At 72.2% G+C, this 42,093-nt stretch carries 29 protein-coding genes, 1 tRNA gene and 2 riboswitches; of the genes, 15 read left to right on the top strand and 15 right to left on the bottom strand.

Translation table 11 applies throughout. The features are described from left to right. Nucleotides 1–352: 352 nt before the first annotated feature. Nucleotides 353–910, bottom strand: coding sequence for a MarR family transcriptional regulator (locus ACFU6I_RS31570; protein WP_345512466.1), 558 nt, complete (start codon nt 908–910; stop codon nt 353–355). 133 nt (nt 911–1,043) lie between these two features. Between ACFU6I_RS31570 and ACFU6I_RS31565 the strand changes: the two genes are divergently transcribed. After that, on the top strand, nt 1,044–2,399 hold the full coding sequence (locus tag ACFU6I_RS31565; protein WP_384372815.1) for an MFS transporter: 1,356 nt from the start codon (nt 1,044–1,046) through the stop codon (nt 2,397–2,399). Here ACFU6I_RS31565 and ACFU6I_RS31560 read toward each other — a convergent pair. Further along, nucleotides 2,393–4,108 (bottom strand): SpoIIE family protein phosphatase, encoded by a 1,716-nt coding sequence (locus ACFU6I_RS31560; RefSeq protein WP_384372812.1) that lies wholly within the window; start codon nt 4,106–4,108, stop codon nt 2,393–2,395. The genes ACFU6I_RS31565 and ACFU6I_RS31560 overlap by 7 nt on opposite strands. A gap of 241 nt (nt 4,109–4,349) precedes the next feature. Beyond that, nucleotides 4,350–5,756 carry an NAD(P)/FAD-dependent oxidoreductase gene (locus ACFU6I_RS31555; RefSeq protein ID WP_384372810.1) on the bottom strand — a complete coding sequence of 469 codons (1,407 nt, stop codon included), beginning with the start codon at nt 5,754–5,756 and terminating at the stop codon, nt 4,350–4,352. Nucleotides 5,757–6,096: 340 nt separating this feature from the next. On the opposite strand from ACFU6I_RS31555, the gene ACFU6I_RS31550 reads away from it, so the two are divergent. Together ACFU6I_RS31550 and ACFU6I_RS31545 are read left to right on the top strand one after the other, a co-directional pair. Then, nucleotides 6,097–6,963 (top strand): TetR/AcrR family transcriptional regulator, encoded by an 867-nt coding sequence (locus ACFU6I_RS31550; protein ID WP_384372808.1) that lies wholly within the window; start codon nt 6,097–6,099, stop codon nt 6,961–6,963. 602 nt (nt 6,964–7,565) lie between these two features. Next, nucleotides 7,566–9,551, top strand: coding sequence for a sigma-70 family RNA polymerase sigma factor (locus tag ACFU6I_RS31545; protein ID WP_384372806.1), 1,986 nt, complete (start codon nt 7,566–7,568; stop codon nt 9,549–9,551). Nucleotides 9,552–9,769: 218 nt separating this feature from the next. Here ACFU6I_RS31545 and ACFU6I_RS31540 read toward each other — a convergent pair whose 3' ends face one another. Continuing rightward, nucleotides 9,770–11,881 (bottom strand): asparagine synthase-related protein, encoded by a 2,112-nt coding sequence (locus ACFU6I_RS31540; protein ID WP_384372804.1) that lies wholly within the window; start codon nt 11,879–11,881, stop codon nt 9,770–9,772. A 1,065-nt stretch (nt 11,882–12,946) separates the two neighbouring features. Here ACFU6I_RS31540 and ACFU6I_RS31535 point away from each other — a divergent pair. From ACFU6I_RS31535 to ACFU6I_RS31520, 4 genes are all read left to right on the top strand, one after another. Then, nucleotides 12,947–14,473, top strand: coding sequence for a sporulation protein (locus ACFU6I_RS31535; protein WP_384372802.1), 1,527 nt, complete (start codon nt 12,947–12,949; stop codon nt 14,471–14,473). A gap of 161 nt (nt 14,474–14,634) precedes the next feature. Further along, nucleotides 14,635–15,891, top strand: coding sequence for an L-2-hydroxyglutarate oxidase (gene lhgO, locus ACFU6I_RS31530; protein WP_384032941.1), 1,257 nt, complete (start codon nt 14,635–14,637; stop codon nt 15,889–15,891). Continuing rightward, nucleotides 15,884–16,693: a tRNA (guanosine(46)-N7)-methyltransferase TrmB gene (gene trmB, locus ACFU6I_RS31525; protein WP_384372800.1), complete on the top strand. Its 810-nt coding sequence runs from the start codon at nt 15,884–15,886 to the stop codon at nt 16,691–16,693. The genes lhgO and trmB overlap by 8 nt, the downstream gene beginning before the upstream one ends. Before the next feature lie 117 nt (nt 16,694–16,810). Then, nucleotides 16,811–18,343: a PrsW family intramembrane metalloprotease gene (locus ACFU6I_RS31520; RefSeq protein WP_384372798.1), complete on the top strand. Its 1,533-nt coding sequence runs from the start codon at nt 16,811–16,813 to the stop codon at nt 18,341–18,343. A gap of 427 nt (nt 18,344–18,770) precedes the next feature. On the opposite strand, the gene ACFU6I_RS31515 is transcribed toward ACFU6I_RS31520, so the two are convergent. The 6 genes from ACFU6I_RS31515 to ACFU6I_RS31490 all read right to left on the bottom strand — a co-directional run bounded on the left by ACFU6I_RS31515 (nt 18,771) and on the right by ACFU6I_RS31490 (nt 24,743). Then, nucleotides 18,771–19,715: an aldo/keto reductase gene (locus tag ACFU6I_RS31515; RefSeq protein WP_384372796.1), complete on the bottom strand. Its 945-nt coding sequence runs from the start codon at nt 19,713–19,715 to the stop codon at nt 18,771–18,773. 154 nt (nt 19,716–19,869) lie between these two features. After that, on the bottom strand, nt 19,870–20,964 hold the full coding sequence (locus ACFU6I_RS31510) for a M23 family metallopeptidase (RefSeq protein WP_384372794.1): 1,095 nt from the start codon (nt 20,962–20,964) through the stop codon (nt 19,870–19,872). Between the two features lie 11 nt (nt 20,965–20,975). Next, nucleotides 20,976–21,128: riboswitch (cyclic di-AMP (ydaO/yuaA leader) on the bottom strand. A gap of 261 nt (nt 21,129–21,389) precedes the next feature. Then, entirely contained in the window at nt 21,390–22,544 is a 1,155-nt protein-coding gene (locus ACFU6I_RS31505; RefSeq protein WP_384372792.1) for a PP2C family protein-serine/threonine phosphatase, read from the bottom strand. Nucleotides 22,545–22,773: 229 nt separating this feature from the next. Next, nucleotides 22,774–22,847 (bottom strand) — tRNA-Met (locus tag ACFU6I_RS31500). Nucleotides 22,848–23,226: 379 nt separating this feature from the next. Further along, on the bottom strand, nt 23,227–24,423 hold the full coding sequence (locus ACFU6I_RS31495; RefSeq protein ID WP_384372790.1) for an SPFH domain-containing protein: 1,197 nt from the start codon (nt 24,421–24,423) through the stop codon (nt 23,227–23,229). A gap of 98 nt (nt 24,424–24,521) precedes the next feature. After that, nucleotides 24,522–24,743: a hypothetical protein gene (locus ACFU6I_RS31490; protein WP_358858281.1), complete on the bottom strand. Its 222-nt coding sequence runs from the start codon at nt 24,741–24,743 to the stop codon at nt 24,522–24,524. Between the two features lie 194 nt (nt 24,744–24,937). Here ACFU6I_RS31490 and ACFU6I_RS31485 point away from each other — a divergent pair, with 194 nt between their 5' ends. Further along, nucleotides 24,938–25,351 (top strand): SHOCT domain-containing protein, encoded by a 414-nt coding sequence (locus ACFU6I_RS31485; protein WP_384372788.1) that lies wholly within the window; start codon nt 24,938–24,940, stop codon nt 25,349–25,351. On the opposite strand, the gene ACFU6I_RS31480 is transcribed toward ACFU6I_RS31485, so the two are convergent. Next, nucleotides 25,305–26,498 carry a sulfite oxidase gene (locus ACFU6I_RS31480; RefSeq protein ID WP_384372786.1) on the bottom strand — a complete coding sequence of 398 codons (1,194 nt, stop codon included), beginning with the start codon at nt 26,496–26,498 and terminating at the stop codon, nt 25,305–25,307. The two genes, ACFU6I_RS31485 and ACFU6I_RS31480, sit on opposite strands and share 47 nt — an antisense overlap. A 157-nt stretch (nt 26,499–26,655) precedes the next feature. Here ACFU6I_RS31480 and ACFU6I_RS31475 point away from each other — a divergent pair, with 157 nt between their 5' ends. The 4 genes from ACFU6I_RS31475 to cobM all read left to right on the top strand — a co-directional run bounded on the left by ACFU6I_RS31475 (nt 26,656) and on the right by cobM (nt 30,744). Further along, the gene (locus tag ACFU6I_RS31475) at nt 26,656–28,041 is read left to right on the top strand and encodes an FAD-binding oxidoreductase (protein WP_384372784.1); all 1,386 of its coding nucleotides are present in this window, start codon (nt 26,656–26,658) and stop codon (nt 28,039–28,041) included. An 80-nt stretch (nt 28,042–28,121) separates the two neighbouring features. Continuing rightward, nucleotides 28,122–28,529 carry an SSI family serine proteinase inhibitor gene (locus ACFU6I_RS31470; RefSeq protein WP_384372782.1) on the top strand — a complete coding sequence of 136 codons (408 nt, stop codon included), beginning with the start codon at nt 28,122–28,124 and terminating at the stop codon, nt 28,527–28,529. Nucleotides 28,530–28,711: 182 nt separating this feature from the next. Continuing rightward, complete coding sequence (gene cbiE / locus ACFU6I_RS31465) at nt 28,712–29,998, top strand: precorrin-6y C5,15-methyltransferase (decarboxylating) subunit CbiE (RefSeq protein ID WP_384372780.1); 1,287 nt, start codon at nt 28,712–28,714, stop codon at nt 29,996–29,998. Beyond that, entirely contained in the window at nt 29,995–30,744 is a 750-nt protein-coding gene (cobM, locus tag ACFU6I_RS31460; RefSeq protein ID WP_345512488.1) for a precorrin-4 C(11)-methyltransferase, read from the top strand. Before cbiE ends, cobM begins: the two co-directional genes overlap by 4 nt. A gap of 18 nt (nt 30,745–30,762) precedes the next feature. Here the strand turns inward: cobM and ACFU6I_RS31455 are convergent, their stop codons facing one another. Continuing rightward, nucleotides 30,763–31,878, bottom strand: coding sequence for a cobalt-precorrin-5B (C(1))-methyltransferase (locus tag ACFU6I_RS31455; protein WP_384372778.1), 1,116 nt, complete (start codon nt 31,876–31,878; stop codon nt 30,763–30,765). Between the two features lie 15 nt (nt 31,879–31,893). Between ACFU6I_RS31455 and ACFU6I_RS31450 the strand changes: the two genes are divergently transcribed. Further along, entirely contained in the window at nt 31,894–32,640 is a 747-nt protein-coding gene (locus tag ACFU6I_RS31450) for a cobalt-precorrin-6A reductase (protein WP_345512491.1), read from the top strand. 11 nt (nt 32,641–32,651) lie between these two features. On the opposite strand, the gene ACFU6I_RS31445 is transcribed toward ACFU6I_RS31450, so the two are convergent. From ACFU6I_RS31445 to cobG, 3 genes are read right to left on the bottom strand one after another with little or no spacing between them, the layout of a single operon-like run. Beyond that, entirely contained in the window at nt 32,652–34,166 is a 1,515-nt protein-coding gene (locus ACFU6I_RS31445) for a precorrin-2 C(20)-methyltransferase (RefSeq protein ID WP_384372776.1), read from the bottom strand. A gap of 2 nt (nt 34,167–34,168) precedes the next feature. Further along, nucleotides 34,169–34,795, bottom strand: a complete 627-nt coding sequence (locus ACFU6I_RS31440; RefSeq protein ID WP_266983401.1) for a precorrin-8X methylmutase — start codon at nt 34,793–34,795, stop codon at nt 34,169–34,171. Nucleotides 34,796–34,851: 56 nt separating this feature from the next. Then, nucleotides 34,852–36,144, bottom strand: a complete 1,293-nt coding sequence (gene cobG / locus ACFU6I_RS31435) for a precorrin-3B synthase (protein WP_384372774.1) — start codon at nt 36,142–36,144, stop codon at nt 34,852–34,854. A 102-nt stretch (nt 36,145–36,246) separates the two neighbouring features. Further along, nucleotides 36,247–36,322, top strand: a riboswitch (cobalamin riboswitch). Nucleotides 36,323–36,414: 92 nt separating this feature from the next. Between cobG and cobN the strand changes: the two genes are divergently transcribed. Both cobN and ACFU6I_RS31425 read left to right on the top strand, forming a co-directional pair. After that, on the top strand, nt 36,415–40,014 hold the full coding sequence (gene cobN / locus ACFU6I_RS31430; protein ID WP_384372772.1) for a cobaltochelatase subunit CobN: 3,600 nt from the start codon (nt 36,415–36,417) through the stop codon (nt 40,012–40,014). Between the two features lie 366 nt (nt 40,015–40,380). Beyond that, nucleotides 40,381–42,012, top strand: a complete 1,632-nt coding sequence (locus tag ACFU6I_RS31425) for an adenosine deaminase (protein ID WP_384372770.1) — start codon at nt 40,381–40,383, stop codon at nt 42,010–42,012. Nucleotides 42,013–42,093: the final 81 nt, after the last annotated feature.

Below are 42,093 nucleotides of genomic sequence, written 5' to 3'. Positions count from 1 at the left end.
TTTCCCTTTCCGGCGAGTCCGACTCTATCAGATCCTTTCGGGCCTGATTCCCAGTCAGCGGGGTTTGTCTTCCCGGCTGTTGGGCCGTTCCGACGTCCAAACTCTAGCGGATTTTCCCGGCGGTTCATAATCGAGCCTTCGAAATGAATTCCGGCATGCCGAAATCGTCCCGAGCGGGAGATCGTGCTGAGTTTGGGTTGCCGCATTCGCGGCGGGATCAGCTGTCGCAGAACCGTTCCGGCTCCGTGACAACTCGAAGTACCTTACGGATCGGGCAGGGGCGTGTCAACTCCGCCAGGTCAAGCCGTTTTCCGGCGTGTCCCCGGCCCCGCGTGTCCCGGTCCGGGGCGGGTCAGTCCAGGTCCGTGAGGCGGCCGCCGGCGTCCGGCTGGGTGTGCTCGACCCTGCGCAGGAGGCGGATCAGCATCTCGCCGAGGGCTCCGCGCTCCTCGCCCGAGAGGTCCTGCAGCAGGTCCCCCTCGAAGGCTGATGCCATGCGCATCGCCTCCAGCCACTTCGTACGTCCCTCATCGGTCAGTTCGACGATGACGCGTACGCGGTTGTTCTCGTCCCGGTCCCGCGTGACCAGACCCTCGTTCGCCATGCGGTCGATGCGGTGGGTCATCGCCGCCGGGGTGAGTCCGAGGCGCTTGGCCAGCTCCCCCGGGCCCAGCCGGTAGGGGGAGCCCGCCACGACGAGGGTCTTGAGGACCTCCCACTCGGCGTTGCTGATGCCGAGGTCGGCCAGCTGGCGTCCGTACCCGACGTTCATCCGGCGGTTCAGCCGGCCGAGGGCCGAGACGACCTGCTCGACCTGGGGATCCAGGTCGCGGAACTCGCGCTGATAAGCGGCGATCTGCTCGTCGAGGCTCGGCTCCTGGAGGCCGGAGGGCTCGGTGGTGTCAGACATGGCGGGCAGTATGGCACGCCTTTCATTGGCGTCGAAGTCCTTCGGTCTGTATTGTTGAGGTTCGAACTTTACTGTTGAAGTCTTTGGACGTGAGTCCTTCGCGAGCTTGAGGTAGGTGAGTGTGACCAGGGAAATGGGCGCAGCGCTGCGGCGGATCCAGCTGGGGAGCGCGCTGAGCGCGTTCGGTGTGGGGTTCACCGTTCCGTATCTGTACGTCTATGTGGCACAGGTGCGGGATCTGGGCGCCGGTACGGCGGGAGTCGTGCTGGCTGTCTTCGCCATGGCAGCGCTGGCAGTCCTGCCGTTCACCGGGCGGGCCATCGACCGGCGCGGTCCGATGCCGGTACTGATCGTCGCCGCCGTGGTGGCGTCCGTGGGCGCGGCGGCCCTCGGGCTTTCGTCGAACGTGACGACCGCCGTGCTGTCGGCCGCCGTCCTCGGTGCGGGCACGGCCGTCATGTCGCCGGCGCTCGCCACGATGCTCGTCCAGTGCTCCGGCGCCGCCACCCGCACGCGCGCCTTCGCGATGCAGTTCTTCCTGCAGAACCTGGGGCTCGGCATCGGTGGTCTGGTCGGCGGGCAGATCGTCGACACGAGCCGGCCGGAGACCTTCACGCTGCTGTTCCTGATCGAGGCGGCGATGTTCATCGTGCTCGGCGTCGTCGCGGTGACGGTACGGATGCCTCGTTCCCCCGCGTTCGCGGACGCCAGGCCCACCGACGGGTCCGCCGCGAAGGGCGGGTTGCGGATGCTGCTCTCGCACCGGGCGATGGTGCAGCTGTGTGTGCTGGGCTTCGTGCTGTTCTTCGCCTGCTACGGGCAGTTCGAGTCCGGGCTTGCGGCGTACGGCACCGAGGCTGCCGGGATCGAGCCCTCGACGCTGGGCATCGCGCTGGCCGCCAACACCGCGGTCATCGTCGTGGCGCAGTTCGTCGTGCTGCGACTGGTGGAGCGCCGCAAGCGCAGCCGGGTCATTGCCGCGGTCGGGCTGATCTGGGCGTTCGCCTGGATCGTGGCGGGGTACGCCGGGCTCGGGCACGGCAGCCAGACCATGGCGACGGCCGCGATGATCTCCACGTACGCCCTGTTCGGACTCGGTGAGTCGATGCTCTCGCCGACGGTCGCGCCGCTGGTCGCCGATCTGGCGCCGGAGTCGATGGTCGGTCAGTACAACTCGGCCTTCGCCCTGGTCAAGCAGCTCGCGCTGGCGGTCGGTCCCGCCGTGGGCGGGCCGATGGGGGCCTCGCTGCACGGGCCGTACATCGTGACGTTCGTACTGTTCTCGCTGGGCATCACGGTGCTCGCACTGCGGCTGGGGCGCCGCCTCACCCCGGTACAGGATCAGCCTTCGCTCGCGGTGGTGCCGTCGCGGGTGGTGGCCCTGTCGGTACCGGACGCCGAGGCGGCCGCCACAGCGACGGCCGAGCCGGCGACCGCCCCCGTTGCGGCTCCTGCGGTTTCGGCCGCGGCTCCTGCTGCCGCTCACTGAGGCAGCGCGAACTCACACCAGACCGCTTTGCCGCCGCCAGGTGTGCGGCGGCTGCCCCAGGACGAGGCGATCGTCGCGACGATGGAGATGCCGCGGCCCGCTTCGTCCACCGGCTCGGCTCGGCGCCGGCGCGGCAGGTGGTCGTCGCCGTCGGTCACCTCGATGATCAGGCGGCGGTCGGTGCGGCGCAGCCCCAGGCGCATCGGCGGGGTGCCGTGCTGAAGGGAGTTCGCCACCAGTTCGCTGGCGGCGAGGACGCCCAGATCGCACAGTTCCACCGGGAACCGCCACGACGTCAGGACGCCGGTGGCGAAGGCACGGGCCCGCGGGGCCGCTTCGATGCCGCCGAGGAGATCGAGCGAGGCGTTGTGGAACAGCTCCGCGTTCGCCCCTGTGCGGGCCGGGTGCTGGACCACCAGCACCGCCACGTCGTCGTCGTGTTCGGCGGTGACCCCGAGGGAGCGGATGAGACGGTCGCAGACCACCTGCGGTGATCCCTTGGCGCCGGAGAGGGCGCGCTCCAGGGCCGCGACCCCCTCGTCGATGTCCTCGCTGCGGCGTTCCACGAGACCGTCCGTGTAGAGGACGGCGGTGGAGCCGGGCGGCAGTGCGATCGTGCCCGACGTGTGGATCCAGCCTCCGGTGCCGAGCGGCGGTCCGGTCGGGTCCTCGGCGCGGCGCACCGAACCGTCCTCGTCGCGGACGAGGATCGGGAGGTGGCCGGCGGAGGCGTAGACGAGCCGGCCCTCGTTCGGATCATGGACCGCGTACGCGCAGGTGGCGATCTGGCTGGCGTCGATCTCGGCGGCGAGACCGTCGAGCAGCTGCAGCACCTCGTGCGGTGGGAGGTCGAGGCGCGCGTAGGCGCGGACGGCGGTGCGGAGCTGGCCCATCACCGCGGCGGCGCGCACCCCGCGGCCCATCACGTCCCCGATGACGAGCGCGGTGCGGCCCGCGCCGAGAGTGATGACGTCGTACCAGTCGCCGCCGACCGCCGCGTCCGTGCCGCCCGGCTGGTATGTGGCGGCGATCCGCAGGTCGTCGGGCTGCTCCAGCTCCTGCGGGAGCAGCGAGCGCTGGAGGGTGACGGCCGTCTCGCGGTGGCGGCGCTCGCTGGTGCGCAGGCGCTCGGCCGCTTCGGCGTGGTCGGTGACGTCGGCCGCGTAGACGAGAACACCGCTCTCGCTCCCCTCGCCGCTGCCGTCCTCCTCGGTGTGGGCGGCGGGCGTGGCGACCGGGGTGCAGGTCACGGTGTACGAGCTGCCGTTGCGGACCTTGCGGGACTTGACCGTACGGGGCGTGCCGCTGCGCAGGACCTGATCCATGAGGGGCAGCAGGCTGAGCTCGTCGAGCTCCGGCATCGCATCGGCCGCCGTGGCGCCGGTGGGGCGGGGACCGAAGGCTGCCGCGTAGGCGTCGTTGACGTAGGCGATGCGGTGGTCGGGGCCGTACACCAGGGCGACCGGGGCGGGCAGGCGGCCGAGGAGCTCGCGGGCGGAGAGATCCTCCAGCGCGGGTCCGGGGGCCGGTTCGGAGGCCGGCCCGGAGACCTCTCCGAAGGCCTTGGGGGTGTTTCCCTCCGGTGCGGCGGACCCTGGCCCGGCCCCGGCGTACTCGCCGCGGGCCGCGGGCACCGAACTGCGGTTGTCCCGGGCGGCGGCGCGACGCTGCGTTCCTGGTAGGCGGGCGCTCCAACGCGTGAAGTTCACGGAAATTCTGGCCTCGTGTGTCGGTCTGGTCCGCTCGGGCGGGCTGCTTCCTCTGCCGGTTCTGCTTCCGGTTCTGCTACCGGCTCTCTTCCGCCGGGGTCGGGGCACCGGGAGCCGGACCCCCGGTGAGGCGCAGCCGGGCCTCGTACTGGTCACTGTTGGTCACGGTCGGCCGGGTCACTCTGTGCAGGTGTGGACCCACCTATGGTCACACGTCCAGTGTGACGGACCGTACTGACAGTCAGCCATCCTGCTTGGGCGGACCGTCGTCCCCGGTGCGTCTGCCCCCGGCGGCGAGTTCGAATTCGGCGCGCGGGTGTTCCAGCGAGCCGAGGGAGACGATCTCGCGTTTGAAGAGTCCGGCGAGGGTCCATTCAGCAAGGACGCGGGCCTTCCGGTTGAAGGTCGGAACCCTGCTCAGGTGGTACGTACGGTGCATCAGCCAGGCCGGATAGCCCTTGAGCTTGCGCCCGTAGACATGGGCGACGCCCTTGTGGAGGCCGAGCGAGGCGACGGAGCCCGCATAGCTGTGCCGGTACTCCTCGAGCGGTTCGCCGCTGATCATCGCGAGGATGTTCTCGGCGAGGACTTTGGCCTGGCGCACCGCGTGTTGGGCGTTGGGCGCGGTCTCCTTGCCCGGTTCACCGGCCGTCAGATCGGGAACGGCCGCGGCGTCCCCGGCGGCCCAGGCGTGTTCGGCGCCTTCGACGGCCAGCTGCGCGGTGCAGCGGAGCCTGCCGCGCTCGGTGAGGGGCAGATCGGTGGCGGCGAGGATCGGGGCGGGCTTGACGCCTGCGGTCCACACCAGCGTGCGGGTCGGGAAGCGGGAGCCGTCGCTGAGGACGGCGACCCGGTCCTCGCAGGAGTCCAGCCGGGTGCCGAGGCGTACGTCGATATTGCGGCCGCGCAGCTCCCGTATGGCGTACATGCCCATCGCGTCACCGACCTCCGGCAGGATCCGGTCGGACGCCTCGACGAGGATCCACTTCAGGTCCTCTGCCTTGATGTTGTGGTAGTAGCGCGAGGTGTAGCGGGCCATGTCCTCGAGTTCGGCGAGCGCCTCCACTCCTGCGTAGCCGCCGCCGACGAAGACGAAGGTGAGGGCGGCGTCGCGGATGGCCGGGTCGCGGGTGGCGGAGGCGATGTCCATCTGCTCGATGACGTGGTTGCGCAGGCCGATGGCCTCCTCGATGGTCTTGAAGCCGATGCCGTGGTCGGCGAGGCCGGGGATCGGGAGGGTGCGCGAGACCGAGCCGGGTGCGATGACGATCTCGTCGTACGGGATCTCCAGGGCGCCGGTGCCGTCCTCGCCGGTGGCGAGCGTGGTGACGGTCGCGGTGCGCTTGGCGTGGTCGATGCGCTGCGCCTCGCCGATGACGATCGTGCACTGCGCCAGCACGCGACGGAGCGGTACGACGACGTGGCGCGGCGAGATCGAACCTGCGGCCGCCTCGGGCAGGAACGGCTGATACGTCATGTAGGGCTCGGGCGTGACGACGACGATCTCGGCCTCGCCGGACTTGAGTCTCTGCTTCAGCTTCCGCTGGAGACGCAGCGCTGTGTACATCCCGACGTAGCCACCGCCGATGACGAGGATGCGCACACCCGGCGGCGGGCCGGGGGGTGTCCCCCGGGAATCTGAAGCCATCACCTCCCCATGACGCAACGTGCTCAGGTATTTGTCCACAGCCCCGGCAAATTGTGTGACCGGAGGTTCCGGATGGGCCCCCGGGGTCGGCCACCGGGGCAATACGGAAGCTGCGCAGGTCAGACCTTGCAGTGGGGGTGATGGCGAGGGGTGGAATCAGGAATCAACCGGTCCTTGCTCCGATCGGGGGGCGCACCGTGCGGAACTGCCCTCTTCTGAATTGACCCGGGCTCAACTATGTTCGTATGTCGTCGGGGTGTCGGGCAGGGACGATGATCCACTCCCCGACTGACACGGCGGGAAGTCTCCGGGGGGAGACGTCATAACCGGGGGAAGAGTTATGCATATTCAGGATTCGCATTGGCAGACTGCTGCTGTCTCGTCCGAAGGAAACGGACGAATCGGTACAGTCGGTACGGTGAGCGCGGCAGGAACGACTGTCGGCTCCAGCTCCACCGCCGGCCGCTCGGCGCCGCTGCGCGTGGACGCACAGCGAAATCTGGAGCATGTACTGCGGGCCGCACGCGAGGTGTTCGGCGAGCTGGGGTACGGGGCTCCGATGGAGGACGTGGCACGCCGCGCCCGGGTCGGGGTCGGCACGGTGTACCGGCGTTTCCCGAGCAAGGACGTCCTGGTGCGCCGGATAGCCGAGGAGGAGACCTCCCGGCTGACCGACCAGGCGCGGACCGCGCTGGGGCAGGAGAACGAGCCGTGGTCGGCGCTCTCGCGCTTCCTGCGGACCTCCGTGGCCTCGGGCGCGGGGCGGCTGCTGCCGCCGCAGGTGCTGCGGGTCGGGGTCGATGTCGACGACTCGACGGTGGTCGGGGACACGGGAGTTGCGCAGGATGCCGGCGTGACCTCGACCGCGGGCTCCGGGGATGTCCGGGATGCCCGGAATGAGGCGCGGGTCCCTCATCAGCGGCAGGGGGCGGGGCAGGCCGACCCCCGGGTCGCCGGCCGGCACCCGGCCGACGACGACGGGCTCTCGGGCGAGGGCGCGGGCACGGCCGAACTGCTGGAGGTCGTGGGTCGCCTGGTCGACCGTGCGCGGGCGGCGGGTGAGCTGCGGCGCGATGTGACGGTGGCGGACGTGCTGCTGGTCATCGCGACGGCGGCGCCCGCCCTGCCGGATGCGGCTCAGCAGGCTGCCGCTTCGGCCCGACTGCTGGACATCCTGCTGGAGGGGCTGCGTTCGCGCCCTGCGTGACCGGGACGACACGAGCGGGACCGCACGACGGGTGAGTTCGGTTGTGCGTGAGCCGGGGCTCGCGGTGGGCTCGGACCGGCGCCTGGGCTCGGGCGTGCGGGCGGCTCGGCGGGCCTTTCGGTCGGCCCGACGGTCGGGCGCCGTCGGGCCCCCGCGCGGGGCGTCGGGTCCGTGACGGGTGGCATGAGGGGTCGGTGTGGTCCTGGTGCGGGGCGCCGCGTTCGGCAACTCGGCTGCGCCGGAAGCTCGTTGGTCCTTCCCCGTTCGAGTGTCCGCCAAGGGCTGTCCTGTCATCCCTGACGGAACGGCACGCGGCGTCGGTCGCGGTGCACCGCAAAGCGGAGGAGCGCCCCCATACGGGGCGTATTCGGGCGTTCCGGCAACGCGGCGAGGTGCCGTAGCTGTCCTCGTACGCCCGCCGGGGACCACGGGACTGCCCTTACGGCCTGGTGCACGATAGAGAGTGGATCAGGCCGTTGGTGCTCACATTCGGGAAAACGCCCCGGACGAGTGGTTGCCGGGATGGAACGTTCGCCGTGATTGCGCCGTGTGGCACGCTGGCCCGGTGTTCGGGTCCGAAAGCGCATACGGGGGCTTCCGCAATGAGCGGTGACGGGCAGCAGGAAGAACCGCTCGACGGCGTCTCGGTCGTGGGTGAGGGCGCTGCAGCCGGTGAGCCGACGTTCCGGGCGGTCCCGAGCCAGGCCGGCCCCGGGCGGTCGGGCGGTGACGCCGAGGGCGGAACCGTGCTGCCCGGACCCTGGCCGTCCGCGGCGGCGGGCGGCAATGCCGACGCCGGTGCCGGTGCCACCGCCGGGGCCGAGACCACCGTGCCGATGCAGCGGGAGGGCGGGAGCAATGCCGGGTCGGCCGGACTCGCGCTCTCCGACGCCCAGTTGATCCAGCGCATGCGGTCCGGGGACGACCTCGCGTACGAGGAGTTGTTCCGACGGCACTCGGGCAGTGTGCGGCGCTACGCCCGGAGCTGCTGCCGGGACGCCCACACGGCCGACGACCTGACCGCCGAGGTCTTCGCCCGCACTCTGCAGGCGGTGCGGGGTGGCAAAGGCCCCGAGGAGGCCGTGCGGGCGTACCTCATGACGGCGGTACGACATGTCGCCGCTGCCTGGACGAGAACGGCGAGGCGGGAGCAGCTGGTCGATGACTTCGCGGTGTTCGCCGTGCAGGCGTCCCGCTCCTCCGGAGTGCCGGACGCGGACACGCTGGATCAGGGCGCGGACGTCGTGGCGATGCACGAGGCCGAGCAGTCGATGGCCATGCAGGCGTTCCGAAGTCTGCCGGAGCGCTGGCAGGCGGTGCTGTGGCACACCACCGTCGAGGAGGAGTCGCCGAGCGAGATCGCGCCGCTGTTCGGCCTGACCGCCAATGCCACGGCGGTGCTGGCCGGCCGGGCGCGCGAGGGGCTCAAGCAGGCGTATCTGCAGGCGCATGTGAACCAGTCGCTCACCTCGGGCGGCGGCTGTGCGCGCTATGCCGACCGGCTCGGTGCCTACGCCCGGGGCGGCCTGCGGATGCGGGCCGAGCGCGGGCTGCGCAAGCATCTGGACGAGTGCGCGAAGTGCCGGGTCGCCGCGGGCGAGCTGGCGCATGTCAACGCCGGGATTCCGGCGCTGCTCCCGGTCGCGGTCGTCGGCTGGTTCGCCGCCGGGTACACACTCAAGGCCGCCGGGATCGTGGCGGGCGGCGCGGCGGGTGCGGGTGCCGCCGCGGCGGCGACGGGCGGAAGTTCGTCCGGCGGTACGGCCGGTGGCGCCGTGGCCTCGGAGGGGCTCGGCGCCCCGGTCAAGGCCGGTATCGCGGCGGCGGTGGCTGTCGCGGCCGCGGCCGGTCTGGTCTGGGCACTGGTCGGTGACGAGCAGCAGAAGCCGGAGGCCGAGCCCGTGGCCAGACCGCCCGTGGTGGCGCCCGCGGTGCCGTCGCCACCGCCCCCGAAGCCGACGCCGGAGCCCGAACCTCCGAGCGCGCCCGTCCCGCCCGCACCGCCCGCGCCCACACCGACTCCGCCGCCGAGGGCGAAGCCGACGCCCACCCCGACACCTACGCCTACGCCCACGCCGACGCCGACGCCGACGCCGCCGGTCCCCACGCCGCCGAAACCCACGCCCACGCCTCCGCCACCAGCACCGCCGGCCGTCGTCTACCGGGTCAGCGAGTTGCGCTACTCCTTCCTCGGCGACCACACGGAGCCGGAGGTGTCGATGGGGGAGAGCAGCTTGGTCTGGCGGCGCTCAGGCCTGTCGATCGGCGGCACGCGGTATGCGCACGGGGTGACCGTGCACGGCCGTTCGTCGGTCACCATCCAGCTGAACCGGGCATGCACCCGTTACGAGGCGATGGTCGGGGTCGACGATCTGTCGGCGGGGCTCGGCTCGGTGCGCTTCTCCGTGTTCAACGGTGCCGGGGTGCAGCTGTGGCAATCCCCGTTGATGAACGGCACCGATCCGGCCGTACCCATGGGGGTCGGTATCGCGGGGCAGCAGCGGATCCGGCTCGTCGTGGAACCGGCGGCCCCGTTCGGCGGGGTGGCGCTGGCCGACTGGGCGGAGTCGAGGATCAGCTGCCGCTGATCCGGGGGCCAGGGCCGTCGGAACCGATGCGGGGATCCGAGCCGCTCCCTTCGGCGTCGGGGAGCTCCGCGGCGCCCGGGGTCAGAAGTTCGAGGACGTCGTCGACGGTCAGCCGGGTGCCCGCGGCGTACTCGGACTCGTACGCCTGCCGGCCCCGTTCCTCGCACGCCTGCTGTTCGTGCTCATGGGCCCCGAGCGGTGTCGGGTATCGGGGACGGTCAGCGTTGCAGGGTGCGGCGGGCCGGGACCACTCCGCCGGCCACCGCGCGCTGACGCGGCGCCGCCGTGCCCGTCCAGCAGGTGCCGCGGCGGGAGACGAGGCGGCGGAGCCAGAGCTCCGTGGCGGCCAGGTCGGCGAGGCCGTCCAGGGGCAGCGGTTCGCCCTCGGAAGCCGCGCGCAGGGCCTTTCGTACGACCCGGGCCTCGATCAGACCCGCGTCGGCGAGCAGGGGGGCGTCGAAGAGGGCGATCAGGTCGGGGAGCGCGGCGCGCAGACCGGTACGGCTGACCGCGGTCGAGGTCGCCTGGGAGGGGGTGCCCCAGCCCGGCGGCAGTTCGTGGATGCCCGCGCCCGCGAGAACGCGACGCAGGACGGCGGCGCGGGCGCCCGGCTGGACGCGGAGCGATTCGGGCAGGGCGCGGGCGGCCCGTACCACCTGATTGTCGAGGAAAGGGGCGTGCAGCCGCTGGCTGCGGATCTCGGCGGCCTGCTCCAGGATCCGGTGGTCGGCGGCGTGCCGGGCGAGCGCGGCACGGGCACGGGCCTCGCCGGGACGCTGGACCGAAGCGGGGCGGATCGCCGCCTCCTGGAGGCGCACCGACACTTCCGCGAGCGCCTCCCCGGTCAGCCAGCGGGCGGCGGGCCCCGGCCGTGACCAGGTGAGCGCGGCGAGCGAGGCGTCGGCGGGGGTGCCGAGATCGGGCGTGCGGCGGTTGGCGTCCGGGAGCCGGTCGGCAGCCGTTTCGAGACCCGTGCGGTACGACGTACGGGCCAGGCGGCGGGCCGCGCGGTAGACGGTCAGCGGTACGAACAGCGAGTGTGCGGACGGTCCTTCCGCTCTGGCGAGGGCGGCGACCGGGCGCAGCAGGTGGCGTCGGCGGCGGTCCATCAGGAGGTCGGCGAGGCGGGCCGGGTGGGCGTCGAGGACCTGCCGGGCGCCGTCGCCGACGAAGTGGTCGGCGCTGCCGGCGGCGAGGCGCCTGCGGTGGCGTTCGGCGACGACGAGGGAGGGGGCCGGTTCGTCGGTGAGCGGGCCACTGCCCAGGTCGGCGTAGGGCAGTGCCTCCTCGCCCGCGGCGACGACGACGTGGTGCAGCCGCGGGTTGGCGGCGATGACCGCGGCACGTTCGAGTTCGTCCTCGTGGTCGCGGGTGGTGAGGTCGTTGAAGGTGACGGCGAGCAGCCGCTCGCCCGCGCCCGTTCCGTGGCCGAGGAGGGTGCCGGGGAGTCCGGGCAGGCCTGCGGCGAGCAGGGCGAGGGTGGCGGAGGCGCTGCCGCCGGAGAGGTCGGCGCCGATGCCGGGGACGGGCGCGCCGCGGGCGGCGCGGCGTTCGGCGGGCCCCATGCCGGGGACCGGTCCCGGGTCGGGTGGCAGCGTCTCGGGCGCGTGGCGGGGGGCCAGGAGCCTGGCGCGCACCGCTTCGAGCAATGCGTCGCGCACCCCGTCCACGGCGCTCACCGGGTCGAGCTGGGGGGCGGCGACGGCGAGGGAGGCGACCGGCTCGTACCCCGTGATCTCGCGGGAGCCCTCGCGGAGGATGAGCGCGTGCCCCGGCGGGATGCGCTTCACACCCACGTACGGAGTGCCGTCGCGCAGTGCCTCCGGCGTCTCGGGGCAGGCGAGGAGCGCGGCCAGGTGGCCGATGTCCAGCTGCGCCTCGATGAGGTCGGCGAGCGGGAGTGCGGCGGTCGCGTACGCCGTACCGCTCGCCCAGGGTGTGTAGAAGACCGGGCGGGCTCCGGCGAGGTCCCCGACGACGGTGATCCTCCGGCCGATCTGGACGACGGCGGTGTAGCTGCCCGGCCAGGCGGTGAGGTGGCGCAGGGCGCCGCCGCGGGCGGCGAGCAGGCCGAGCCGGAGCTGCTCATCGGTGGCGCTGCAGCAGCCGAGGACGGCGAGGCGGGCGGTGGGCGCGCCTTCGGCGGTCTCGACGGAGGCGATCCGGATCTCGTCGGGGCGCCAGTCGCCGACAGCCCAGAGCGGATCCGGATCGCCCCACAGGAGTTGGGAGCCCACGGGGTGCACGGTGCGCCCCTCGTCGGCTGCGCCGACCGCGCCGACCGTGCCGAAGCTCGCGGCGATACTGCTCCACCCCACCAACCAACGCATCGCCGCCTCCACAGGCTGTGGACAAAAACGGCGCACCTGGTTCATACCGGGAGAACTGCGAGAAGATGCAGCGCCGTTGCGGAACATGCTGCCACGACAACGGCGCGCAGGAGTGGCTACGGAGGGCGCACGTCGCAAGCGCATGCGCCCCTGGCAAAAGCCGGAGGGCGACCGGGGCCGACCGATCCCCGCGCACTGGGGGCGCCACAACGGACCTACAGGTTCCGTTTGTTGCCTTCCCCGTTGCCCGGGGTTCGTACCGGCCGAAATCCGGCCACCTCCGGAACTGCCCGTCGACCGTGGGCCGGCAGCCCGCCGGGTGTCCACGGATCGCCCGGCCCAACCCGCGACGCACCGACGCCATTCGGCCATTCTCGGAGAGCACGGCAAGCCCCGGAACCGATTCCCGGCGCGCACGATGTTCCGTTCCATCCCGCTTTGATGCGAGGTCGCCCGGCCTGTTCCGCGACGCCCCTCGGCCGCTCCCGCACCGGCTGCCCGCCCGCCCTCACGCCGGCCCCGGTCCGCTCCGGCGACCCGCCGAACGCACAGTCCGGGAGACGTGGTTCGCCTCCCGGACCGGTCCGCCGCCTGCGGGGAATGAGGCGGCAGTGTCCCCCAGCCCACTGAGTCCAGTGCAGTGGGCCGACCCACGCAGCACCCATGGAAGCGCTCCCCCGTCGGCCGGGCCAGAGCGCACGGCCGGGCGCACGGCCACACGCCAGGAGCACGTGGGGGGCTCGCCCGGCGGGGCCCCCAGCGGCGTCCGGCGGGTCCGACAGGGCGGCCGGAGCGTCGCGGTGGGACCGTCCCCGGTACGCCGATCGTCCGCCCATCGCACGTACGGACAACAATCCCGCCATACGGACGTCTGCCCCTTAACGGTAGGGATGCGGCGAACTACGCTGGGTTTACTGAGGTTCTCGGCAGGAGGCATATTCCTCGGGGCTCGGCCACATGCGTGTGCGGTCGGAGTGCCGGGGCCCGTCCCTGGGGAGAACACAGTACGAATGCCGCGCGCCTCCTCGGTGACGCGGCTGCCGTCTGTGTGTCGAGGGGTGGCGCATGTCCAGGGAGCAACGCGGGCCGAACGAGAAGCTCGGAACCGTTCTCGCCCTCGCGGGAATCAGCAACGCCGGGCTCGCCCGGCGGGTCAACGACCTCGGGGCGCAGCGCGGGCTGACACTTCGCTACGACAAGACCTCGGTGGCGAGATGGGTCTCGAAGGGCATGGTGCCGCAGGGCGCCGCACCCCATCTCATCGCCGCGGCGATCGGCGCCAAGCTCGGCCGGCCGGTCCCGCTGCACGAGATCGGGCTCGCGGACGCCGATCCGGCGCCGGAGGTCGGTCTGGCCTTCCCGCGCGACGTGGGCGAGGCGGTGCGTTCGGCGACCGAGCTGTACCGGCTGGATCTGGCCGGGCGCCGGGCGGGCAGCGGCGGGATCTGGCAGTCGTTGGCGGGCTCGTTCTCGGTGAGCGCGTACGCGACGCCCGCGTCCCGCTGGCTGATAACCCCCGCCGACCCGTCGGTGGCACGCGACTCGTCGGCGGCCGAGGCGGCGATCCTCGGCACGCAGGGCGCGCACGGTGCACCGCCACCGCCGGGTGCTCCGGGCGGTGCGCCCGGCATTCCCGTACAGCCGGGACCGGACTCCATGAACGACATCTCGCCGCTGCGCGTCGGCCACAGCGATGTGACCAAACTCCGCGAGGCGGCCCAGGACGCGCGCCGCTGGGACTCCAAGTACGGCGGCGGCGACTGGCGCTCCTCCATGGTCCCGGAGTGTTTACGGGTGGACGCGGCGCCACTGCTCCTCGGCTCGTACAGCGACGAGGTGGGCCGGGCGCTCTTCGGCGCCGCCGCCGAGCTGACCAGACTCGCCGGGTGGATGGCGTTCGACACCGGGCAGCAGGAGGCCGCCCAGCGGTACTACATCCAGGCGCTGCGGCTCGCGCGGGCCGCGGCCGACGTGCCGCTCGGCGGATATGTCCTCGTGTCGATGTCGCTGCAGGCGACCTACCGCGGCTTCGCCGACGAGGGAGTCGACCTCGCGCAGGCGGCCGTCGAACGCAACCGCGGACTCGCCACCGCCCGCACCATGAGTTTCTTCCGGCTGGTGGAGGCGCGGGCCCATGCGAAGGCGGGCGACGCCCCGGCCGCGGGGGCCGCGCTGAAGGCCGCCGAGAGCTGGCTGGAGCGTTCCCGGGACGGCGACGCGGACCCGTCGTGGCTGGGCTTCTACTCGTACGACAGGTTCGCCGCCGACGCCGCGGAGTGCTACCGCGATCTGAAGGCCCCGCGGCAGGTGCGGCGCTTCACCGAACAGGCGCTGTCCCGGCCGACCGAGGAGTTCGTGCGCTCGCACGGGCTGCGGCTGGTGGTCTCGGCCGTCGCCGAGCTGGAGTCCGGCAACCTGGACGCGGCCTGCGCGGCGGGCACCCGCGCGGTCGAGGTGGCCGGCCGCATCTCGTCGGCGCGGACCACGGAGTACGTACGGGACCTGCTGCACCGCCTCGAACCGTACGGGGACGAGCCACGCGTCGCCGAGCTGCGCGAGCGGGCACGGCCGCTGCTGGTGGCGCCGGCGTAGCGGCCTCCCCCGGGGCGCCCGCAGCCTCTCGGATGCCCGCGCGGAGTCCTTCCGGTGACGCGCAGGCGACCGGGGGCGGAATTCCGGGCGCCACGCTGACCTCCGCTGGTTTGAGTGCGATGTCAGTGGGTCAGTGCACTATCGGGGTGGGAGGTGGCGTGATGATGACTCACGCGGCGTACGACTGCGATGTGCTGGTGATCGGCGGCGGGATCGTCGGCCTGTCGACGGCGTATGCCCTCACGCGGACCGCTCCGGGCACGCGGGTGACGGTATTGGAGAAGGAGTGGGGCCCGGCGCGCCACCAGACGGGGCGCAACAGCGGGGTCATCCACAGTGGCATCTACTACCGCCCCGGTTCGCTGAAGGCCCGCTATGCGGTGCGCGGCGCCGCCGAGATGGTCGACTTCTGCGCGGAGTACGGCATTCCGCACGCGGTGACCGGCAAGCTGATCGTCGCGACCGAGCGGTCCGAGCTGCCCCGGCTGCACGCCCTGGTGCAGCGCGGGCGGGAGCACGGGCTGCCGGTGCGGGAGCTGGGGCCCTCGGGGATCGCGGAGTACGAGCCGCAGGTCCGCGGGCTCGCGGCGATCCGGGTCGGGACGACCGGTGTGTGCGACTTCAAGGCGGTTGCCGAGCGGCTCGCGGCCGAGGTGCGCGGCGCGGGCGGGCTGATCAGGTTCGGGGCCGAGGTCACGGCGATCGACCGCCGCCCGTGGGGTGTGGCGGTGCGGACGGCGGACGGCCGCGTCGTGCGGGCCCGGGTCCTGGTCAACTGCGCGGGGCTGCACTGCGACCGGGTGGCGCGGCTCGCGGGCGACGAGCCGGGCATGCGGATCGTGCCCTTCCGCGGGGAGTACTACGAGCTGACCAGGCCGGAGCTGGTGCGCGGGCTGGTCTACCCGGTGCCGGATCCGGCGTTCCCGTTCCTCGGGGTGCACCTGACCCGGGGCCATGACGGCGGTGTCCACGTCGGGCCGAATGCGGTGCCCGCGCTGGCCCGCGAGGGGTACAGCTGGCCGGTCGTACGCCCGCGTGAGCTCGCGGACACGCTGACCTGGCCTGGCTCCTGGCAGATCGCACGCAGACACTGGCGGTACGGGGCGGGCGAGGTGCACCGTTCGCTGTCGAGGAGCGCATTCACCGCGGCCGTCCGGCGGCTGCTGCCCGAGGTCACGGAGGACGACCTGCGCCCCGCCCCGTCCGGTGTCAGGGCCCAGGCGGTGCTGCGCGACGGCACGCTGGTGGACGACTTCCTCATCCGCGAGGCCCCGCACACCGTGCACGTGCTGAACGCCCCGTCGCCCGCCGCGACGGCCTCTCTGCCCATCGGGCGGGAGGTGGCACGCAGGGCGCTGCTCCGGGCACAGGGAACGGGATGGAAGCCGCCCGCCGTAGAATCGGGGCATTGTGTCTGAGTCCTTGAACCCCGCCCCCGAGACCGACGAGGCCCACGATCTGCGTGCCGCCGCCTTCGAGCGGCAGCGCAGGCTGCGCCAGGAGCCGCGCTTCCCCGGCGGGCCCGCCGCCGATCCGGCCGGTTCGCACCACGAGCGCCGGATCCGCAGCTTCCAGCCGCGCCGCAGCCGTGTCACACCCGGCCAGGAGGACGCGCTGCAGCGGCTCTGGCCGAAGTGGGGCCTGGACATCGACGGGCAGTCGGTCCTCGACCTGCCCGAGCTGTTCGGCGGGCTCCCGATCGTGCTGGAGATCGGCTTCGGGATGGGTGAGGCGACCGCGCAGATGGCGGCCGACGACCCGGGCACCGGCATACTCGCCGTCGACGTGCACACCCCGGGCCAGGGCAATCTGCTCGGGCTCGCGGACCGGAACGGACTGTCCAACATCCGGGTGGCCAACGGTGACGCGATCATCCTGCTGCGCGAGATGCTGCCGCCGGACTCGCTCGACGGGCTCCGGGTGTACTTCCCCGACCCGTGGCCCAAGAAGCGCCACCACAAGCGGCGCCTGATCCAGCCGGAGTTCCTCGATCTGGTGGCGCAGCGGCTGAAGCCGGGAGCCGTGCTGCACTGTGCGACCGACTGGGAGCCGTACGCCGAGCAGATGCTCGAGGTGCTGACCGCGCACCCCCTGTTCGAGAACACGGTGGCGGACGGCGGCTACGCACCGCGGCCCGCGTTCCGTCCGCTGACCCGGTTCGAGGGGCAGGGCCTGGACAAGGGCCACGTCGTGCACGACCTGCTCTTCGCCCGTAGCTGACCTTTCCGGCGCGGCCGGGTCCTCACCCGTGGCTGAGCTGCGGATTTCCTGACGGGGCGGCACGCGCACCTCGTCGCCCCATGGTCAGCTGTCAGTCCCCCTCGTTAGGGTCATGGGGTGTCCGACGGCTCTGTCCAGCAGCAACAGTCGCAGCCGGCCGTCCCGCTCCTCGAGGAGCAGCGGGTCGGCGAGATCCTGGCGGCCGTGCCGGAGCGGGGTCAGTGGCGCTACCGCCCACGCCGCGTCGGCATGGTCTGGCGGAGCAAGACGTTCCGTATCGCTGCGGTCTTCACGGTGCTCGCGCTGTGCGGGCTGGTGATCCTGGCCCTGGTCCGCGCCCAGACCGGCACCGAAGGATTCCTGGTCGGGCTCGGTCTGGCCGTGCTGCCCGTCCCGCTCCTGATGACGGCGTTCCGCTGGCTGGACCGGGTCGAACCCGAACCCTGGCGGAATCTGCTGTTCGCCTTCGCCTGGGGTGCGTGCGCCGCCGCCCTGGTCGCGATCATCGCCAATTCCTTCGCGACCCGCTGGATCGCGACGGCCACCGCGGACCCGGCGAACGCGGACACCCTCGGGGCCACGGTCATAGCGCCGGTCGTCGAGGAGAGCGCGAAGGCGGCGGCCGTCCTGCTGATCTTCCTGTTCCGGCGAAGGGACTTCGGCGGTGTCGTCGCCGGGGTCGTCATCGCCGGCTTCACGGCGACGGGCTTCGCCTTCACCGAGAACATCCTCTATCTGGGCAACGCGTTCGGCGAGGACCAGCAGATCGGCAACTCGGGCCTGGCGTCGGTGACGGCCGCGACCTTCTTCGTACGAGGGGTGATGACGCCGTTCGCACATCCGCTCTTCACCGTGCTGACCGGCCTGGGCTTCGGCTTCGCGGCGCTCAGCGCACGCCGCCACCGCATCCGCCGCATCGCGCTGCCGCTGCTCGGACTGGTCCTCGCCATGGGCATGCACGCCCTGTGGAACGGCTCGGGGACGTTCGGCCCGTACGGCTTCTATGTCGTGTACGGGGTGTTCATGGTCCCGGTCTTCGGACTGGTCACCTGGCTGGCGATCTGGTCGCGCCAGCGGGAGCTGCGCACCCTGGCGACCGAGCTGCCCGCGTACGCGGCCGCCGGCTGGCTGACCCCGGCCGAGCCGCTCGCGCTCTCCTCGATGCGGGCCCGCGGCCTGGCCCGGGACCTGGCGCGCCGGCAGCACGCGCAAGCGGGGTACGGAGCCCCGGGGTATGGGTACGCCGCCGCCTACGGCCCCGCCCACGGCGCTCACAGCCGGATCGCGGCGCAGGTACGCAGTCACGCCAAGGCGCAGGCCGCGGCGCGCGGCAAGGCGGCGGCGCGGACGGTCGCCGAGTACGAGTCGTTCGCCACGTCCCTGGCGTTCCTGCGCCGCCGGGCAGGCCGCGGGGCGGCGGAACCGGACTTCAGCGCACGTGAACTGGAACTGCTGCACCATCTCTGGCAGCGCCGGGAGGTGGCCGCCCCCGCCCTGGCGTACGCGGCACAGGCGACGGGCCGCCTGCGCCCGCGGTACGTGGCCCCGGCGCCGGTTCCGCAGCAGTACCAGCCGTACGGCGGCCACAACCCGTACCTGTCACCCCCTGGGCAGCCGTATCACCGGCCGCCCCACGGACGGCACCGCTAGTGCCTTGACCGGCAATGTTTGCCCCATGAGGAGCGCCGTCCGGTGCGTGTGATCGCAAGGCGGCCGGAAGTCCTTGGATGGGGTCTCCCCTGCTCGAACGGAGTTGAGAGCTTGGGGAAGGAGCTACCAGGGCTTTTGGCCAACGCGGAAGGGGGTCCCCCCTGGCCCTTGAGGCCTTGGGGGAGCGCGTGCCGGGCGGTGCGACGGGGCAAAGCTTGCCGGGAGGGGCACTAGTGCTGCGACCGGAAAGGTCTGCCGGGAAGCCCGCGGCGTCCGGTGCGGTGCATCGCAAGGCGGAGGATCGCCCTCGTACCGGACGTACTCGGGTGATGCGACAACGCAGCGAGGTTCCGGGCGTCGCGAGCCGGTGAACCTTTCCGGTCGCAGCACCGGGGGAGCCGGCCGCCCCGGCATCCCCGGTGACGGGTCAGGCGGACGCTTCGGTGAGTTCCGCCAGCTCCTGCTCGGTCAGCCGCAGGTCGGCGACGGCCACCAGTGCCGGCAGCTGATCGACCGTGCGGGCCGAGGCGATCGGGGCGGCTACGGTCGGACGGGCGGCGAGCCAGGCCAGGGCGACGGTCGCGATCTCGGCGCCGCGCTCCTGGGCCACCCTGTCGAGTGCGGCCAGGACCTTCCGGCCCCGCTCCGACTCCAGGTGCCGGCCGGCATTCTCGGCCCGGGCGCTCTCCACCGACGTGCCCGGACGGTACTTGCCGGTGAGGAAACCGGAGGCCAGGGCGAAGTACGGGACGGCGGCGAGCCCGGCGCGGGCGGCGGTGTCCTGGAGCTCGCCCTCGTAGGTGTCACGGGAGACGAGGTTGTAGTGCGGCTGCAGGGCGACGTAACGGGCCAGCCCCTCGCGCTCGGAGAAGTCCAGGGACGCCTGGAGCCGCTCCGGGCTGATGTTGGAGGCGGCGATGGCGCGCACCTTGCCGTCCTTCACCAACTGGTCGAAAGCGGTGATGATCTCCTCGACCGGGACGGTCTCGTCGTCGAAGTGCGTGTAGTAGAGATCGATGTGGTCGGTGCCGAGACGGCGCAGCGACTGCTCGGCCGCGGCCTTGATGGTGGTCGCGGAGAGGCCCTTGTACTCGGGATGGGCGCCGACCTTCGTCGCGACGACGATGTCGGAGCGGTCGGAGCGTGCGGCGAGCCATTTGCCGATGACGATCTCCGACTCGCCGCCCTCGTTGCCGGGGACCCAGGCGGAGTACGAGTCGGCGGTGTCGATGAAATTGCCGCCCGCCGCGGCATACGCGTCGAGGACGGCGAACGACTGCGCCTCGTCGGCGGTCCAGCCGAAGACGTTGCCGCCGAGGGCGAGCGGGAAGACCTGAAGGTCGGAAGAGCCGAGCCTGCGGAGAGAAGTCATAAGTGGATCAACAAAATCCACCGGTGCCGCTATTCCATGCATGATGCACGGGAAAGCCGTGGAGAAACGGACCGGCAGCCCTGACGTCGGGGGGTGAGCGTCAGGGCTGCCGGGGATCGATGGCGGGCCGGTGGGACGGCTCGCGTTCCTCGGGTCAGGGCGTGAGGCCCTTGTCGCGCAGCCAGGTCATCGGGTCGATGCCCGTGCCGCTCGAGGTGTGGACCTCCAGGTGGAGGTGAGGGCCCGTCACATTTCCGGTGGCACCGACGCGGCCGATGGTCTCACCGGTGGTGACCTTCTGGCCGACGCTGACGTTGATCGACGACTGGTGACAGAACCACAGCTCCGTACCGTCCTCGAGCTCCAGGACCGTGCGGTAGCCGTAGGAGCCGGACCAACCGGCCGACTTGATGGTGCCGGTGTGGATGGCCTTGATCGGGGTGCCGGTCGGAGCCGCGAAGTCGAGACCGGTGTGGTAGCCGGAGGACCACATCGAACCGGCCTGGCCGAAGGTCGAGGTGATCGTGTACGAGGAGGTGGGGATGGCGTAGCTGGCGGCCAGTTTGGCGAGCCGCTCGGCCTCGGCCTTCGCCTTCGCCTCCGCCTCCGCCTTCTTCTTCGCGGCCTCGGCCTTGGCCGCCGCGACGTCCTGCTTCTGCTTCGCCTCGGCTGCCGCCTTCTCCGCGGCGGCCTTCTCCTCGGCCGCCCTGGCCTCCTCGTCGGCGGCGTTCTGCTGCTGCTCGGCCTGCTGGAGGATGCGGGCGCGGAGCGCCTCGCCGGCGTCGGTGGCGCCCTGCTCGGCCTCGGCGGTGGTGATGCCCGCGCTGGTCAGCGGTGCGGCGGCGGTCTCGGCCTGGGCCTGGTCGATGGCGGACCCGTCGGAGAACAGCGCGCCCACCCCGGGGAGGGAGCCGGCGTCGGGGAGATTGTCCGCGATGGAATCGGGAAGGGAGATGGAGACCGGCGGCTTGCTCTGCGCGGTGGCCATGCCGCCCGCGCCGACGGCCGCGATGACACCGACACCGAGAACCGTGGAGCTACGGGCGAGCCCGTTGCGCTGCTTGGCGACGCGGTGCCTGCCACGTACGGGGCGGACGGACTCCTCGGTGGGGTTCCATTCCTCCCAGGCCCGGTCGGTCTCTCCGAAGCCTTCGGTGCCGAACTCGGTGTCCGTCCCGGATCCGTACTCGGTGGTGAAGTCGGGGCCGAACCGGGAAGGGGCTTCGGGGGCAGGCTTGTTGGACGCCACGGGGGCGCACTCCTTTCCTTCCTTCTCGCCTACCGGGTTAGCTGACGGGTTCGGAGCAGGAAGGTCTCCTACGGATTCCTCTGCCTCTCACGAGACACAGGTGTCCGATTCACCCCATGTAGGTGGTTCCCCGGTTCCCTTGCGGAATTCGGCGCTCGCGCACGGGTGCCGCCACTGACGACGGCTGGGACGACCGCGCTGCGTTATCGAACGTTAATAGACACACGGGTCCGATTCCAAGCCGTTCCCACTGATCGTTGACGACCTTGGCCTGGACTTTACGGGACACAACCGGGTGGAATCGGACGAGTTGACCCCGACTCAGCCGCTACCGTCTTTCTGACGTTGCGTCAAACGTTATGCGGAGCGGAACTCTTCGATTACGCACGGTGGCATCGTCCTCGTGTGCTCACCGCAGTCGCGACTCATTCCTGACCGCGCCCCACGATCTTCACCTTCGTGCGCCGTTCCAGCTGCCCCTCCGCGGGCCGCGCGACCGCCACCAGTGCCAGGTCGTCGGTGGACTTGCCACCCGTGTGCACCCGTACGTCATCGGTCAGTGCGGACAGCAGTTCCTCGGGCCCGGGGAAGAGCCGTCCGCGCAGTCGGGCCGCCGGATCGTAGAAGATCCCCTGTTTGTCCCGAGCCTCGGAGAGGCCGTCGGTGTAGACGAGCAGCGTCGTCCCGGCGGCCAGACCCCAGACGTCGGCCAGGTCCGGCCACACCCCCAGCCCCATACCGAGCGGCAGCGCGGGCACGCTCGGCACCAGCACCTCCACCTCGCCGTCGGCATGGAGCAGCAGCGGCTCGGGATGGCCGCGGTTGACGATCCGTACCTCGGCACCGCCATGCGGGATCTCGGCGAGTGCGGCGGTGACGAACCCCTCGACCGGATCGATCCCGCCGCGCCGCTCCCCCTCCCGCGCCAGCGCCCGCTCCAGCCGCTGCGCCACGTCCTCCAGCGAAGCCTCCTGCTCGGCGGCCTCCCGGAACGCGCCGATGATCACCGCCACCGCCTCGACCGCGTCGAGCCCCTTGCCCCGCACGTCCCCGACCACCAGCCGCACGCCGTGCGGGCTGTCCACCACGGCGAACAGGTCGCCGCCGACGAACTCGTCCGCCTGCGCCGCCTCGTACCGCGCGGCGACCTGCAGCCCGCCGATCCAGTCGTTCGGCTTCGGCAGCACGGCCCGCATGGCGGTCTCCGCGATGACCCGCGCCGAAGCCAGCTGCTGAGTGCTTCGCCGTACGACTCCGTTGATGAAGAGGGCGAGGAGCGAGACGGTGAGCACGGTGAGGATCTCGAGGGACGGCACGACCTGCAGCACCGTGCCGCTCTCACTCCGCAGGACGAGGATCGAGAGCAGCGAGGCGGCGCCGATACGGACGGTGCCCGCCCGGGTGAAGAACGGCGCGGCGACCAGCGGGGCAGCCACGAAGAGCGGCACGGCGGTGAACGGCGGCGGGGTGAGGATGTCGAACACGAGCCCGACGATGATCATCAGTGCAGGCAGCACGCCGACGAACCGCCGGGAACGGCTGCCGCCCCCGGCCCGCACCCCCCGCAGCTTCTCCGCCATCCCCACCAGTGGTCTCCTGCCCGGTACGCGCAGCGGCTCCTGTGGTCTCCTGCCCGATGCGCCCCCGCGGCCTCCTGCCCGGTACGCGCCTGACTGCGGACGGTGCCGCACCCCACTCCCCCAGGCTGGCCGGAGCGGCGTCGCGCGGCGACTCCGCGTCGGCCGAAGGGGGGACGGAAACGCGAATCAGGCCCGGCATGCTTCATGCATGCCGGGCCTGATTCTTCAGTAGCGGGGACAGGATTTGAACCTGCGACCTCTGGGTTATGAGCCCAGCGAGCTACCGAGCTGCTCCACCCCGCGTCGGTGAACACAACTCTACGCCATCCGGGACGGACGGTTGACCATTTACTGGTCCGCCTGCGCCCATCCATGCCCACCGCTGCACCAAGGTGCCGGATTCGAGAAGCAGTTGCCGGCTCGCAGCCTGCCCGGATGGCCTCCGACGACCGCACCGCTCACCCCTGCCCGTACCGACCACACCCCGCAGTCGCCCGTGCACGGCGCGCTCATCGGCGGCCTCGGGTTCATCGCGGGGTTCATGGGGCTTCTGCTGTATCAGCGAAAGGTTTCCGCAGCCGCGCGGACGGCGACGGACGAGGGTGCCGCGCCCCCCACAGCGGAAGCCCCCGCAACGAAATCCCTCGTACCGGAGGCCTCCGGAGCGGAGAAGCAGCCCGGCTCAGCTCGAGTCGGTGATGCGCGGCGCCCGCTTCGCGTCGACCGCCGGCTTCGCCGCCTTCGCGCCGCGCTGGAGCGCATGGAGGATCGCCAGCCCCTGGCTGACCACGCCCGCCGCCATCTCGTTGACACCGTTGGTGCCGTTGAGAACGGTGAGGTCGGCCCCCGACATCCCGCGGGCGGCCGCGTCGGCCAGGGCCGGCAGGTTCTCCACGATGCGGTTGGCCGCGATCAGCTCCTGATTGCCGTCCCGGAGCGAGGTGGCCCGCGCGGTGTTGGCGTCGGCCTGCGCCTGGGCAAGGGTCCGTTCGGCGTACGCACTGCCGTCGGCCTGGAACTTCGTCTGGTCGCGGGCGGCCTCGGCGAGCGTGCGCTGCCGATACGCCTCGGCGTCGGCCGGACGCCTGACCTCCGCCTCCAGCCGTTGCGCGGCCAGCGACGCCTGCCGCTCGGCCAGTGCGGTCTGCTCCTCGACGACCTCGTGCGAGGCCCTGGCCTGGGCCAGCGGTCCGGCCTGGGCGGCGCGGGCGTTGCACTGCTCGGTCTCGGCGAGGAAGCCGGCCCGCTTGATCGCGGTGTCCCGCTCGTACTCGGCCTTGAGCGCCGCGGCCTGCTGCTCCCGCTCGGTCGCCTCCTGGTCGGCCCTGGCCTGGGCGATCCGCGCCTGGCTGGCCACGGCGGCCGCGTGCGGGGCGGCGAGGTTCTTGATGTAGCCGGTGGAGTCCTCGATCTCCTGGATCTGGAGGGCGTCCACGACGATGCCGAGCTTCTCCATCTCGCCGTGGCTGCCCGCGATGACCTCCTGGGAGACCCGGTTCCGCTCCCGGATGATCTGCTCGACGGTCAGCCCGCCGACGATGGAACGCAGGTGTCCGGCGAAGATCCGGCCGGCGAGCTCCTCCATCTGGTCCTGTTCGGACAGGAAGCGACGGGCGGCGTTCGCGATGGAGACGGCGTCGTCACCGACCTTGAAGACGGCGACGGCGCGGACGTTGAGACGGATGCCCTGCTGGGTGACGCAGTCCTCGGTGATCTCCGCCTCGCGCAGCGCCAGGGAGAGCATGCGCACCTTCTGCTTCACCGGCACGACGAAACTGCCGTGACCGGTGACGATCCGGAACTGGGTGTCGTGCGTCTGCCGTTTCGATCCGGAGATGAGCATCGCCTCGTTGGGGGCGGGAACGTGCCAGAACAACATGAGCGGACTCCTGCCGTACGCCTTTTCTCGACGTGATGTCCCGGTGCGGCGGCGCTCATCGCTGTCCCCGGCGTCGTTCCCCGGCGTCGGTTCGCGGTTCAGGACGGCAGACGTTCGACGATCACGCCGCGTGCCGAGACCGAGTCGACGACAACGACGCGTACGTCCCTGTCGATCGACGTCGCCGACCATGCGGTGTAGGCCTCCGACCCACCCCGTACGGCCACCAGTACCTCGCCGGGGCCGTTCGGCGGGATCGGCACGGTGACGCGGCCGATCGCCCCGATCGGGCTCCAGGCGGACCCATCTGCGGCGCTCATACGCCACACGCCTCCCTCGGTCATTCCACGGTACTCCGCGCCGCCTCCGGGGAACGGCCCCTGAGGAACGGCCCGTACGACAGCGGGCAGGGTCCGAAATCTGATGATATGACTGATTGAGGATTCAGTCGTTCAGGACTGTGTCACCGACACGGAGCGACGAGCCGAACGACGCGACGACCAGGGAGCGGAACGTGGACGAATACCCTCTGCTCAACCTCTTCTGGACCATGCTCTGGTTCTTCCTCTGGATCATGTGGCTCTTCCTCCTCTTCAAGGTCATCTCGGACATCTTCCGCAGCGACGACCTCGGCGGCTGGGCGAAGGCGGGCTGGCTGATCCTGGCCCTGGTACTGCCGTACCTCGGCGTCCTGATCTACGTGATCGCACGCGGTAAATCCATGGGGAAGCGCGACGTCGCGGAAGCCAAGGAGCGGGAAGCCGCCTTCAAGGCGTACGTACGGGAAGCCGCCGCCACCGGTGACACGACCGGCCCGGCGAAACGCGGCAGCAGCGTCGAGGAGCTGGCGAAACTCGCCGAGCTGAAGGACCGCGGCGCGATCACGGACGAGGAGTTCCAGCGGGCGAAGACGAAGCTCCTCGTCTGAGCTCATCCCACTCCGCAGTGGGCTCACCCCACCCGCAGTGGACGACGATCCGCTGGATCGAGTTGTTGCCGAAGCCGCCACGGTTCCACGGCTGGCTGAGGGGCTGGACCCGGCCACCGGCGTCGGTGGCACGGGCGCTGAGGACATGGGTGCCCGGCACCGCCTTCCACGGCGCCTGCCACCGTTGCCAGGCCCACGTGTGCCTGCCGTCCCCGTCCGGCGGGGCGAGTTCGGCGTCGTACCAGGAGCGGCCGTCGTCCGTGCTCACCTCGACCCGGACGACCGGCGGCTCCCCCGACCAGGTGCGGCCCCGGAGCAGCACCCGACCGGGGCGTACGAAACGGGTCCGGGACATGAAGTCCGGGAACCCGGGCGGGATCATCAGCGCCCGGGGGGCCATCCGGGTGACGGCTTCACCGGGATCGTCGGGCTCCTGCCGGTAGCGGTAGGCGGTCGTCTGCTGGAAGCCGGTGAACGGGGTCTCGGTGAGCCGTATCTCCCGAAGCCATTTCACGTGCGCCATGCCGTACCAGCCGGGCACCACCAGCCGCAGCGGATGGCCGTGCTGCGGCGGCAGCGGACCGCCGTTCATCGCGTACGCCACCAGCACTTCCGGCGTGTCGCCGGTGGCCACGTCCACCGGCAGGCTCCGCCGGTAGTCCTGCTCGACGCCCCGCTCGACACCGTGGTCGGCACCGCAGAACACCGCCTCGACGGCATCCGGCTCCACCCCGGCCTCGGCGAGCAGCAGCCGCAGCGGCACCCCCGTCCACTCCGCCGTACCGACCGCCTCGACCAGCCACGGCTGGCTCACCGGCCGCGGTACGAGCCGGGCCCGGCCATTGCCCGCGCACTCCATCGTGACGCGCAGTGTGACGGCCGGGAACGACCGCAGCGCCGCCAGGTCCAGTGCCAGCGGCGTCCGGACCCTGCCGTGCACGGTGAGCTGCACGGAGCCGTCCCGGATCTCGGGGATGTCGTAGTGGACCAGCACATAGTGCAGTCCGGGCGGGGTGATGTCGTAGCGCAGCGCCTCCAGCGGCAGACCGTGGTTGCGGGCGGCGAGCGCGAGTTCCTCCGGGCTGATGCCCTCGCCGGGCTCGGCGAGGCGCCCCGGCGGGCTCGCATCACCAAGGGGTCGGTCCATGGATTCATGGTGCGCCCGTCCGGGCAACCCGCCCACTGCTCCCGACCTGCGGCACACCGCATCCCGCTCTTTGCGCCGCGCCTGCCGATTGCACGGCCCTGCGACCGGCGGGAGCGTGGAGAGGACAGCGGTCCGCACCCGCGGCAAGGAGACGGCCATGGACTCCACCACGCTCGAAGCGATGAGGGCCGCGTTGCGCGGTCCGGTCATCGGCCCGCAGGACCCGGAATACCGCGACGCCCGCACGATCTACAACGGCATGATCGACCGGCGTCCGGCCGCCGTGGTGCGGTGCGCGGACGCGGCGGACGTCATGGCCGCGGTGGACTTCGTCCGCGACGAGGGTCTCGAACTCGCCGTGCGGGGCGGCGGACACAGCGGAGCGGGTCTGTGCCTGGTGGACGACGGCGTCACCCTCGACCTGTCACCGATGCGCTGGGCGCACATCGATGCCGCCGCCCGGACCGGCCGGGTCGGCGGCGGCACCCTGCTCGGCGATCTCGACCACGCCGCCCACGCGTTCGGCCTGGCCACTCCCTCCGGAATCCTGTCGACGACCGGGGTCGTCGGCCTCACCCTCGGCGGCGGCCACGGCTATCTCACCCGCAGGTACGGCCTGACCGTGGACAACCTCCTCGCGGCGGACGTCGTCCTGGCCGACGGCAGCCACGTCACCGCGGACGAGAACGAGAACTCCGACCTGTTCTGGGCGCTGCGCGGCGGAGGCGGGAACTTCGGCATCGTCACCTCGTGCGAACTCCGGCTGCACCCGGTGGACACCGTGGGGGTCGCGATCACCGTGTGGCCGGTCGACCGGATCCGCGAAGTCCTGGAGTGGTACCGGGACTTCCTGCCGCAGGCGCCCGAGGATCTGAACGGCTTCTTCCTGGCGCTCACCGTCCCGCCCGGCCCGCCGTTCCCCGAGGAGATCCACGGCCAGAAGATGTGCGGCGTCGTCTGGTGCTGGACCGGCGACCCCGAGCTCCTCGACGCCACCCTGAAAGTCGTGGACGAACCGGGTCCGCCTGCCTTCCACTTCACCTCGCCGATGCCCTACCCGGCACTCCAGACGATGTTCGACGCACTGCTCCCGAGCGGACTGCAGTGGTACTGGCGGGGCAACTTCTTCGACCGGATCACGGACGACGCCATCGCCGTCCACGCCAAGTACGCCGAGAACCTCCCCACGGACCTGTCGACGACCCACCTGTACCCGGTCGACGGGGCCGCCCACCGGATCGGCCCGGACGACACGGCCTGGGCGTACCGCGACGCCGTCTGGTCCGGCGTCATCGCGGGCATCGACCCCGACCCGGACAACGCCGAGGCGATCAGGCAGTGGTGTGTGGACTACTGGGAGGAGTTGCATCCGCAGTCGATGGGCGGGACGTACGTGAACTTCATGGGCGTGGGCGAGTCCCAGGACCGGGTACGGGCCACCTACGGCGACCACTACGACCGGCTCTCGGCGGTCAAGCAGGTGTACGACCCCGACAATTTCTTCCACACCAACCAGAACATCGCGCCGGCCGGCCGGCCATGAGGGCACGCGCACAGCTGTGAGGTCACGTGCACGCGGCGCGCCGCTCGTGTCCTCATGACCGGCTGTTCGTTGTCCAGATCATGATCATCTCTTCCGTCGTCCGGCGTCTGAGCGCGGCCTCACTGACCGCCGCCGCCCTGGCCACGCCCCTGCTCCTGGCTCCCACCGCGCACGCCGACACCCCGGGGAGCACCCTCTTCCTGACCGTCTCCGGCAGCGAGAACACCTGGATCCGCGGCATCGGCCTCCAGTGTCCGCTCGCCTCCTGGAGTCACCACCCGAGGGCATCGGAGGCCTGCGCCGCCCTGAACGAGGCCGGGGGCGACCTCGACGAGCTGCCCGGCAACCCGCACCCGTGCCCCCTGATCCACGACCCCGTCACGGTCACCGCACAGGGGACGTACAACGGCACCGCGGTGGACTGGCAGCGCACCTACCCGAACGCCTGCGTCATGGAGGCGACCGCGGGGCCCGTCTTCGACTTCTGAGCCGGCGCCGGCCCCGAACGCCCCTGCCCGGCGCGCGGACCGGGCAGGGGCGTCAGGAGAAGCGTCGGCCGGCCCGAGGCACGTACGTATGGCGATGCTCACCCGCCAGGAACGATCTCAGCGGTCAGCGCGAACAGTAGAGTTTCGGCTGCGTCAAACCCCCGAACACCGAGGTACCGGCCGTGATCCCCGCAGAGCCCGCAATACCCCCGCCCCCTGCGCCCACCGTCGTCGGGATCGGTGCCGACGGGTGGGAGGGACTGCCCGGGACCTCGCGCACGGCGCTGCTCCGCGCCGAGGTGCTGATCGGCGGTGCACGGCAGTTGGAGCTGCTGCCGCCGGAGTGCGCGGGACAGCGGGTGCCCTGGCCCTCGCCGCTGCGGCCCGCCGTGCCCGGTCTGCTGGCCGCGCACCAGGGGCTCCGCATCGCCGTGCTGGCCAGTGGCGACCCCATGTTCTACGGCATCGGGCGCGCCCTCTGCGAGGAGTTGGGCGCCGGGAACCTCAGCGTCCTGCCGCATCCGTCCTCCGTCTCCTACGCCTGCGCCCGGCTCGGCTGGCCGCTGGAGGACACCGAGGTCGTCACGCTGGTGGGCAGGCCCGCCGCCCGCCTGGCCGCCGCCCTGCACGAGGGCCGGCGCCTGCTGGTGCTGAGCGCGGGCGCCGAAACCCCCGCAGACGTGGCCGCGCTGCTGCGCGAACGCGGCTTCGGCCCCAGCCCGATGCGGGTGCTGGAACAGCTCGGCGGCGACGCCGAGGACTGCGTCACAGGGACGGCCGACGGCTGGGCGCATCCGGCGGGCGATCCGCTCAACGTCATCGCGGTCGAGTGCCGTCGTGCCCCGGACGCGCTGCGGCTCGGCGCCGTACCCGGGCTGCCGGACGACGCGTACGAGCACGACGGTCAGCTCACCAAGCGGCATGTCCGCGCGGCCACGCTCGGGGCACTGGCCCCGGCGCCCGGCGAACTGCTGTGGGACATCGGCGGCGGTTCCGGGTCGATCGCGGTCGAGTGGATGCGCACCCACCCGTCCTGCCGTGCCGTCACCGTCGAACGCGACCCGGTGCGGGCCGGACGCATCGCCCGTAACGCGGACCGGCTCGGCGTCCCCGCGCTGCGCGTGGTCAGCGGCCGGGCACCGGAAGCACTGGCCGGACTGCCGGTGCCGGACGCCGTCTTCATCGGCGGCGGGCTGACCGTGCCGGGGCTGCTCGACGCCTGCTGGGACGCGCTGCCGCCCGGCGGACGGCTGGTCGCCAACACCGTCACGCTGGAGTCCGAGGCACTGCTCGCCGAGCGGTACCGGCGCCACGGCGGCGAGTTGGTTCGGCTCGCGGTGGCGCACGCCGTGCCGGTCGGCGGCTTCACCGGCTGGCGCCAGGCCATGCCGGTCACCCAGTGGTCCGTGCGCAAGCCCGGCACCCCCCCGATACCGTCCGCACCGTCCTCGTCAGGAGAGAACAGATGACCGTGTACTTCATCGGCGCCGGCCCCGGCGCCGCCGACCTGATCACGGTGCGCGGCGCCCGGACGCTCGCCGCCTGTCAGGTCTGTCTGTACGCGGGCAGCCTGGTCCCCCGCGAACTGCTCGCCGAATGCCCGCCGGACGCCCGCCTCGTCGACACCGCGCAGCTCAACCTCGACGAGATCACCGACGAGTTGGTGCGCGCCCACGAGAACGGGCAGGACGTGGCCCGGCTGCACTCCGGCGACCCGTCCGTCTTCAGCGCGGTCGCCGAGCAGATGCGGCGGCTCGACGCGGCAGCTGTGCCGTACGAAGTGGTGCCCGGTGTGCCGGCGTTCGCGGCGGCCGCCGCAGCCCTGAAGCGGGAGCTGACCGTGCCGACCGTCGGCCAGACCGTCATCCTCACCCGGATCGCCCACCGCGCCACCGCCATGCCGGAGGGCGAGGACCTGGCCACGCTCGGCCGCAGCGGTGCGCTGATCGTGCTGCACCTGGCCGCCCGGTACGTCGACCGGGTCGTCGAGGAGCTGCTGCCGCACTACGGGGCCGACTGCCCGGCCGCCGTGGTGGCCATGGCGTCCCGCCCGGACGAGCTGATCCTGCGCGGTTCGCTGAGTGACATCGCCGAGCAGGTGAAGGCCGCGGGGGTGATCCGTACCGCCGTCATCATGGTCGGCCGCACGCTCGGCGCCGAGCAGTTCCGCGACAGCCACCTCTACTCGGCCGAGCGCGACCGGCACGTCTGCTGACGGGCGGCGCCGACCGCGTCAGCGCACGTCGCTGCGGCCGACGACCGTGCCCGCCCGGTCGATGCAGATGACGTCCACGGCCACCGGCGCGCCGCGCAGCACCGACAGCGCCTGGTCGCGGGCGGCCACCGCGACCAGGTCGCCCAGCGGGACCCCGGCCGCCGCGCACAGCTGAAGGGCGGCCAGACCCGTGTTGGCGTCCGCCACCTCGGCGGTCAGCGACGCGTCCGCGCCGCCTTGCCGGGCGAGTTCGGCGAGGAACCCCTTGTCGACCTGGGAGCGGGCGGAGTGCAGGTCCAGATGGCCCGCCGCGAGCTTGGACAGCTTCGCGAAGCCTCCACAGACCGTCAGCCGGTCCACCGGATGCCTGCGTACGTACTTGAGCACCGCCCCGGCGAAGTCGCCCATGTCGAGCAGGGCGATCTCCGGCAGGCCGTACTCGGCGACGACGGTCTTCTCCGAGGTCGACCCCGTGCATCCCGCCACATGCGTGTGTCCCGCGGCGCGGGCCACGTCCACGCCCCGGCGGATCGAGTCGATCCACGCCGAGCAGGAGTAGGGGACGACGATCCCGGTCGTGCCGAGGATCGACAGGCCGCCCAGGATGCCGAGGCGCGGATTCCACGTGGACCGGGCGATCTCCTCGCCGTGATCGACGGACACGGTGATCTCGACGTCGCCCGTGTCCCCGTGGTCCGCCGCCACGCGCGCGATGTGGTCGCGCATCATCTGCCGCGGCATCGGGTTGATCGCGGGCTCGCCGACGTCGAGCGGCAGACCGGGGCGGGTCACGGTGCCCACGCCAGGACCGGCCCGGAACACCACGCCCGAACCCGGCGGCAACCGTCGCACCGTGGCCCGTACCAGCGCGCCGTGCGTCACGTCCGGGTCGTCTCCCGCGTCCTTGACCACGCCGGCCGTCGCCCGGTCGCCGGCGAGCTCCTCCACCGCCAGGGCGAACGCCGGGCTCTGGCCCTTGGGCAGGACGACGGTCACCGGATCGGGGAAGTCGCCGGTCAGCAGGGCGGTGTACGCGGCGGTCGTGGCCGCGGTCGCACAGGCACCGGTCGTCCAGCCGGGCCGCAGACCGGTGTGTTTGAGTTGGGCGCTGCGCCCTCCTCTCGCCTCACTCATGTCTGGACCGATCCCATGCACGTACTCGTCCTCGGTGGCACCACGGAGGCCCGCCGTCTCGCCGAGCACCTGGCCGGGGCGCTCCCGGCCGGGGCCCGGGTCACCAGTTCGCTGGCCGGACGCGTGGCCAGTCCGAAGCTGCCGCCCGGCGAGGTGCGGGTGGGCGGGTTCGGCGGAGCCGAGGGGCTCGCCGCGTGGCTGCGGACGCACCGGGTCGACGCGCTCATCGATGCCACCCATCCTTTCGCCGGGACGATCAGTTTCCATGCGGCGTCGGCCGCCGCCGCTGCCCATGTTCCCCTGCTCGCTCTGCGCCGCCCCGGCTGGGTGCCCACGGACGGCGACCGCTGGCACCCGGTCGGATCCCTGGCCGAGGCGGCGCGGGCACTGCCCGGGCTCGGGCAGCGGGTCTTCCTGACCACGGGCCGGATGGGGCTCGCCGCCTTCGCCGGTCTCGACTCGCAGTGGTTCCTGATGCGGTCGGTGGACGCCCCCGACGGACCGCACCCGGCGCGGATGGAGGTCCTGCTGGACCGGGGGCCGTTCACCCTCGACGGGGAGCGCGAACTGATCCGCCGTCACCGCATCGATGTCCTCGTCACCAAGGACAGCGGGGGTGACGCCACCGCGCCGAAACTGACCGCGGCCCGGGAGGCCGGTGTCCCGGTCGTGGTGGTCCGCCGGCCACCGGTCCCGGACGGCGTTCCCGTGGTCCCCACACCGGAACTCGCCGTGGACTGGCTGTCCGGCCTGCACGGCTGAGAGACCGGACCTCAGGCCTCCGGGTACCGCCGCGGCGTCCACACGATCTGCTGACCGTCCCCCCGCCGCACCGACCGCGTCTGCGAGGAACCAACCAGCAGGATCGTCCGCATGTCGACCTCGGCCGGTTCCAGCTCCGCCAGGGTGACGATGCGTACGCTCTCCGACGGCCCGCCCACATCCCGGCCCACCACCACCGGAGTATCCGGCGAACGGTGCTCCAGCAGCAGGTCACGGGCCTTGCCGACCTGCTCGGTGCGGGTGCGCGAACCCGGGTTGTACAGCGCCAGCACCAGGTCCGCCGCCGCGGCCGCGCGCAGCCGGGTGGCGATCACCTCCCACGGCTTGAGCCGGTCGGAGAGCGAGATCGTGGCGTAGTCGTGGCCGAGCGGCGCGCCCGCGCGGGCGGCGGCGGCGTTGGCCGCGGTCACCCCGGGCAGCACCCGCACGGGCACCTTCGCGTACGCGTCCTGCGAGGCGACCTCCAGGACGGCGGTCGCCATGGCGAAGATCCCCGGGTCGCCGCCCGAGACCACGGCCACGCGGCGTCCGCGCCGGGCCAGGTCGAGGGCGAACTCGGCACGCTCCGACTCCACCTTGTTGTCGGAGCCGTGGCGGGCCTGTCCCGGGCGGACCGGGACGCGGTCCAGATACGTGGTGTAGCCGACGAGATCGTCGGCGGCGGCCAGCGCCCCGCGGGACTCCGGGGTCAGCCACAGCGGACCGGCGGGACCGGTCCCGACGACCACGACCTCACCCACGCGCTCCGCGTCCTCGGCCGCCTCCGGCCGGGGCGCGTCGATCCGGCTGGGCAGCACCGCGACAGCGAAGTACGGAACGGAATCCGGGTCGGTGTCCGCGAGATCGCCGGTGCGCTCCCCGGCCATCGTGGCGCGCTCCACGTAGTGCGCCTCGTCCAGTCGCCCGGAAGCCTCGAAGGCGCGCCGCACGGCGGGGAACGTGCGCCCCAGCTTCATCACCACGGCGGCGTCGGTGGCGGCCAGGCGGGCCGTCAGCTCCTCCTCCGGCAGCGTGCCGGGCAGGATCGTCAGCACCTCCTCGCCCTCGGCGAGCGGGGTGCCGAGCCGGGCGGCGGCGGCGCTGACCGACGTGACCCCGGGGATCACCTCGGTGGGGTACCGGTCGGCGAGCCGCTTGTGCATGTGCATGTACGAGCCGTAGAACATCGGGTCGCCCTCGGCGAGCACCGCCACCGTCCGCCCGGCGTCCAGGTGCACCGCCAGCCGGGCCGCGGCCTCGCCGTAGAACTCCTCCATCGCACCCCGGTAGCCGCCCGGGTGGTCGGTGGTCTCCGTCGTGACCGGATAGACCAGCTTCTCCTCGATGTGGTCCGCGCGGATGTGCCCGGCGGCGATGGAGCGTGCGATGGACCGTCCGTGACGGGCGCTGTGATAGGCGATGACATCGGCCTCGGCGATGGTCTGCACGGCACGTACGGTCATCAGTGCCGGATCGCCGGGGCCGAGCCCCACCCCGTACAGCCGGCCCGTGTTCTGCTCGCTCACTCTTACTCTTCCTCGCTGGCGATCGCGTTGAGCGCGGCCGCGGCTATGGCGCTGCCGCCGCGACGGCCCCGTACGACCAGGTGTTCCAGACCCGACGGGTGGTCGGCCAGGGCGTCCTTGGACTCGGCGGCTCCGACGAAGCCGACGGGCACACCGATGACGGCGGCCGGGCGCGGAGCGCCTTCCTCGATCATCTCGAGCAGCCGGAACAGGGCGGTCGGTGCGTTGCCCACGGCCACCACCGCCCCCTCCATCCGGTCCCGCCACAGCTCCATCGCGGCGGCGCTGCGGGTCGTGCCGAGCTTCCTGGCGAGATCGGGGACCGTGGGGTCCGACAGGGTGCAGATGACCTCGTTGTCGGCGGGCAGCCGCTTGCGGGTGACGCCACTGGCGACCATGGCCACGTCGCACAGGATCGGCGCACCGGAGCGCAGCGCCGCGCGGGCACCGGCCACGACCCCCGGGGTGAAGTCGATGTCGCGTACGAGGTCGACCATGCCGCAGGCGTGGATCATGCGGACCGCGACCTGGCTGACGTCGGCGGGAAGCCCCGCGAGATCCGCCTCGGCGCGGATGGTGGCGAAGGACTGGCGGTAGATCGCCGGTCCGTCCTTCTCGTACTGGAACACGGTGGTTTCGCTCTCTCCGGTCGGTGGTCGGGCTGCAGCGCCCTCGGGTCGGTGGTTCAGATACGGGTACGGCGGGCGGCGTTCACCGCGGCGGCCAGGTCGGACGGACTGCCGTGGACCGTCACGGGAGCGTCCCGTTCGTCGCCGCGGACCCGGGTCACCCGGTGCCCGCCGGGAACGGCGACGACGTCGGCCCAGACGCCCTTGGGGTGACCGCAGCGGCGTTCGCAGCCGGACCAGTGGACGGGGAGCTGCCCGGCAAGGGGCTCTCCGACGGTCCGTACGAAGGCCTCCGCGTCGCCCCGAACGTCTGCCAGGGACTTCGCACAGCCGGGCCGTCCGATGCACGCACCGACCCCCGTCCACGCGGAGTCGGGTCCGGCGATCAGTCCGGCCGCGCCCCACTCGCGCAGCCGCGCCGCCGCGTCGCCGGGCGTCACGCCCGTCACGACGACGCTCCGCCACGGGGTCAACCGCAGCTCGCGGCCCACGCGGGACAGGCTCTTCCACTGCTCACCGGTGAGCCGCCCGAGCGGCACCCCCACACAGGCCGCGGTGCCGACGACGCCGTACGCGGGCTCCTGCGCCGTCGCCGCCGGGGGTACGCGCTCCGCAGCACCGGCCACCCGCAACGCCGCCCCCACCGGCTCCAGCAACTCTGCGGCAGCAAAAGGCAGTTCACTCACCCGCCAGACGCCCGTCTCCTGCGCCGCATCCAGGAACGACTCGGCGGCGATCAGCGCCGCGCGCGGCGCATCGTCCCCGGGGACCCTCAGCACCGCTTCCGACGCCCCGATCCGCAGGAGCGCGCTTCCGTCGCTCTGTCCGAGCAACGTCACATCCGCACCCAGGGCATCGACGTCGCCACGGCCGTCGTCCAGCGCGAAGAGATAGCGGCCGGACAGTCCGGCCGCTTTGTCACTTCCGCACAACAGCGCGTCCAGCGCGGTCAGCCACGGCCGGACATCCCGGTGGCCCCGTCCGTCGAGCCCGGAGAGCGGGGAGGCCACGACGTTACGTATCCGCTCATGGCTCCGGGACGGCAGCAGCCCAGCCCCGTCCAGGAGTTCGGCGAGCCGTCCGCCGCACTCCTGGCCGAGGCCGCGCAGCTGGACATTGCCACGCGAAGTGAGATGCAGCTCACCGTCGCCCAACTCCCGCGCTGCCTCGTGGAGCGCGTCCGCCTGTCGGGCAGTCAGCACGCCGCCGGGGATCCGGACCCGCGCCAGCGCCCCGTCGTCCGCCCGGTGGAGCCGCAGCGACCCCGGGCAGGCATCACCGCGGTCACGGGAGACGGGCTCCCCCGGGGCCGAAGGCGGGGTGTCGGAAGTGGACATGGCGGCGAGCATACCGACCATCATTCCGAGCTGTATGAACCCATCTGATGCAAGGCCCTTACTATGCCTAGCAACGGGCCACCCGGCCCGGCATCGCCGGAGACGGCGATAGGGGAGGAAGCCCGGTGCAAGTCCGGCGCGGTCCCGCCACTGTGAGTCCGGCCTGGGCGGCCGGGCGAGTCAGGAACTCCCTTCCCCGAGCTCTCGATCCCGCTCGAGCAGGGGAGACCCCATTCCGACACCGCCCGGGGCGTGGACACCCCGAGGAAGGCCCGACGCCGCATGATCCTGCTCCTGTCGACGTCCGACACCGACCTGCTCAGCGCCCGCGCCGCGGACGGTCCGGTGACCTACCGCTACGCCAACCCCTCGCGGCTGCCGCTCGACGACCTCCCCGCTCTCCTCGACGGCACCGACCTCGTCGTCGTACGCCTCCTCGGCGGTGTCCGCGCCTGGCAGGAAGGGCTCGACCACGTCCTCGCCACCGGCAGGCCGGTCGTCGTCCTCACCGGCGAACAGGCCCCCGACGCACAGCTGATGGCCGCCTCCACCGTCCCGATCGGGATCGCAGCCGAGGCCCACGCCTACCTGGCACACGGCGGCCCGGCCAATCTGGACCAGCTGGCCCGGTTCCTCTCCGACACCGTGCTGCTGACCGGCCACGGTTTCGAACCCCCGGCGCCCGCACCGTCCTGGGGCCCTCTGGAGCGCACCGCGCGCGCCACCGAAGGCCCGACCATCGCGGTGCTCTACTACCGCGCCCACCACATGAGCGGGAACACCGCGTTCGTCGACACCCTCTGCCGGTCGATCGAGGACACGGGCGCCCGCGCCCTCCCCCTGTACGTCGCCTCGCTGCGCACCCCGGAACCCGCGCTCATCGACGAACTGCGCGCCGCCGACGCCATCGTCACCACCGTCCTCGCCGCCGGCGGCACCCGGCCCGCCGAGGCATCGGCGGGCGGCGACGACGAGTCCTGGGACGCGGGTGCGCTCACCGGACTCGACGTGCCGATCCTGCAGGCTCTCTGCCTGACCAGTTCGCGCAGCGACTGGGAGGACAACGACGAGGGCGTCTCCCCGCTCGACGCGGCCAGCCAGATCGCGGTCCCCGAGTTCGACGGCCGGCTGATCACCGTCCCGTTCTCCTTCAAGGAGGTCGACGAGGACGGGCTGCCCGCGTACGTCGCCGACACCGAACGCGCCGCACGCGTCGCCGGAATCGCCGTACGCCACGCACGGCTGCGCCACATCCCGGCCGGGGACAAGCGCCTCGCGCTCGTCCTCTCCGCCTACCCGACCAAGCACTCCCGTATCGGCAACGCCGTCGGTCTCGACACCCCCGCCAGCGCCGTCGCCCTGCTGCGCCGACTGCGCGCGGAGGGCTACGACTTCGGGCCCGAGGACGAGCTCCCCGGCCTGGTCTCCGGCGACGGCGACGAGCTGATCCACGCCCTGATCGAGGCCGGCGGTCACGACCAGGAGTGGCTGACCGAGGAGCAGCTGGCCCGCAACCCGGTCCGTATCCCGGCCGCCGACTACCGACGCTGGTACGCCACGCTCCCGGACGAGCTCCGCGACGCCGTCGAGCAGCACTGGGGTCCGCCGCCCGGCGAGATGTTCGTGGACCGCTCCCGCAATCCGGAGGGCGACATCGTGCTCGCCGCCGTGCGCCGCGGGAACCTCCTCATTCTCATCCAGCCGCCGCGCGGCTTCGGCGAGAACCCGATCGCGATCTACCACGACCCCGATCTGCCGCCCTCGCACCACTACTTGGCCGCATACCGCTGGATCGCGGCGGCGCAGGACGACGGCGGTTTCGGGGCCGACGCGATGATCCACCTCGGCAAGCACGGCAACCTGGAGTGGCTGCCCGGCAAGAACGCGGGCCTGTCCGCCGCCTGCGGCCCGGACGCCGCACTGGGCGATCTCCCGCTCGTCTACCCGTTCCTGGTGAACGACCCGGGCGAGGGCACGCAGGCCAAGCGCCGCGTCCACGCCACCCTGATCGACCACCTCGTGCCGCCGATGGCCCGCGCGGACAGCTACGGCGACATCGCGCGCCTGGAGCAACTCCTCGACGAGCACGCCCAGATCGCCGCGATGGACCCGGCGAAACTGCCCGCGATCCGCGCCCAGATCTGGACCCTGATCCAGGCCGCCAAGCTCGACCACGACCTGGGGCTCGACGACCGCCCGGACGACGAGGGCTTCGACGAATTCATCATGCATCTGGACGGCTGGCTCTGCGAGATCAAGGACGCCCAGATCCGCGACGGCCTGCACGTCCTGGGCGGCGCACCGGCCGGTGCGGACCGGGTCAACCTGGTCCTGGCGATCCTGCGCGCCCGCCAGATATGGGGCGGTACGGCGTCGCTGCCCGGCCTGCGCGAGGCACTCGGACTGGACGAGTCCGCCGCCACCCGCACCACCGCCGACGAGGCCGAGGAGCAGGCACGCGCCCTGGTCCAGGCGATGGAGGACGCGGACTGGGACCCGGCGGCCGTCGCGACCGTCACGGCATCGCATCCCCGAGCGGTCACGGACATCCTCGACTTCGCCGCCCGCGAGGTGGTGCCCCGACTGTCCGCCACCACCGCCGAACTCGACCACACCGTCCACGCCCTGAACGGCGGCTTCGTCCCGGCGGGCCCGTCCGGCTCCCCGCTGCGCGGCCTGGTCAACGTCCTGCCGACCGGCCGCAACTTCTACTCCGTCGACCCGAAGGCGGTCCCGTCCCGCCTCGCCTGGGAGACCGGCCAGGCCCTGGCGGACTCGCTCCTGGAGCGCTACCGCACCGACAACGGCGAGTGGCCCACCTCGGTCGGCCTCTCCCTCTGGGGCACCAGCGCGATGCGCACCTCCGGCGACGACGTCGCCGAGGCACTGTCGCTGCTCGGCATCCGCCCGGTCTGGGACGACGCCTCGCGCCGCGTCACCGGCCTGGAACCGATCGGCCTCGCCGAACTGGGCCGCCCGCGCATCGATGTGACGCTGCGCATCTCCGGCTTCTTCCGGGACGCGTTCCCGCACACCATCGGCCTGCTCGACGACGCGGTACGCCTCGCCGCATCCCTCGACGAGCCGGCCGAGCAGAACCACATCCGGGCGCACGCCCAGGCCGACCTCGCCGAACACGGCGACGAACGCCGGGCCACCACCCGCATCTTCGGCTCCCGCCCCGGTACGTACGGAGCGGGTCTCCTCCAGCTCATCGACAGCCGCGACTGGCGCACCGACGCCGACCTCGCCGAGGTCTACACCGTCTGGGGCGGGTACGCCTACGGCCGCGAACTCGACGGGCGCCCGGCCCGCGACGAGATGGAGACGGCGTACAAGCGCATCGCCGTGGCCGCCAAGAACACGGACACCCGCGAGCACGACATCGCGGACTCGGACGACTACTTCCAGTACCACGGCGGCATGGTGGCCACGGTCCGCGCCCTGCGCGGCACGGCCCCGGAGGCGTACATCGGCGACTCCACCCGCCCGGAGACGGTCCGCACCCGCACCCTCGTCGAGGAGACGTCCCGCGTCTTCCGCGCCCGCGTGGTCAACCCCAAGTGGATCGAGGCGATGCGCCGCCACGGCTACAAGGGCGCCTTCGAGCTCGCCGCGACGGTCGACTACCTCTTCGGATACGACGCGACGACGGGCGTGGTCGCCGACTGGATGTACGACAAGCTCACCGAGACGTACGTCCTGGACCCGACCAACCGCGAATTCCTGCAGCAGGCCAACCCCTGGGCCCTGCACGGCATCGCGGAACGCCTCCTGGAGGCCGAGTCCCGCGGCATGTGGGCCAAGCCGGACCCTGCGGTACTGGAGGCGCTGCGTCAGGCGTTCCTGGAGACGGAGGGGGACCTGGAGGGCGAGGACTGAGGGCCGACAGGAGTACGCGGGTGCGGCCGCCCCGTTCCGCACGGGGCGGCCGCACCCACCCGGCGCCGCCCTCTCGTCGACTCCCCCGCCGCGCCAGGTCCGACCGCCGCCGGTCATGGGTGAGCCGCGCGGCCGGCCTTCCCCCGACGGCCGGCCGCCCGTCCGCGAGGGCACAGGCCGTACCGGACCCGCACCGGCCGAGGAGCAGGCGGTCGACGGACAGGTGCGTGCCTGCGTGCGCCAGGCGCTCGTGGACCGACGGGAGGGGACAGCAGGACGTGGGGCGTGATCACTCGGCCGGGTGGTCCCGGCCAGGTGCCCGCCCGTCGCGCGTTCAGCGCCGTCCGAAATCGGGATCATGCGCAGGTGATCTCCGTGAACCGCCGCTCCGTGCGCCGCCCGCGTGGCCCCCTGGCCCCGATCGGTCTCGGCGCCCTCGTCGTCCTGACCCTGCTGCCGGGCTCGCTGCCCGCCGCCGCGCAGACGGTGGCCGCCACGCGGTCCCCCGCTGCCGCACCCCGGCCCGCACCCACCCGCGGGGAGTCCCTGGCCTCCGCGCGGCTCGCCACGATCCGGCACGATCCGGCCGCGCTGAAGGCCTTCTTCACAGCACTGCCGAAGGGAGGGGACCTGCACAACCACCTGTCCGGTGCCGTCTCGACCGAATACCTCATCTCGCTCGCCGCGGAAGACGGACTGTGCATCGACGCGGCGACGCTGACCGCGGTGCAGCCGCCGTGCGGCCCCGGCCGACGACCGGCTTCGGACGCCCTGTCCGACGGCCCCTTCCGCCGCTCGGTGCTGCAGGCGTGGTCCATGCAGGACTTCCCGCCGGGGCAGTCGGGGCACGACCACTTCTTCGACACGTTCGGGAAGTTCGGCGAGGTCACCTGGCGCCACCGGGGCAAGCTCCTCGCCGAAGTGGCCAACAGCGTCGCGAAACAGAATCAGTTCTATCTGGAGACGATGGTGACGCCCGCGTCCGACGGCGCGAGGGACCTGGCCGCCGAGGTCGGCTGGGACCCGGACCTGGCGAGGCTGCACAGCAAGCTGCTGGCCGGCGGCAAGCTCGACAAGCTGGTCGCCGAGGCGAGCCGGGAGACGGACGAGTCCGACGCGGAGTTCCGCACGGCGGCACAGTGCGGCACGCCCCGCGCGGAGGCCGGCTGCCGGCTTCCGGTGCGGTGGATCTCCCAGGTCTCACGCGGCAGTTCGCCCGAGCGGGTCTTCACGCAGATGGCCCTGGGACTGCGCCTCGCCGAACGGGACAAACGGTTCGTCGCCGTGAATCTGGTGCAGCCGGAGGACTGGGACAGCTCCCTGCGGAACTACAGCCTTCAGATGCGGATGCTCGACTACCTGCACCACGTGTACCCCAAGGCTCACATCACCCTGCACGCGGGCGAGTTGTGGCCCGGCCTGGTCAAGCCCGAGGACCTGACCTTCCACATCGGTGAGGCCGTGAACGTCGCTCACGCCGAGCGCATCGGCCACGGTGTCGATCTGGTCCACGAGGACAACTGGCGGCAGCTCGCCCGCACGATGGCCGCCCGGCAGATCGCGGTCGAGGTCCCGTTCAGCAGCAACGCCCAGATCCTCGGGGTCAAGGGCGCCGACCACCCCTTCACGACCTACCGCGCCTACGGCGTGCCCGTCGTGCTGGCCACCGACGACCCCGGCGTCTCCCGGATCGACATCGGGCACGAGTACCAGTACGCCGCCACGACGTACGGCCTCGGCTACCGCGACCTGAAGGACCTCGCGCGGGCCTCCCTGGAGTACGCCTTCCTGCCGGGCGCCGGCCTCTGGCAGGGCAACCCGACCCGGGACGGCTACCGACTCGCCGGCCCCTGCCGCCACGACAGGCCCGGTACGGAGAACCCGCGGCAGCAGTGCCGACGCCTGCTGGACGCCAGCGCGAAGGCGCGGGTCCAGTGGCGCCAGGAAGCCGCGTTCGCGGCCTTCGAGCGGCGGATCGCCACCATCACGGCAGGCTGACGGACACACACCCGCTCCGGACACCACGGGCGCCCTCCGGCACACGCAAGTGCCGGAGGGCGCCCGTGCACGCAGCGGGCC

Source organism: Streptomyces sp. NPDC057486 (genome assembly GCF_042802415.1).
Lineage (GTDB): Bacteria > Actinomycetota > Actinomycetes > Streptomycetales > Streptomycetaceae > Streptomyces > Streptomyces yanii.
This window is presented reverse-complemented; position numbering and strand designations above follow the sequence as displayed.

Excerpts from the sequence above, each read along its gene's own strand:
- ACFU6I_RS31550 (WP_384372808.1), top strand. The coding sequence starts at position 6,097 with ATGCATATTCAGGATTCGCATTGGCAGACTGCTGCTGTCTCGTCCGAA.
- ACFU6I_RS31480 (WP_384372786.1), bottom strand. The coding sequence starts at position 26,498 with ATGGACCGACCCCTTGGTGATGCGAGCCCGCCGGGGCGCCTCGCCGAG.
- ACFU6I_RS31455 (WP_384372778.1), bottom strand. The coding sequence starts at position 31,878 with ATGAGTGAGGCGAGAGGAGGGCGCAGCGCCCAACTCAAACACACCGGT.
- ACFU6I_RS31540 (WP_384372804.1), bottom strand. The coding sequence starts at position 11,881 with ATGCGTTGGTTGGTGGGGTGGAGCAGTATCGCCGCGAGCTTCGGCACG.
- ACFU6I_RS31450 (WP_345512491.1), top strand. The coding sequence starts at position 31,894 with ATGCACGTACTCGTCCTCGGTGGCACCACGGAGGCCCGCCGTCTCGCC.
- cobN (WP_384372772.1), top strand. The coding sequence starts at position 36,415 with ATGATCCTGCTCCTGTCGACGTCCGACACCGACCTGCTCAGCGCCCGC.
- cobM (WP_345512488.1), top strand. The coding sequence starts at position 29,995 with ATGACCGTGTACTTCATCGGCGCCGGCCCCGGCGCCGCCGACCTGATC.
- ACFU6I_RS31490 (WP_358858281.1), bottom strand. The coding sequence starts at position 24,743 with ATGAGCGCCGCAGATGGGTCCGCCTGGAGCCCGATCGGGGCGATCGGC.
- ACFU6I_RS31515 (WP_384372796.1), bottom strand. The coding sequence starts at position 19,715 with ATGACTTCTCTCCGCAGGCTCGGCTCTTCCGACCTTCAGGTCTTCCCG.
- ACFU6I_RS31475 (WP_384372784.1), top strand. The coding sequence starts at position 26,656 with ATGGACTCCACCACGCTCGAAGCGATGAGGGCCGCGTTGCGCGGTCCG.
- ACFU6I_RS31495 (WP_384372790.1), bottom strand. The coding sequence starts at position 24,423 with ATGTTGTTCTGGCACGTTCCCGCCCCCAACGAGGCGATGCTCATCTCC.
- ACFU6I_RS31535 (WP_384372802.1), top strand. The coding sequence starts at position 12,947 with ATGTCCAGGGAGCAACGCGGGCCGAACGAGAAGCTCGGAACCGTTCTC.
- ACFU6I_RS31505 (WP_384372792.1), bottom strand. The coding sequence starts at position 22,544 with ATGGCGGAGAAGCTGCGGGGGGTGCGGGCCGGGGGCGGCAGCCGTTCC.
- cobG (WP_384372774.1), bottom strand. The coding sequence starts at position 36,144 with ATGCTCGCCGCCATGTCCACTTCCGACACCCCGCCTTCGGCCCCGGGG.
- ACFU6I_RS31555 (WP_384372810.1), bottom strand. The coding sequence starts at position 5,756 with ATGGCTTCAGATTCCCGGGGGACACCCCCCGGCCCGCCGCCGGGTGTG.
- ACFU6I_RS31570 (WP_345512466.1), bottom strand. The coding sequence starts at position 910 with ATGTCTGACACCACCGAGCCCTCCGGCCTCCAGGAGCCGAGCCTCGAC.
- ACFU6I_RS31565 (WP_384372815.1), top strand. The coding sequence starts at position 1,044 with ATGGGCGCAGCGCTGCGGCGGATCCAGCTGGGGAGCGCGCTGAGCGCG.
- ACFU6I_RS31545 (WP_384372806.1), top strand. The coding sequence starts at position 7,566 with ATGAGCGGTGACGGGCAGCAGGAAGAACCGCTCGACGGCGTCTCGGTC.
- ACFU6I_RS31470 (WP_384372782.1), top strand. The coding sequence starts at position 28,122 with ATGATCATCTCTTCCGTCGTCCGGCGTCTGAGCGCGGCCTCACTGACC.
- lhgO (WP_384032941.1), top strand. The coding sequence starts at position 14,635 with ATGATGACTCACGCGGCGTACGACTGCGATGTGCTGGTGATCGGCGGC.